The sequence below is a fragment of the Pseudomonadota bacterium genome, from assembly GCA_016195085.1.
Taxonomy (GTDB): domain Bacteria; phylum Pseudomonadota; class Alphaproteobacteria; order SHVZ01; family SHVZ01; genus JACQAG01.
In genome coordinates this window covers 1-57,671 of sequence record JACQAG010000005.1, presented here as the reverse complement: position 1 = coordinate 57,671, position 57,671 = coordinate 1, and the positions used below count along the sequence as shown (strand labels likewise).

The window sequence follows — 57,671 nt, the reverse complement described above, 5'->3', positions numbered from 1 at the left end:
GTTCCATTCCGGCCGGCGTTATCTCCGCGACCGCACGGTGGAATCGGTGGGGCAGCTCTATGCGATGGCTTGGCCCCACAAGCAGCTCACGACCGCCCGCGGCGTCCGCCGCTCGGCCCTCCACGACAAGCTCGCCGCCGCCGGCGCCTGCTTCGGCGTCAACGATGGCTGGGAGCGCGCCACCTGGTTCGCGCCCGCCGGCGTCGAGCCCCGCTACGAGTACTCCTGGGGCCGGCCGAACTGGTTCGCCCATACGGCCGCCGAGCACCGCGCCGTGCGCGAGGGTGTGGGTCTCTTCGATCAGACCTCTTTCGGCAAGCTCCTGCTGGAAGGAAAGGACGCGCTCGCGGTCCTGCAACGGATCTCGGCGGCGGAGATGGACGTCGCCATCGGCAAGGTCGTCTACACCCAATGGCTGAACGAAGACGGCGGCATCGAGGCGGATCTGACGGTGACGCGGCTGGCGTCCGACCGCTTCGCCGTCACCACATCGGCCGCCTCGACGCGCCGGGACTTCGCCTGGCTCAAGCGGCATATCGGCGATGCCAACGCGGTGGCGACCGACGTGACCTCGGGTTCCGTGGTTCTCGGGCTCATGGGCCCCAGCTCCCGGGCACTGCTCGCCCGCATCGCCAATGCCGATCTCGCCGATGCCGAATTTCCCTTCGCCACGGCGCGCGAGCTCGAAATCGGCTACGCGCCGGCGCTGGCGACGCGCATCACCTATGTGGGCGAGCTCGGCTGGGAGCTGTCGATCCCGAGCGAATTCGCTCAAAGCGCCTTCGAAACGATCACCGAAGCGGGTACCGCGTTCTCCCTCAAGCTCGCCGGCTACCATGCGATGGACAGCCTCAGGATCGAGAAGGCATACCGCCATTGGGGCCACGACATCGGCCCCGAAGACACGCCCATCGAGGCCGGAATGGGCTTTGCCGTCGGCTGGCGAAAGCGCTCGGACTTCATCGGCCGCAAGGCGCTGGAAGCGGCGCGCGGCAAGCCGATCGTAAAGCGCCTCGTCGGCTTCAAGCTCGCCGACCCCGATGCCTTCGCCTACCACGACGAGCCGATCTATCTGGACGGTGTCAGGATCGGCCGCGTCACATCCGCCGCCTTCGGCCACACGGTGGGCGCCTCGATCGCACTGGGCTATGTCCACCATCCCGGCGGCGTGGACGAGACCTTCCTTGCGTCCGGGCACTTCACCATCGACATCGCCGCGCGGCAGGTCGGGACGACACCGAGCCTCAAGCCCTTCTACGACCCGACATCGTCGCGGGTGCGCGGCTGAACGATGGATCGAACGAGGCATTGATGCGCATCACCGACGTGGAACCGATCCTGCTGCGCGGCACCGAAGCCTATCGGCATACGGCCGGCTGGGAGGAGGCGACCGACAATGGCGACTGGCAGCTCTTGGTGCGGGTAGCGACCGATGCCGGGCTGGAAGGCTGGGCCGATGTCGAGACCTTGGCGCCCGCGGCGGTGGCGATCATTGCCGGCCAGGGGATGAGCATCACCGGCTTTCGCACGCTTCGCGACATCCTCGTGGGCGAAGATCCGCTCGATGCCGAGCGCCTCTGGGACAAGGCCTATGTCGGCAGCGCCTATTACGGCCGGCGCGGCATCGCCATCCATTGCCTGTCGGCGATCGACAATTGCCTCTGGTCGATCCGCGCCCAGGCGGCGGGCCTGCCGCTCTATGCGCTCCTCGGCGGCAAGCGCCGCGATCGCATCACCGCCTATGCCTCGACCCTCTTCCGCGAGACGCCGGAAGCGATGGCGAAAGCCGCCCAGGGCTATGTCGACAAAGGCTTCCGCGCGGTCAAATTCGGCTGGGGGGTGTTCGGAGAAGACAAGGTGCGGGATCGGGAGCTCGTCGCCGCGGCACGCGAGACGCTGGGCCCGGACCGGCACCTGCTCGTCGATCCGGGCTGGTATCCCGTCGGCTGGAAACGGCCCGGGCCGATGCGCAGTCGCCGGGAGAATTTGCAGCTATGCGAGTGGCTCGGCGACTATGAGGTGGGCTGGGTCGAGGATTTCATCCATCCCGAGCGCTTCGAGGAATATGCCCATGTCAGGGCGTTGAGCCCGGTGCCGGTCGCCGCCGGCGAGCAGGTCTGCACGGTTTGGGATTTCGAGCGCTTCATCGGCGAGGGCTGCGTCGATGTGATCCAGCCGGACCTCTCGCGCTGCGGCGGGCTCACCACCGCGATCAAGGTGGCGCACATGGCCGAGCGGGCCAATATCGACCTGGTGCCGCACTCCTGGCTGACCGATCTCCTGACCGCCTACAGCCTGCACCTCATCGCCACGCTCTCCCGCGCCCGCTTCGTCGAGTTCAATGTGAGCCAGAGCGCGCTCACCAGCGGCGTCAGCCGCGGCTCGTTCACGCTCAACGAGGACGGCACGATCTCGATTCCCGACGGTCCCGGCTTGGGCGTCGAGGTCGACCGCGCCTTCATCCAGGCGCATCGCGTCAACGGATCAGGGCAGCTGTAGAGCCGCCTCAAGCTTGAATATTCACTCCCGCACCGCCGTCGACGGCTGCCGCAGGCTGGTCCGCGACGGCCCCCGGCACCGCGAAGGGCTGATGCGCATCCAGCAGCAGATGCGTATTGCCGGCATCGTCCCGGTGGTGATCGCGCAGCACGAGCAGCGTCGGCGCGGCGGGCCCATTCCGATTGAATGGTACCCCCGCCGCGCCGGTAGCGTCCGCTGCCACGGCACGCAAAAAGCTTTGGAGCTGGCGCAGCCCCGCGGTGATGCCGGAGAGATCGGGAATATAGATGGCGTCCGTCCGGGGCGTGCCGTCCGGCCCGAGACGACGCGGATCGCCCGGCGGCAGCGCATTCACCACCACGACGGATGCGGGATCGACGCCGTCGGCGGCACCACCGCCTTGAACAGCCTGGGCGGCATCGGCCGGACCGGAAGCGGCCCCCGTCGATGCGCCGGCAGCGCCGATATGCAGGCTTACGTGCAGGCTCGAAACTTCGGCGGCGAAGCCCGCATAGGCAGCGAAGGAACCATCCTTGGCGGCAGCGGCGACGTCCGCCTCGCCGTGGATCGAGACCTCGTCGAAGGACACGTCGATGCCGTTCTTCGATTGGCTGATGGTGAGGCTGATCCCCTCGACCGACAGGGTCGCGTGCCCGACGACCGCGCCGGTGCTGCCACGGCCGGCTTGCTCGGCCAACTGAGCGACGGCGTCATGGACGGGCTGCAGCAGGCTCTTTTGCAGGCTGTCGATGACGTCGCCGCCGCCGAATCCGAGACCTTTACCGAGGAAAGACAGCAGGCCGTCGCCGAGGCGTCCCAACGCGCCAACGCCGGCACCGAACCAGCCGCCGCCGGCATCGCCGCCAGCAAGCGCCTGTTGACCGGCCGCCGACAGGCTCACCCGGTCGCCGGAATTTGAAGGCGCGGCTGAAGAGGATTGGTCGTGGAACACTGTCGGCAGAAAAGACGACAAAAAGGGGCCAAGCCCAGGAGGGCTGCCCCAGCCGCCGACGCTTATGGTGCTCACAATCGACCCCCTTCTAGGATCCGATCAAAGCGATTTGATTAATATTATATCTATGTCGCGGGCGGCACAAGAGCGATCTACGGTATCGCCACGGCCGCTTACGGTCCCTCCGGCAAGCTTGGGCGCGGGCGATTGGGCCGGAACTCCTCTCGCCCCCGCGCTCCCTCTATCCGCGGTAGCTCCGCCTGCCCGCATTCCTGAGCCACAGCCTCACCAGGAGCCGCTTCTCGCCCGGCAGCTCACCATCGAGGAAGGCGGTGCGGCTATGCCCGGTCGAGCGGTTGTTCACGTATTGGATCTGTCCGGGCACGAAGCGGAGGGTCACCGGCAGATCGGGTTGGGCGAGCACGGATTCGACCGCGTCCAGGGCCGCCTTGGTCTCGCCGTCCATCGCCTCCCCGCGCAGCTGATAGCCGCCGCGGATCTCGAGCAAGGCGAGACGCGCCGTCAGGCGGGCGTCATGGGCGAAGATCGGAGCGGCGAAGGTATTCGCCTCGCCCTCGAAGAATTCCCGATGCCGGTCGTACCAGAACGGACGGTACAGCCGCGGCAGCAGCCCGGGCGCCGTCTCCAGCAGCCGGTTGTGGACCGAGTAGACGCTGACCACGCGGCTCTGTCCGCCTTCCTTGGCCTGGCTGTGGCAGAGCAAGGCGACGATCTCCGGCGGAGTTTCGTTGTAGGAATTGTCGTTGTGGAAGTTGAGCTCGACGTTGGTCACGGTCGGCCGGATGCCGGAGCCGGGCTTGAGTGTGGCGCCGGTGTCGCTGACGAGATAGGTCATGGTGCCGTCCAGCTTCTGCGCGACCGGGCGCGCCAGCAGGGATGAGAGAAGCCAGTAGAGCGAAGTCGACTCCTCGAGGCTCATCTCCTCTACCGGCAGCCGGTCGACGACGGCGAACATGGCGCCGTCATCGAGCAGCGCCCGCACGCGCCGCATGAGCAAGCGGCATGCGTCCAGCCGGAACTCATCGGGCGTCAGCAGCAGCATGGGTAGGGGATGCGCCCGGATCTCGGCCAAGGCACGCACCAGCTCCGCCTGGCAGTCATGGGGAATGGGAACGATCCAGTCCGCCGGCGCCAGCGTGGCGGCAATCCAGGCCTGCTTCCCGGAGATCGCGTGCGTCAGCATGGGCTCATTCCCTGGCATTGGCTCCGTCCCGGCGCCGGATGCGGCCGGCGACCCCGCGGATGTTGCGGGCGGGCGAGACGGCTCTCGAATTGCCCGATCATAGCCGCTTCCCGCGTCAAGCGAGAAGCAAGGCGCTGGAACGGCGTGACCGTTTCATTGCAACCGGGCCTGCGATACAGTCCGAGAGGCCGATTTGGACGAGAATCCGGAGTTCGACGTGATCGAGTGGGAGCGGTGATCCGCGCTATCGGCCTCGCCCAGCGCACGTCCAGGCGCACCCTCATCACTATCTGCGTGATGCTGGCCACCGTCATGCAGGCGCTGGACACCACCATCGCCAATGTGGCCCTGCCGCATATGCAAGGCAGCCTGTCGGCGACCCAGGACCAGATCTCCTGGGTCTTGACCTCCTATATCGTGGCCGCCGCCATCGCCACGCCCAGCACCGGGTTCGTCGCCGCGCGGCTCGGCCGCAAACGGCTGTTCGTGATCTCCGTCAGCGGCTTCGTCGTCGCCTCCATGCTGTGCGGCATCGCCACCTCGCTCACCGAGCTCGTGGTCTTTCGGCTGCTGCAAGGCGTGTTCGGCGCCGCCTTGGTGCCGCTGTCCCAGGCCCTCATGTTCGACACCTATCCCAAGGAGCGTCATGGCTGGGCGATGGCGGTCTGGGGCATGGGGACGATGGTGGCGCCGATACTGGGCCCCACGCTCGGCGGCTATCTGACCGAGTATTACGATTGGCGCTGGATCTTCTACATCAACCTGCCCTTCGGCCTGCTGGCGCTCATCGGCATCCTCGCCTTCGTGCCGGATACGCCGATCGACCGCGCCAGGTCCCTCGATGCGCTGGGCTTCGCCTTGCTCAGCCTCGCCATCGGCGCCTTTCAGATGCTGCTCGACCGCGGCGAACTCAAGGATTGGTTCGGCTCGACCGAAATCGTGATCGAGGCGGTGATCGCCGCCCTCTGCCTCTATCTCTTCATCGTGCACGCGCTCACCACCAATCGGCCGTTCTTCGACCCCAGGATCTTCGGCGACCGCACCTTCGTAACCGGCCTCGTCCTGGTGTTCATCGTCGCCTCGGTGATGATGTCGACGATGGCGCTCCTGCCGCCGTTCCTGCAGACCTTGATGGGCTACCCGGTGATGACCGCCGGCATCATCATGGCGCCGCGCGGGATCGGCACGTTGTGCGCCATGATCAGCGTCAGCCGCCTCATCGGGCGGTTCGATCCGCGGCTGATCATGTTGTTCGGATTCAGCATGGCGGCCTATGCGCTGTGGCGCTACACCGGCTTCACGCCGGAGGTCTCGGTCTCGACCATCTCATGGACCGGGTTTCTGCAGGGCTTCGGCATGGGGTTCCTGTTCGTGCCGCTCTCGACCATGACCTTCGCCACCTTGCCGCAGCAGCATCGCACCGAGGCCGCCGGCCTCTACGCCTTGGTGCGCAACACCGGGGGCAGCATCGGCATCTCGGTGGTGACCGCCTTCTTGGCGCACAACCAGCAAGTCAACCATGCAGCGCTGGCCGAGCGGGCGACACCCTACAGCCCCGCCTTTCGGGTCCCGTTGCTGCCCGACGCCTGGAGCCTGGAGACCGCCGAAGGTCTGGCCAGGCTCAACGAGGAAATCGATCGTCAGGCGCAGACGATCGCCTATCTCGAGGACTTCCGCATGATCATGACGGTGGCGATCTTCGCCATCCCCTGCCTGTTGCTGCTGCGTCGACCGCCGCGGCCGGGGCGGCCGGCGGAGACGCAACGCGCCGCGGCGGACGACTGACGAATCCTCGCCTTCGGCAGAACGCCCTCGCCGACCGCTAGCTCAGCGCCTCGACCAGCGCCTTCGCGGCCCGGAGATCCGCCGTTTGGAAGCCTTCCTTGAAGCGACCATAGACTCCCGCAAGAAGCGCCAGCGCCTCCTTGGGCTTGGCTTGCTTGCACCGCAATTTGGCGAGGCTCATGGCGGCGCGAAGCTCCCAGGAGAGCGCGCCTTGCCGGCTTGCCCAGTCGAGGGCTTGGAGGAAATGCTCCTCAGCCGCGGCACTGTGCTTCCCGTCGTCTTCAGCCAGCACCAGCTCGCCTTTGAGGCGTAGCAATTCGGCGACATACCAGAGCTCTTCATTGCGTTGGGAGCGTTCCAACGCCTCGTCGACGAGCGCTAGACCCTGCGCCGCTTTGCCGGTGTTCCCCAAACCTTCTGCCATCGCACCGAGAAACGCCGTGCATGAGAGCGCAAATCGCGTCTCGCGGAGCTGCGGGAGCGAGGCCTCGAGGGCGCGCAACCCGGAGGCCGTGTCGCCGCGTTGCATGAGCATGACCGCGTTCCAACAGCGGCCCCAGGTCGGCCAGACACCGAGCATGCGGTCGGCTGCGACATCGTGCAGCATCGCCACGGCACGTTCCGCCGACGCCAGATCGCCCACCAAGATCGCAAGCGGACACATCGCCGCCGCCAGCACGTAGCAGTGCGATATCGCATGATCGATCGATCCCGCGTCTTCTACGGCCGATCGAGCCGCGACCATGGATTGGTCCGCGAATCCCTGAAGCCAGAGAATCCGCGCCAGAATAGCCTTTGCCGTCGACCTCTGATCATAGTGAAAGCGGTTGATGTGAGAGGGGCCGGAGCGGGCTGGATATCCCGCCAGCATCCGCTCCATATGCCATTGGGCGGCAGCATGGTCCCCGAGGTAGTAGAGCGAGAAACCCATCATGCGATCGCCGATGGCCTGGTTGACGCCATCGGCGTTGCACATCGCAATCCGACCGAACCGCCGCGCCAGCCCGAGCGCGGCCCGGCATTCACCGACGCTGAGCCGATAAGCCCAGAGCCCCCAGAGCGCCCGCAATTGATACTCTGCGTCTCCGAGCCTTTCGGCAATTTCAAGCGCGGCGGTCCAGGCATCGCCGGCCCTGTGTACATGCCCCTTGGCAAAGGTCAGCGACAATCCCAAAGCCGAATTGAGCTTCATCGCCCTCAGGCTCGCGTCCGTCGATCCCGCTTCGAGGCTGCCCAGCGCCCGTTCGACGCAGCGGCGGCACTCGTCCATCGACTCCCGTTGCACCCAGAGCGGCACCGAGGCGACGGTGAGATCGACGCCTAGATTGGCGTCCCCGGCCGGGGAGAATGCCCAGTCCAGAGCCAGCCGGACGTCGTCGATGCTTCGGCCATAAGCATTCACCCAGTCGGCCGCGGAGCGGGTCTCCAATTCAATCTCGGCACGAAGCAAGAGATCGCGGAGGAACTCGGCGCGGCGGCGGGCGACCTTTGCGAATTCGCCGCTCTCGGAGAGTTTTTCCAAGGCATAGGCCCGCGTGGTCTCCAGTAGGCGGTAAGGGAGAGCCGAGCGATCGACCTCTGCGCCGACGAGCGATTTCGCAACCAAGTCTGCGAGCGTGTCCACGACATCGGACGCAGAGATAGGCCCTCCGACCGCCAGCGCAACCGCACCCTCCAGCGAAAATCCGCCGGCGAACGCCGCGAGGCGCCGCAAAACCGCGCGCTCCGGCTCGGAAAGCAACTCGTAGCTCCAGTCCAGCGTCGCCCTCAGCATCTGATGGCGCGGCAATGCCGTGCGACGGCCGCCGGTCAGGAGGCTGAACCGGTCGTCGAGCCTTGCCGCTAGACCTTCTATGCCGAGCGTCGATGCACGCGCCGCGGCCAGCTCGATCGCAAGCGGAATGCCGTCCAACCGCCGGCAAATCGTCGCCATGCCCCGGGTCAGACGCTCGTCTCGGACAAAGTACCGCTCCTGCGCCAGCATTCGCGCCAGAAACAGCCTGACCGCCCCGGTTCTGAGCACCTCTTCCGGATCTTCGGCTCCGACAGCCGGCACGCTGAGCGGTGGTAAATTATAGATGCGCTCGCCCTCGGCTCGCAGCGGCTCGCGGCTCGTGGCGACCACGCGGATGGCTGAATTTGCGCGCATGAGCGCCTCGGCCATCCTTGCCGCCGGCACGATGACGTGCTCGCAATTGTCGAGCACCAGCATGACGCGCTTCGAGCTCACTGCCTCAGCGATGTGCTCGGCGGTCGTCGCTTCGGCATCAAGCTTCAGATTGAGCGCGTTTGCCACGGTCGTCGCGACAAAATCCGGATCCGACAGCGGCCCGAGCTCCGCCACCCAAACTCCGTCGGGAAACGTCGGCAGCAAAACTCTGGCTGCGGCAAGTGCGATGCGCGTCTTGCCGATGCCGCCCGCCCCGGTCAGCGTAACCAGCCGGTTGTCCCCGAGCAGTGCGGCAACCTCCGCAAGCTCGCTTTCGCGTCCGATCAGTTCGGACAGGGGCTCGGAAAGATTGGTCGGCGGGCGTATCGGCGCGGTGGTGCCGGTTGCCGCTGCTGGAACCTTCGGCGCGTCCACAGCCGCTTCGCGCGCGCTCGGCTCGCCGATGAATTGGTAGCCGCGTCCCGCCACCGTGCGGATGAGGCCGCGCTCCGTGCCGAATGCCTTGCGCAGCATGGAGATCTGCGACTGAAGACTATTCTCTTCGACGATTCTGCCCGGCCAAACTCGATCCATCAACGCATCTTTGCTGACCACCGAGCCCCGAGCATCGATGAGCGCCATCAGCACATCGAACGCGCGGCTGCCGAGCTCGATCGGACAATCGTCGATGCGAAGCTCGCGTCGATGGGGCAGGACCGCCAAGCGTCCGAACGCGATCGTCGCGCGCGTCTCCGCTACCCGAACCATGGCCAACAATTGTAGGCGATTTTCAGAAAAACTCAGATTTAATCGTGTTCAAGGGTGAGAATCCTAGCCGCCGACTGCAGCGCCGCGTCCCGCTTCAGAACTATTCAGTCCGCGGCAAAGACTTGGTGCCGGCCGAAGCGTACGGTCGAGGCTCTCGAACCGATGCAGAGATCCGACAAGCCCCCGAGCTGAGCCCTGGCCGATACGTTGGAGAGGGTAACCAAATGGGAATTGCGATAGCCGACGTGGCGCTGCCGAGTGTCCGGTGGCCATTCGAGACGCAGGTCGTCAAAGAGGCGCATGACTATTGGCTAAGCAAGCACGTCGATAACCGCCTGCCGAGCCGCTCGGACATCGAGCCGCAAGAGATACCGCATCTTCTCTCATGCCTATTTCTGGTAGACGTCGCGAGGGAGCCGGTCAGCTTCCGATACCGGCTCGTCGGCACGGAGATTCGCCGATGGGCCAATAGGGAATTCACCGGCACCGCCGTCAATGAGAAGGAATACGGCCCGGGCTGGCAGAGCGTTTTCAACGCCTACCTGAGCGCCGTCCACACCCGCATGCCGCACTAGGTGCGCAATCTCCCCCCCTGGACCGCGCGCGAGTTCTATCGCTACGAGATCATCATCGCGCCGCTGTCGAGCACCAGCGCGACGGTCGACATGCTCTTTGGCGCGCTTTACCTCATCAACGAAGCAACGCCGGCTCCCCAACCGCTTCCGCGGCTCAGATCGCCGCGGATGACGGCCAGAGCGGCGAACGGCTAACCGAACTCCATACGCTCCCCGGCATCGGCCCTCCCCACCGATGACGGGGGAATGGCCGGGCAAGGGCGCACCACGCGGTCGCGCCTACTGCTTCTCGACGTTCCAGAGCACCGGGATCGCCGCCTCGATCATGCCCTTGATGTTCGAGCGGAAGGCGACGGGCTGGAAGAACTGGCCGAGCGGCACGAAATGCACCACTTGCAAGGCCCGGCGCTGCAGCTTCTCGCCGACCACCTTGCGGGCGGCCAGATCCGGCGCCCGCGCCCAATCGTCGCGCAGCTTCTCGGTCTCCTCATCGCAGACCCAACCCGGCCAGCCCTTGCGATCGCAGCTCGACGTGAGCGAGAAGTTGGTGACTGCATTGCCGAGCTCGAGGCCGAAGGACCAGGTGTGGGTGATGTTCCAGCCACCCTGCCCCGGCGGATCCTGTTTGGCGCGGATCGCCAGCATCGTACCCCAATCGACCGCCTTGACGTCGACGTTGAAGCCGATCTCCTTCAGCTTCTGGATGGTGACCTCGGTGAAGTCGCGGATGATCTGCTGATCGGTCGGCTGCACCACCACGACCGGCTCGCCCTTGTAGCCCGACTCCTGCACAAGGCGCTTCGCCAAGGCAATGTCCGGCTTGCGCAAGCTCTCCGCTCCGGCCTCGGTCGCGGTCGTGGTGCCGCAGACCAAGTAGGCCCAGCACACGCGCCAATTCGACGGATCGGAGCCGACGGCGGCGCGCATATAGTCTTCTTGGTCGACCATGTGCAGGAGGGCTTCGCGCGCCTTCACGTTGTTGAAGGGCGGGTGCAGATGGTTCGGCCGGACGATGCCCATGGCACCCGTCGGGTTGTTGACGCGCACCACGATGTCCTTGTTCTTGCGGAGCGTGGGCAGAAAATCCAAAGGCGGGGTCTCGTAGATATCGACCTCACCGGCGTTGAGCGCCGCGGTCGCGGTGTTGGTGTCGGTGATGATGCTCCATTCCACGCGGTCGACCTTGGCCACCCGGCCGCCGGCATACATGCTTACCGGCTCCGAGCGCGGCTTGTAGTCGGGATTGCGGTCATAGACGATCTTGCTGCCGGGAACGAACAGCTCCTTGTTGAAGCGGAACGGACCGGAGCCGATGGTCTCGGTGATCTGCGCGGTCGGATCCACGGAGGCTTCCTTCTCGCGCATGACATAGAGCGCGCTCGAGGACAGCTTGGAGAGCGAGTCCAGAACCTGGCCCCATTTCTCCTTCATGGTGAGCGTGAAGGTCTTGTCGTCGACGACTTTCAAATCCATGCCGAGCTCGACCATCCGGCGCCCGGCGACGTCGCGCGCCGACCAGCGCTTGATCGATTGCACCGCATCGGCCGCGCGCACCGGAGTGCCGTCGTGGAACTTGAGCGCGTCTCTGAGCTTGAAGGTGTAGGTGAGCCCGTCCTGGCTCAGCGTCCAGCTCTCCACCATCTGCGGCTGTGGCCGGAACTCCGAGTCGAAGGCAAAGAGGTTGTCATAGATCATGTAGGAGTGCTGATGGACGATGGACGAGGTGTTGATCACCGGATCCATGGTGCCGAGATTGGCCTGGGGAATGTAGCGCAGCACCTTCTGCTGCGCCGCCGCCGGTGCGCTCAGCATCGCCGCTGTCAAGATTGCGCTTACCGCGACGGCGCCGAACGAGCCAATACGCTTCGCCATGGTGCCCTCCGTATGGTGGTGCGTCGAGATCGGATTTTCTTCTCGGAAACGAGCCTAGCCGGAAGCTCACGCCGCTGTCCATGGCAGGCCGGCTGGTTTGCCCTGGTGTGATTCAGATTCCAAAGATTAGTGGCCCGCTTATCCCTGAAATTCGCAGAGGAATTTCAGGGGCGGGACACTGTGGGGCATGTTTCCGGGGCGCCGGCAAGGGCGTCCGCACACCGACACGTTGTAAAGCAGCGTCCCGGCCCGATGCGCCTCAGGCGGCGAGCAGGCGGGCGACGCGGTCGGTCAGATCCTTGGGCGTGAAGGGCTTGCGCATCATCGCGGCCACGCCCTTGGGAAGCTGCTCTTCGTCGATGAGCCGGGCGGAATAGCCCGTGCACAACAGGACCGGTAGGCCGGGCCGCAAGGCCACTGCCCTTTCGGCCAGCATGGCGCCGGTCAGGCCCGGCATGGTCTGGTCGGTCACGACGAGGTCCACGGTATCGGGATCCCGCTCCAACCGTGCCGCAGCGCCGGTAGCATCGGTAAACCGTTCGACCGCATAGCCGGCCCTTTCGAGCGACAGCTCCATCAGTTCCGCCAGGTGTTCCTCGTCGTCGACGACGAGCACGCGAAGCCCTCGAGGTGCGGAACCGGGCGCGGATTCCTTTTCGGGCTCGGAAATCGACGGTACGGCCTCGCGCGGCTCCGCTTCGATCGTCTGCATCGCCGGCAGGTATAACGAGAACACCGTTCCCTCGCCTGAACGCGAGCGCACATGGATGGCGCCACCATGGGCATCGACGATGCTCGCGACCGAGGCGAGACCGAGGCCGGTCCCAACGCCTTTCGGCTTGGTGGTGAAGAACGTTTCAAACATGCGCGACATCGTCGCCTCGCTCATGCCCGAGCCGCTGTCGGCGACATCGATCCGCACGTAGCGGTCCGCCGTCATCAATCCCCGCCAGTGGTGCACCCAGCCCTCGGAATCCCGTTTGATGACGTGGTGTCTGGCGGCTCCATCCATGCCGGCGGCGCGCAAGGCCTCGGTTCGGCCGCCATCGGTGCGCAGCGGCTCGAGCTTGATGCGAATGTGCCCGGGACGGCCCTCGAGCGCGTGAGCTGCGTTGAGGCAAAGGTTGAGCAGAACCTGCTCGATCTTGATCGGATCGTGTCGCGCCAGCACCGAACCGCTCTCGGCTTCGACCTCGAGCCGCGCCGATGCCGGCAGCGAGATCCGCATGAGGCGGCCCGCGACCCGAACGGTCTCCACGAGGTCGCTTGGCTTCTGCTCCGAGGGCTCGGCTCTGACGAACTCCGTCAGATTGCTGACGATCCTTCGCCCTCTTGTGGCGCTGGCCGCAATATTGGCGAGGCTCTTGCCGACCGAGCCAAGTGCATCCATCACATGACCGATCGCCCGGCGCGCGGCCGGGTCGTCGGTCGGCAGCTTGTCGGGCAGCACCCTCAGCACGTCGATCTGAGCTTGGCTCAAGGATGCGAAACCCAAAACGACGGTCAAGAGGTTGTTGAAGTCGTGCGCGACCGTGCTGACGATGGTGCCGACGGCATCATTCTTCTGGGCCAGCAGCAGCCGTTCGCTCAGCGCCAGCCGCTCCGCCTCCTGGCGAAGACGCCCGCTCATGTCGGAGACCCACAGGAGCTCGTTGCGGCCGCCGGCATCGAGGAGCTGAAAGCGCAGCGAACGACCGTCGGCGAGCATCCGCTCGGCCACGCTGTCCTCGCCGGTCGTCAGCTCTTGGACGACGTCCGGCGGCAGGCGGAAGGCGCCAAACAGCTGCTCGAGGCCGGCTTGCTTGAGGAAGGCAGCGTCGTTGCCGTCGACGGCATCGGCGAGACCGCAGAGCCGAAGGAATCCATGGTTCCAGAACACCGCGTGCCGGCTCTCATCCAGGATCACCAGCCCATCGGGCATGCCGTCCATGACCGCTTGCAGCATGAAGGTCCGCCGCGCCAGCGTCGCCTCGCTCAAGAGCTCATTTTGCACCAGCAGACGCCGCAGCTCCGCCTCCTTCTCGTCGAGATCCGTTACGTCAGCCGAGACCCGGACGACCTCGCCTTCGGCGGTGCGATATTCTGCGATCCGAAGCTTGCGCTCGTTGCGGCGTATCTCGAGCGGTCTTCCGTCGGCGGCATGGTGCAACGCCAGGCGGTGCTCCAGGTAGCTCTCTCTGGTCTCCTCCGGCCGGGTCTCGCCCACCAGGCCGGCATCCCAGGCAAGCGCGCAAACTTCCTGGAAAGTCATGCCAGGAACGATCTTGTCCGCGGCGTGCTCCACTTCTCGCCGGTAGCCGTCGTTGCACAGCACCAGCCGGTCTTCCGCATCGAACAAGGCAAAACCGTCATTGACGGCGGCGATCGCGGCGGCGAGCCGTCGCTCGGCTTGGCGCAGGTCGGTGATCTCCATGGTCACGCGCACGATTTCGCCTTCCGCCGAGCGGAACCGCGCCGAAGACCAGGAGCGGCCATCACGATGGAGCTCGGTGCGGACCCCATCGGCCAAGCGATGATGCCGGTACCGGCGTTCGATCCATTCCTCTCGAGTTTCTCCAAGCAGAGCGCTCGGCAACGCCAAGCCGGCGTCCCATCCCATCCCGTAGAGCTCGTGGAAGGTCAGCCCCGGCCTGATCCTATCGGCGATCGGCTGCAGCTCCTCCCGGTAGGCGTCGTTGCACAGGATCAATCGGTCTTCGTCATCGAACAGGGCGAAGCCACCATCCATCGCCCTGATCGCCGATTGCAGCCTGAGCTCCGCCCGCCGGAGGTCGGTCACGTCCGCGGTTACCCGGACAACCTCGTCGGCCGCTGTGCGGAACCAGGCCGCGCGCCGAATGCGCCCGCGATGGAGCTCGATCGGCGTACCGTCCGCGGCACGGTGCACGTTGAGCCAGCGTTCGACCCACGCCTCCTTCATCTCTCCAGGCAGTGCGGTCGACGCCATCCCGGCGTCCCAGCTCATTCGATAGATGTCGGCGATCGTCATGCCGGTCTCGATGCAGTCGGCAATCGGGCTCATCTCGGCCCGGAAGGCGTCGTTGCACAGGACCAGCCGATCCTCGGCATCGAACAAGGCGAAGCCGCCATCGATGGCGCGGATCGCCGCCTCCAGCCGGAGCTCGGCCTTTCGGAGAGCAGTAATGTCCGTGGTCGAGATCAAGAGGGCGCCATCGGCCATGACGGTGCGCCGGACAAAGAGCTGGCGGCCGTCCAATGTCCGATAGGGAAATTCGGCCGGCGACTGCGTATTGGCCACAAGAACGGGGTCGGAGGCGAGGTAGCCCAACTCGATCAGTGCCTGTCGAATCTGGGCGCGTTTCAGGCCGACGCGCAGCAACGGGGCGATCTTCGGATAGAACCTGATGAAACCCTCGTTCCAGAACTGGATCCGCCCCTCGGTATCGAAGAGCGCCAGCGGACCGTCGACGGCATCGACCACCTCGCGCAAGCGCCGCCGTTCAGCGACCAGCTCGGATTGATCGCGCCGCTTCCGCTCCAGCTCGCGGCCCAACCAGAGCAGCAGCGCCGCCAGTGCCAGGGAGACGATCAGCATCGCCGACGCCACCGTCACGTCGCTCGGCAAATCCGCCATGATGTCGTCCATGCCGAAGCCGACGACGACAATCAGCGGAAAGCCGCGCAAGCGACGATAGCTGTAGACTCGATCGGTCCCGTCGAACCGGCACTTCGCCGCGAAATTCCCGGCCGGCGCCGGCTGGGTGAACATCGGGGCATCGAGGACGGACTGGCCGGGACCGACGAGGGACGCCTCATTGCCGGGTCCGGCTCTCGCCCGCACGATCCCATCGGACCCTACGACCGTGACGGTACCCTGCTTGCCGAGATCCACGGTGCCATAGAACCGCGCCAAGTAGCTCGGATCGATGGTAACGGAGATGACACCGGCAAAGCTGCCGTCCGGATGGTTGAGCCGCCGTGTCATCTGCAAGCCCCATTTGCCGGTGGTCCGGCTCAGCACCGGCACGCTGATGAAGGGCTCACCGGTATCGCGTTCCACATGCACGAGGAAGTGCACGCGGTCGGCGACAGTCACGGGCGTTGGCGGCGCAGCGGCGCTCACCGCCGTGAGCCAACCGGCGGCGTCCGCGATCGCCACCTGCAGCACGACGTCTTCAAAGAGACTCTCCTCGGCCACCGCAGCCGTGAGATCGAAGCTCCGCGGATCGCGCTCGAGCTGCCGCTTGAGGCTGAGCATGCCTCGGTCGATGCCCTTGAGGGTGCGGACCAGCTGCTCGTCGAAGGCGAGGGCCAGGTTGGCCGTGTCGCGACGCGCTTGCGTCAGTTCGGCTTGGCGCAAGAGCTGCAGGAAATAGAATGCGCCGATCCAGAGCGCGACGATGACCGCAAGCCCGACCACGAAGACGCGATTGCGCAGCCGAGACGTCCACCCGCCAACCATGTTGCCTGGAGCGGCCGGACCGATCATTCGCACCCCGATCTCAGCGGCCGCCGATAGCTGGAGAGACGCGGACCGCGGAATCGGCCGTGCATTTTACGGAATGGGCGATCATGCTGTTCTGACATGATTTTTCCCTGTTCGTCGCCGTTTGGGGAACCGCGCCGGGGGCGAATCCTCGGCCTCCCACAGCTCGACGCTAGACGCTCTTCGTAAAATTTGTGTAAAGAGGCCTTAAATGCGCGAATCACCCCCCGGGTGGCAGCGATAGAGCCCTTCGAGCGAGGTCGAATGCCGTCGCTGTCGGTCTTAGAATAGGGAGAGCTTCCAGAGCCTTGGGGGTTGAGATGTCGCCTCTGCCGACGTGACGGCTTCCGGATCGATGGCCTCGAAATCGAGCCGATGGCGCCAAAGCGCCGCCTCTCCCGAGGTGCCGGTGCCGGCGCTGATGTGGCTTCTGGCCGCCCTCTTGTTGGCGCCCGCGCCGGTCGATGGCGCGGCGCTGCTCGTTTCCTTTTCGCCGGACGATCGACGGCTCGAAGAGCCAGCCAATGTGAGCGGCCTCGAGGCGAGCGCGCTGGAGGATGGCGAGGGTTGCCCAAGCTCCACCCCAGGGCGTGAGCTGAGCGACAGCGCCGAGGCGGTCGCGGCGGACTGCGAGGAGATGAACGAGCCACCCCGAAATGAAGGCGGCGAGCAAGACCGGCCGCGCTCCCGTCTTCCCGTGCGGAACTAGTCTGCCGCCCGTCCCGAGGGCCAGGCCTTCAGGCTCGGAAGCGCGCCTCGGGCGGGTTAACCGGTATTTCTCCCACGGATCGGGGCAGCGTCGCGTCGCGCGGGTCGCCCCGCAAGGAGCGGGCCGGCTCGGCCTGCCAGCCGGCATGAGCGCCCGTCTGGTGCACCATGCAACTGTGCTAGGCGGTGAGCCGTCTACAGTTTTTTGATCGCGATACAGCGGTAAATCAAAGTCGTGCTGGTCGGATTGCCAGCGAGCGCTTCATAGTCGTCATGGACAGTCGGCATGGCGAAGGTCTCCCTACCGTCCCCGCTATAGGTATTGCCGTACAGCGCCGCAAGTTCGGGGAGCAGCTTTACCGACCATCGCAACGCGTCACAGTGTTCGTCACGCATGCGGCGCCTGACGACAATGAGTGCCGAACCCGCCGATGAGGCGCCGCCCGCTACTCGTAGCCGTGGGAGTGGCCTGTCTGAGGCCGCTTCTGCTCGATCCCGTCCACCAGGATCCGGTCGACGAACTCGTTGGCGAAGCAGAGCCTTCCCGCGATAGGCCACACCTCGCGCTTGGGCTCGGCATAGTACCAGACCAGGTTTTCGTAGAGCTTGCCGCTGACCTCGACATGATAGTAGCCGGCCTGTCCCTTGTAGGGGCAGCCCGTCGCAAAGTTGCTCGGTCGCAGGATGTCACCCCGAATGTCGTCTCGCGGCATGTAGTAGCGCGTCGGCAATCCGGTCTCGAACAGGAAGACGCAACCGCGCGACTCGGCGACCAAGGCGCCGTTCACATACACCTGGACCAGCCGGCTGCTCGGCAGGCAATCGACCCGCCGAAACGGATCGCGGGCATGGACGAAGATCTCCTCGTCCTCCTCGTACCAATGATCGACCTTGTCCCAATAGAAGCCCGCGTAGTCGGCGATGGGCGGACATTGCGGCAATGGCTCGGCGTAGCGCCACATGATGTTTTCCACCACCTTGCCCCCGGCATTGACGGTGTAGTGGTGCGCTGTGCCCTTGAAGCGGCAGCTCGTCACGTGCTCGTTCTCCCGCATCAGATCCATGCGGATGTCCTTGATCGGGAAACAGTATCTTTGCTGATGCTCGGTCTCGAACAGCAGAATCATGTCGATGCTATCGGCGATGGTGATGTCGCCGACCTTGACCCGCACCCGCTTGGCGACGGGCTCGGTGAAGACCACGTAGCCGGGTTCGAAATCGAACTGCACGATCCGATCGAGCGGCGACATATGCGGCCCGCGACCGCGGAGGTGACGCTTACGCATGATCGGCTCCTTCGCTCGGATGCATCGGACCGGACCCGCTCTGCTCACGCAGCAGCTCCGATGGTGGCACATGGCAAGAAATCATATGACCCGACTCAACCGCGCGCAAAGCCGGCGCGTCCGTGTCGCAGATCGGCCCGACGCGGCGGGGGCATCGCGCCGCGAACGGGCAACCTTGACCATCGGCTTTGCCTTCTTCCCATGCCGGCGGCGGCGAGCGGCGGCGCGCGGGATCGTCGACGCTGAGCAGCATCTCGGTATAGGGGTGCCATGGCGGTCGGAAGACCTGGCTCGCCAGACCGGTCTCGACCACGCGCCCCTTGAACAAGACCGCGACGCGGTCGGCGACGTGGCGAACCAGGGCCAGATCGTGGCTGATGAACACGACCGTGGCGCCTTGGCCCTCCTGCACGTCGACGAGCAGATTGACGATGGCGGCTTGCACCGAGACATCGAGAGCCGATACCGGCTCATCGGCGATGACCAATTCGGGATCGGCGGCGAAGGCTCGGGCAATCGCCACCCGCTGGCGCTGACCTCCGGACAGCTCATGGGGAAACCTTCCGACGATTTCGTTCGGCAGACGAACGAGCTCGAGAAGCCGGTCGACCCGCGCCGCCATCGACCGTCGATCGGCGGCCCCGCCCAGCCGACGAATGGCGCGGCTGATGATCCAGCCGACGCGATGGGCCGGATTGAGCGTGCTGTCGGGATTCTGGAACACCATCTGTATGGCGCGAATGAGCTCCGCGGGCCGTCGCCGCACCATCAGCCGCGCGATATCGACCCCGTTCAGGTCGACCCTGCCCGCCGTCGCTTGCTCCAAGCCGATGACGATGCGGCCAAGCGTGGTCTTGCCCGAACCCGACTCGCCGACCAAGCCCAGGATCTCGCCCACCCGCACGGAGAGCGAGATCCCATCATTGGCGCGCAGTGACGGGCGAGCCCGGCCGAATCCGGCTAGGCCGCGGCCACCGCCATAATCCTTTGTGAGGCCGTCGATCGCCAGGCGAACGCCGCCTTCCACGCGCGCGGGCGCGGCCTCCGCTTCCGCCGGCGCCGCCAGGGAAGCGATCTCACTATGGCGAAGACAGGACACGCGTCGTCCTGGGCCGACGCTCTCCAGGCTCGGCCCCGGAACGGTATCGCAGCGCCGGGCGACGGCGAAGCGGCAACGCGGCGCGAAGGCGCAGCCCGGCGGCATCGCATGCGGGACCGGCGGCTGGCCCGGGATCGAGGGAAGCCGCTTCGATCCGATGGGCCCGAGCAGCGAGGGCAAGCACTGGACGAGCCCGGCGGTGTAGGGATGCTTCGGCTCGGCCAGGATCTGCCGCGCCGTGCCCTCCTCGACCAGCGCCCCCGCATACATGACGCCGACCCGGTCGCAGACCCGAGCGATCAAGCGGAGATTGTGGGAGATGTAGATCATCGACATGCCGAAGCCCTTGGCCAGCTCGGCGATCAAATCCGCGACTTCGGCTTCGATGGTCGCATCCAAGCCGGTGGTCGGCTCGTCCAGAATGAGCAGCCTCGGCCGCGCCAGCAGCGCCATGGCGATGACGACGCGTTGCAGCTGCCCGCCGGAGAGCTCGTGCTTGTTGCGCTGCAAGAGCGCCTGCGGACGCGGCAACCTGACCCGGCTCAGCATTGCCACCACCTCGGCTTCGGCGCTCGCTTTCGATAGGGAGCGGTGGGCGCGGACGGCCTCGACTAGTTGCCGGCCGATGGTCAAGACTGGGTTCAAGGCGCTCGCGGGATCCTGGTAGACCATGGCGACGCCGGCACCGCGCAGGCGCCTCAAGGCGTCTGCGTCCAATGCCAGCACGTCCTCTTCGCCGAGGAAGATGCGTCCCGCCGAGACACGGCCATTGTCGGCCAGATGCCGCACGATGGCATAGGCGACCGTGGTCTTGCCGCAGCCGGACTCGCCGACCAGTCCATAGCTCTCGCCCGAGGCCAAGCTCAGCGAGAGGTCGCGGACCGCCATCGCTTCGCCGTCGCTGTCGCCGTAGACGACGGTCAGGTTCTGGAGCCGCAAGACCGGCGTCGTCACCGCGCGATCCGCTCGTGCAATCCGTCGGCCAGCAGATTGCAGCCGACGACGAGGCTGGAGATGGCGATGCAGGGAATGACCGCCATATGCCAATGAACGGCCAACAGATGCGCGTTCTCCACCACCATGCCGCCCCAATCGGGCGTCGGCGGCGGCAGGCCCAGACCGAGAAATCCCAGAGTGCCGGTCAGCAGCACGGTGTAGCCGGCGCGAAGACAGAGGTCTACGAGCAGCGGCCCTTGCGCATTCGGCAGCAATTCGACGGCGATGATGTAGAAGGAGGTCTCGCCGCGCGTTTCCGCCGCCTTCACATAGTCCTGCTGGCGCAAGGCGAGCGCTAGGCTGCGCGCCAGCCGGCCGATCCCCGGAGCATAGGCGAGCGTGACGGCGGCGACGATGTTGAAGAGTGACGGCCCAACCGCGGTGATCAGAATGACGTAGAGGATGAGCGCCGGAAACGCCAGCATGACATCGGAGAGACGAACGACGAGCCGGTCGACCCAGCCGCCGTGGTATCCGGCGCACAGCCCCATGGCGATCCCCACGCTAAAGGCGATGAGAACCGCGATGGGCACCACCGTGTAGGTGGTCCTGGCGCCCCAGATCACGCGCGACATGAGATCGCGCCCGATGCTGTCAGTGCCAAGCCAATGCGCCGCCGAGGGCTGCGGGTCGAGGGCAGCGGCGAAATCGATGGCCAATGGATCGAAGGGAGCGATCCAGGGCGCCAATGCGGCGACCGCACCCCAAAACACGATCAGCGCCAGACCGCCGGCGGCGGCGCCGGATGACAGGATCGGGCGCAGCATCGCCCATAAGCGCCGCCAGCCCGGTCGGGCCGATCGATCCCGTATCGGCTCAATCGCGGTCGCCGGCAGGCTCACGTCAGCCTGATCTTCGGGTCGAGCGCCATGTAGCAAAGGTCGCCGACGACCTGCGTGACAACCGCGACCGTGAGCGCGATCAGAGTGAGCGCCTGCACCGTGTAGAGATCGCCGAAGAGGGCGGCCTGAAGCAGCAGCGAGCCGAGGCCCGGATAGGCGAAGATCGCTTCGACCACGACCACGCCGGTCAGCAGCCAATTGACCTGCAGCAAGATGACAGTCACGGGCGGAATCATGGCGTTGCGCAAGACATGTCCATAGATCACCTGCCGGCGGGTCAAGCCCTTGAGACGCGCCGTGCGCACGAAGGATTGCCGCATCGTGTCCACGACCGAGGCCCGTACGATGCGGGCGACATAGGTCGCCGAAGCGATGGCCAGGACGGCGACCGGCAGCACCAGCTGCGAGGCCTGGCTCCAGCGCTCGTTGGCGAGCATCGTGCTGGTGCCGGGTGCCACGCCGAGCCAAACCGCAAATCCCAGAAGCAATCCGACCGCGGTGACGAACTCCGGCATCGAGGTCAGCAGCGTCATCGCCGCAGAGAGCAGCCGGTCGATCCACCGCCCATGGTTGACGCCGGTGGCGATGCCGAGGAGCAACGACAGCGGAACGATGACGACGATCGCCCAGAAGGTCAGCAGCACGGTATAGCCGGCGCGCTTGGCCAGCACGTCGATGACCGGCTCCTTGGCCATAAGCGACATGCCGAAATTGCCAAAATATCGGCTGCCACGGGGATCGTGGAGGCCCAACCCGATGGATGGATCGGCGAGCGGGTTGTCGGCCACCCCAAGAAGCGAGCCGAGCCAGCCGAGATAGCGCAAGGGCAAGGGATCGCCGAGCCTCAGCTTTCCGTACAGCAGATCGACTTGGCTCTGGACCGCATACGGTCCAAGGATCTTGGCGGCGACATTCCCCGGCGAGAACTCGGTGACGACGAAGAGCAGCAGCGAGGCCGCCAGAAGCGTCAGCACCAGATGGCCAAGCCGCCGCGCCAGGAAGCTCAGCATTCCAGTGCCGGCCTCAAGGACCGGGCGATCATGGCCTTCCGGCTCGGGCCCTAAGCCAGCGCCAGCTCATTGCAGAACACCATATAGGTCGGATGCATCGCGAAGCCCTTGACGCGCTTATCGTAGAAGGTGAACAACTTGCGCCAATAGGTCTGCACGATCGGCCCCTCGTCCTGCAGCAAGCGCTGGATCTCCGCCATCTTCTTACGCCGCACCTCGATGTCCGCAACGGATTCCGCCTCATCGAGCATCCGATCGAAGGTGGGGTTGGCGAACGCGCTCTCGTTCCAGGCCGCACCGGTGCGATAGGCGAGCGCCAGGTTCATCACGCCCAAGGGACGATGCGCCCACACCGTGGTGCCAAGCGGCGCCGACAGCCAAACATCCCAATATTGCGGGTTCGGCACGACTTTGATGCCGACGCGGATGTTGGCCTCCTTCCACATCTCGACCATGGCCTGCGCGCTGCGCAGGTGGTGCGGCGGGTTTGCCTGGATGGTCAGCTCGACATCGACGCCGTTGGGGTATCCGGCCTCGGCCAGCAGCGACTTCGCCTTCGCGACATCCCGCTGCCAGGCCGGCAATGGCGCGTAGTCGGGGCTGATCGGCGCCACGTGATGGTGCTCGGCCGGAGTGCCGAAGGGTCCGAAGGTGACGCTGTTGGCCTTGACCGGGTCGATGGCCAGGCGGAAGGCCAAGCGCACGCGCTTGTCGTCGAACGGCTTGTGGCGCAGGTTCATGCGCGTGACCGCGGTATCCGCGGTTGTCACATCGTAGAATTGCAGATGCGCCTGATCTTTCAGCAACGGGAAGAAGTCCGGCAGCACTTGGAAGGCGCCATCGACCTGCTTGGCGATCAGCGCATTGACGATGGCCTGCTCGTTGCCGCCGACATCGATGAACTCCACTCGGTCCAAATAGGGCCCTTCGCCCCAATAGCCCGGGACCGCGGTCAGCAGCGCGCGCCGCGAGACCTCGATCTCCTCGAGCTTGAATGCGCCGGTGCCGGGCGAGCCTGGATTGAACACGCCGTTGTCTTCCGGGTACAGCATGACCGCGGGGTAATGGAACAGGTGCTCGGGAACCGCCAGCTGCGGCGATTTGAGATTGAGGCGAACGGTTCGATCGTCGACCTTCTCGATGGCGTTGGTGTCCCACAGCTCATGGCGCATGACCTTGCGGCCCTTGGCGTCGACTTGGCCGGTGTCGATGGCGTTCAGCATGTAGCCTTCCATCAGCCCCAGGACCGAGGATCCCGCCTCGTCGCTGAGCAGGCGCTTCAGATTCCAGATCACGTCGTCGGCGAGGAAGGTTCTGCCGGTGTGCCACTTGACGCCCGATCGGACCTTGAGAGTCCAGGTTCTGAGATCCTGCGAGGGTTGCCAGGATTCGAGTAGATGCGGCCGCGTGATGTTGTCGGCGCCGGTCTTGCTCAAATACTCGACGACCTGTGAATAGATCAGAGGATGCGCCGTCGTCGCCGCGGTCGCCGGTGACTTCACGTCGTAGACCGTCGTGCTGAGGCGGAGAGTCCCGCCCTTCGGCTTGGCCGCTTGAGCGAATGCCGAGGTCGAGGAGCCGAGCACGCGGTCGGCGAACCCATAGGCCATGCTCGCCGATAGGCCGAGCAACGTCGCCGTTCGAAGGAATTCGCGGCGGCCAATCTCACGATCGGCGAGCTGCCGCTTCAGCTCGGGCAGGTGGCCATGGATGAGTTTCTTCGGCATCGTGGCCTCCCTATGGCCGGTCCGCGCCGGTGCGGCGTTCGGTGATATTCCGCGCAGGGTTCGGCAATGTCTAGCGACTCCTGCGCCAAAGGCGAGGCTGGATCTGCGGCTCGAGCCCGCCCAAGACGACCCAGGGCAAGCCGGGCATTTGCTCCGAGCGCGAACGGAAGGCAGACTGGCGCCGTTCGCGCCCGGAGCCGGTTCATGCCGAGCGTCCGTGCGGTCATCGTCGAGAGCCTGGTCGCCACGGGTGACCTTCGCCGGTGCAGCTCATGTGCGGCAAATGGTTGCCCATGCTTCCATCAGCTTGCGGCGCTTATCCAGCAGATCGCCGCGCCTATGCGCCGCCTCGGCCTTATTCTCGACCACGTGCGCCAATGCGGCCTCCGCCACCTCGTTCGCAAAGTTCGCTGTTCGGACGCCCAATCTCTGAAAGTCGATCGGAATCCATGGACCGTTAAATCCAACCGTCCCATGCACTTCAAGAGTGACAGCATCGCGTGCTAGACAGTGGCTCCCCCTTCCGGCCACGCGGGAAGATCAAGTCATGCCGCTTCACGCCGCTCGCCGGGGGAGGATCAAGGAGGAAGTGATCCTCACCCCCTCCTAAATCCCACCCCCGATGCTGGGCATCGCTCTTCGCGGCTTTCCTTGCCTGTGATCGCGTGGGTCCGTCCCCCCCTTCCGAGTTGCTGGTGGAGGGTCGCGTTGCGCGGGTCGCCCGTCCACGAGGGTCCTACCCGCGTCGGACCGTCGCGGGCCTCCACCGTAGCGAGGCTACGCTTTTCGGCCCGCTCCGTGCGGGGCGCCCGGCGCGACGCGACGCTGCCCCGATCCGTGGGAGAAATCCGGGTTAAGCTGCCGGCATGAGCGCGGGCGGGCCGGGCTGGACTTTTCATTTCGTCGCAAACAACCCGGCGCTCGAGTTCGCCGACACGGTGAGCGGGCGCGGCAGCCCGGTGCCGATCGAGCGGTTTCCGGAATTCGCCGCGGTGGTGAGCTGGGCGTGCCAGAGCGGCCTCATCGACGAAGCGACGGCGCGGACGCTGTCGGCCTCGGCCGCCGCCGATCCGGCGATGGCGCGGCGGGCCTATCGACGCGCGATCCGCCTGCGCGATCTCCTCTACCGCGTCTTTGCGGCGATCGCGGACGCCGGCCCGCCGGCAGAGCGCGACGTCAAGGAGCTGAGCCGCTGCCTGCGCCGGAGCCTCGGCCATCTCGCCCTGATCGGCGGGCTTCCACCCTATCGGCTCGACTGGCGGCCCGATCCGGACATGTTGGAGCCGGTGCTGGGGCCGGTCGTGAAGGCGGCCGCCGAACTCCTGAGTTCGGCGGAGATCGACAAGGTCAGAAAATGCGGCTCGCCTACCTGCGGATGGCTCTTCCTCGATGTCAGCCGAAACAAGCGGAGGCGCTGGTGCGCCATGTGGGCCTGCGGCAACCGCGCCAAGGCGCGGCGGTTCTACCGCCGCCACGCCTCGTGAGCTGACGCGCAATTCGCGATCCCGCGGACATTAAATTGCATTTACAGCAAATTCCCGTCATATTCCGGTCCGGGGCCAAGGTAAGTCATTGATTTCATGCACGCCGCGTGGGCGAATATGGCCTTGCGGCTTGGAGTTCGCAGGAATGTGGCCCCATCGCTAGTGTCGTGAACCTGAAATTCGTGGCCACGAATTTCAGGTTCAGGTCGACACTAGCCTATTGTTTTGGCGCGTGCCGACCGTTCCGAAGTGCGCATGCGCACTTCGGAACCGGCACGCTAGGATTGCTCAGCAGGGCCGCCGGCCGGGCCCGCCTCTCGGGGGACGATGATGTCCGCAGACCAGAGCGATCAGATGGGTGTTCTGCTTCGCCAATCTCTGCATGACTTCAACAACGTGCTTGGGCTCATCCTAGGCTTCGCCGGGCTCCTGGTGCGCGATCTCGAGGCGGCGCGCGCCGCCAATCCGGCACTCGGAGGCTGTCTCGACAAGGCTCAGGAAATCCTCGCTGCCGCCGTCCAGGGCGAAGCCATCGTCAAGCAGATGACCGCCGTCATTCGCTCCGGGCCAACGACCGATGTTGCCCGCGCGGCAAAGTTGCCGGCAGCGCCCGGCAGACCGGCCGCGCCCGCCCATATCCTCCTCGTCAAGGAGGACCAGGAGGCAGCCGCCGAGCTGGCTCGAGCCCTGGCGGGCATCGGTTGGACGACCGAGGTGCAAGCAGGCGGCGGCGCGGCACTCCGCAGCTTCCGGGCCAAGCCGAACGCCATCGATGCGGTCATTACCGACCAAACCGTCGCGGAGATCGCCGGTCCCGAGCTGATCGACGCGCTGAAGGCCCTCAGCCCCTCGCTGCCCTGCGTTTTGCTGCTCGACCCCAGGCAACCGCTCGACCGCGAGTCCCAGCAATTGGTCGGCGCCGATGCCGTTCGCAACCAGCCGGTCGCTGCCCAGGACGTCGTCGGACTGATCCGCGAGCTCCTCGAAACCCGTGGGCGGCGTGGGGGCTGAGGCCAATGGCGACGCCAACAGGCCGGCCGAGACGAAGGGAACGGTTAGGAGAAGTGTCCGGGGGCGAAGAAAATCTCTCCTATTCGACTTGGCGCTTCCGCCGTTCCGCAATCAATCTTTGAGAAATGTGGTCTAAGTTAGTCTTTCGCATCGGAACGCTACCGTAGCGATGGTTGGTTAATTGGGTAAAGGGACTGAGATGCGACGCAGCCACAGAAAAGAATTTCGTATTTCGGCGCTACTTTCGTATATGCAATCTTCCCGCTTCTAGCCATAAGATATGCTAAATGCAGGCTATCGTCGGCCGGCCCCTCCGCTGGCGGGCCGGCGCCGGCGATGTGTCAGCGCGACAGCCGCATGAGGTTGCTTCTCCGTGGTCGATGGGCGTTTCAGCCAGGCGGATGCCAAGGACGCGGTTGTAACGATGGAACGTGACGATCTGCGCACGGACGTCCATCGAGCGCGCGCCCTGATGATGCTGAGCGTCATGATCGTATTGGCGATCCTCAGCCAATTCTACCGCTCGTCGAGCGGCGTCATCGCCCCTGAGATCATGCACGATCTCAGTATCAACGCCGAGGAGCTGGGCCTCACGTCCAGCACCTTCTTCATCATCTTTGCGCTGCTGCAGATCCCGATCGGGGTGTTTTTCGACCGCTACGGCGTGCGTCTGGTGCTCCCGGCCATGCTCCTGGTGGCGGTCCTGGGATCCTTGATATTCTCCCTAGCTCCGTCATTGATATTTCTCATCGTCGGCCGGTTTCTGATCGGCTTCGGCTTCGCCGGCCTCATGGTCGGTTCCCTGGTGGTGCTGGCCCGATGGCACAGCCCGGCGCGGTTCACCGGGGCGATGACGCTGCTGTTTGCCTCGGCGAATGCCGGAAGCCTGCTCGCCACCCTGCCCCTTGCGGCGGCCAACGAGTGGATCGGGTGGCGAGCGACCTTTTTTTGCCTGGGCATCCTGACGGCGCTGCTTACGCTCATCCTCTTTCTTGTCGTGCGTGACGAGCCGCCGGGGGATGTGCGTCCGCGGCAAGGTCCGGAGTCGCTCATGGAATCCATGCGCGGACTGCTCGAGGTGGTTCGTCTGCCCGGATTTGCCTATGTGCTGCCCTTGGTTGCAGTCGGGTACTCCTCCACCATCACCATTCTCGGCCTCTGGGGCGGACCTTACCTGCACGACATCTACGGGCTGGACGGCGTCGACCGCGGCAACGCCCTTTCCATCATGGCCATGGCGATGATTGGCGGCACGCTTGCCTATGGGCCGCTCTATCAGAAGTTCGGCACGTTCCGCAGCGTGGTCATCGGCGGCGGCGTGGCGACGGGCCTCATCTTCCTGGTGCTGGCCCCGCTCACCGGAGCCCCGCTCGGCACCTCGCTCGTGCTCCTCGTGCTGCTCTGCTTCGTCGGCGCCTACAGCCTGGTGGTGATGGCCCATGGGCTGGCTCTGGTGCCGCCGGCGCTTTCCGGGCGCGGGACGACGACGCTGAATGCCTCGCTGATGGGCGGTGCCGCCATCCTGCAGGCGGTGACCGGCGGCATCATCGCCCATGCGACCATCTGGCTCGGTGCGGAGAGCTCGGGGTATTCTGCGCTATTCGCCTTCCTGGGGCTGCTGACCCTGGCCGCGGTCGCGGTCTATCGTCATGCTCCGGAAGCCGCACCGCGGGCGTAGGACCGAAGAGAGGGGCGCATGACGCGCCCGAAACGTGGATGGAGCCTAGGCATGAGAACGTTCGGAGGCGCGGAACCGCGTCAAAGCACAATGGGGGTCGTCATGACATCACTTAGCTCGCATCTCGGCAGGACACTCCGCATAGCAGCGGGCCTTCTGGTGATGCTGGGGGCGGCGCTTGCGGCTTCGCTGCCGCAGCCGCAAGGCAAGGCCTTCCTCGAAATCTCCGGCATGATCGGGAACACCAACGCCGGCGACAAGGCGGTGTTCGACCTCGCTATGCTGGAGGGGTTTGGCGTCACCAAGGTGCAGACCTCCACGCCCTGGACCGACGGACGGCCGACCTTCGAAGGCGTGCTGATGCGCGTGCTCCTCGAGCAGGTCGGCGCCAAAGGCAGCACGCTGACGGCGGTCGCCCTCAACGACTACAAGGTCGACGTGCCCATCGCGGATTTCTCGCAGTATCCGGTCATCCTTGCCTACAAGATGGACGGACAGGAGCTGAAGGTGCGCGACAAGGGGCCGCTGTGGATCATCTATCCGCAGGACGACTTCCCCGACCTCAAGAATAAGCAGACCCAGGCGAAGTGGGTCTGGCAGATCAAGGAACTCCGGATCAAATAGCGGCCGCGATGGCGGCCGAAGGCCCGCTCATGGACGGAACCCTCATGCTCCCGCGGGCGCGCACCGGCGGCGGCGTCAGCATCCGACCGCGCCTCTTGCGCTATGCCGGCCTCGTGGTCGCGCTCTCGGCGTTCCTGATCGGGGTGTTCTTCAGCTTCCAAGGCCTCTTCGAGCAGCGCGAGCTCATCGAGAAAGAGAGCCGCATCAACATCTGGTTCCTCGCCCAGGTCGATATCGAGTACCTGCAGATGATGGAATCGTTGAAGGAATTCGCGCTGGCGCCGGTCAAGGACCCGCAAGCCACGGAGGAACGCTTCGAGATCTTCTGGAGCCGGTTGCCGGTCATGCTCAAAGGGCCGCAAACGGCCGGCTTGCGCGAGGTCGAGGGGTTCGTGGAGGCGGTCTCCGCCATGATTCGGACCCTGGAGGAAGTCGAGCCGGACATGGGCCAGCTGGCGAGCATAACGCCGGCTCGGCTCGCCGAGATCGACCGCAAGCTCGATATCTTGCGCAAACCGGTGCATGACATGGTGCGGCGGGCGCTGCTCTATGAGACCGACGAAGTGGGCCAAACACGCGCCCGGCACAACTCGCTCTACACGAAGCTGGTGGCGCTGTTCGCCGCGACCTTGGTCGGCGGCGTCACCATCTTCATGCTGCTGTTCAACCAGATCCTGAAGACGCATCGCGCCGTGGTCGCGGCCGATACCGCGGCGGAAGCGGCGCGGGCGGCGCGCACCGAGCTTGAGCTCGCCATCAACAGCATCTCGGAAGGCTTCATCATCTACGACCAGCGCGACAGGGTGGCGCTGTTCAATCAGAAATACGTCGAGCTGCATCCGGGTCAAGCCGACATCATCGCGGTCGGCGTTTCCTTCGAAGCACTCCTCAGGCATGCGATCGCCAGAGGCGGCATCGCCGTCGAGCCGGAGAATGTCGAGGACTGGGTCCGCTCCACCGTCGCCCAGCATCTCGCCCCCGGCGACACTTTCGAAAGCCGGCTCGACAGAGGCACCTGGCTGAAGATCAGCGAGCGGCGCACCAGCGACGGCCGCGTCGTCGGCGTGCACACCGACATCACCGAGCTGAAAGAACGCGAGACCCTGATCAATCAGAAGTCGACGCTGCTGCAGACGACGCTCGAAAACATGAAGCAGGGGATCGCGGTGTTCGACCGCGATCAGCGCTTGCTGATCTTCAACGACCGCTTCATCGAGATCAACAACTACCCCGAAGGCTTCGTCCATCCGGCCCGCTCCTATGCGGAGCTGGTGCGCTTCAACGTCGAGCGCGAAAATCCCGGCGCCGGCGACGTCGAGGCGCGGGTGTTCTCGCAGCTCGATACCGTCCGCCGGCTCCTGCAGGAAAAGTCCGGCAGCCTGCGCCAGGAGCGCCGTCTGCCCGATGGCAGGGTCGTGGAGACGATCCATGCCGCGCTGCCGACCGGCGGCTTCGTCAAGACCTATATGGACATTACCGAGCGGGTCCGTTCGGAGGCCGACCGCACGCGGCTCACCGAGCAGTTCCATGCGGCCCAGAAGATGCAGGCCTTGGGCACGCTCGCCGGCGGCATTGCGCACGACTTCAACAACATCATCGGCAGCGTGCTCGGCAACGTCTCGCTGATGATGATCGACACGCCGAAGGACGATCCGGCCTATCGGCGCCTGCAGCAGATCGTCGAGGCCGGGACCCGCGCGCGCGCGCTCGTGCGGCAGATCCTGACCTATAGCCGCTATGCCGAGCTCGACCGCAAGCCCGTCGACATCAGCCGCGCGATCAGCGCCAGCCTCGAGGTCATCCGACCGCTGCTGCCGCGCAACGTGTCCTTGCAAACCGGGCGCTGGGCGAGCTGCGCCGTTTCCGGCGACGCCACGCAGCTACACCAGATCGTGCTCAACCTCTGCCTCAACGCCGCCCAGGCGATCGGCGATGCGCGCGGCCGGATCACCGTCTCGGTCGAGCCGGTCGACATCAAGAACTCGGAGACCGACGTCGCGGCCCCGCTCGATCTGGCCCGGCCGCGCTCGATGCCGCCGGTGCAGGCCCGGGCGGGCACGATCGGACCCGGGCGCTATGTCCGCATTCTCGTCAGCGACACCGGCTCGGGCATCGACGCCGCGACCATGCCGCGCATCTTCGAGCCGTTCTTCACCACCAAGGAGGTCGGCAAGGGCACCGGGCTCGGCCTGGCGGCTGTGCACGGCATCGTGCGCAACCACGAAGGCGCCATCACCGTCGAGAGCGTGCCTGGAATCGGCACCTGCTTTGCGATCTTTCTGCCCTTGGTCGACGGTCCCCCGCCCGCGATCGAGCGCGAGCCGCTCGGGCAGGCTTCGGGCGGGCATGAACGCATCCTCTTGATCGATGACGACAGGAAGCTGCTCTCGGTGACCCAGGAGGTGCTGACGAGGCTCGGCTACACGGTCGAGTCATCGGCCGAGCCGGCGCGCGCGCTCGAGCTCTTCCGCGAGCGCCCCACGGCCTGGGACCTCGTCATCTCCGATCTGGCGATGCCGAGAATGCCGGGCGAGGTGCTTTCCGCCGAGATGCTCAAGGTTCGCCCGGACCTGCCGATCATCATGCTGTCCGGCTTCATCTCGGACAAGGACGACGCCTTCCTCAGGGCGCTCGGCGTGCGCGCCATCGTCACCAAGCCGGTGCTGCCGGACGAGATCGACATGGCCATCCGGTCGGTTCTGGCCGGAACCGTCTGATCGCTGCGCGCCGGCGTCACGCCCGCGTCCGGTCGTCAGTCCGTGGCCGCGACCTCGACAATGAGCTTCGCGCGCATGGCCCGGGCGAAGTCATCGAGCCCCTTCGCTTCGATTAGAAACGACCGCGGCCCGCCAATCACATTATTCGCATACCAGCCGGCGACCGCGGGCTCGAACGCCGTGGTGATCGGCAGGCCGTTGATGGTAATGCCGGCGGCGATCGCCCGATCGCGCGCCGTCTTCGTGTAGGAGTCGTTCTGCAGCGCTTCCGTCTGGCAGTTCTCCTGGCCGTCGCCGGAAACATCGATTACCCGACGCACCGCATTTCCGCTCCAGCTCGCCAGGAGCGAGCCCGCATGGTTGAGGACGTCGGCCAAGCAGGTAGCGCCGCTCGAGGCCCGTTGCATGCCTTGGATGCGAAGCGCGAGCGCGGCAAACTCCGCCTCGGTCGCCAGTACCGTCCAGCCGATCATGGTCTTGGGCCGGGTGCTCCATTGCACGACCGCCACGGCGATGCGTCCATGGACGCCGCGTCGGGCCGCATCGGCGAACTCCTTCGAGCTGATGATCTCGGCGGTCGCCCGGCGCTGCAGCTCCCACCGCTCCCGGTCGATGGACCCGGAGACGTCCATCGCCAGCACCACGGCGAGGTCGACCGGCCCCAACTGGGCGTGAGACGGGCCCGCGCCGAAGAGCGCTGCGATGAGCACGGCAACCGGCCAACGTCCGAGCATCGCGACCTCGTCCCGCCTCGACGGCCATCGATGCATAGCAGCGCGGATGCGTTCGCGGCAACCACGGCCCACGCGTGGCGAATGGCCGGCCCTGGATAATCGGCGCCGGCTTGGGAATAATCGCATGGGGCGGCGGGTTCATACCGATATGCGCGAATATGACTATGCCAAGCTCCAAGCCCTGGTCATCGACGATGACCCCTTCTTCCTGCGGCTCCTCACCCAGATGCTGGAGCAGATCGGCCTTGGCAGGGTGAACCAGGCAAGAGAAGGCTCCCAGGGCCTGGCCGAGTTCGACCTCATGCTGCCGGACGTGGTCTTTTGCGACATCCATATGCAGCCCATCGACGGAATGGCGTTTCTTGGGTCCGTACGGCAGATGTCGGACCCGATGCTGGCGGCCACGCCCATCGTGTTCGTCACCGCCGACGCCACGCTCGGCGCCGGCGGCGCGGCCCGCAAGTATTCGGCCAACGGCTATCTGGTGAAGCCGTTCTCTCAGGTGCAGCTCAAGAATCGGCTCGATGCGATCATCGCCCGGAGCCCAGAACTTTCCCGGCTGTTGTCGATTTCACCCGCGGGGGTGGGCTCCTGAAGCGAAACCCGGCGGCGTTGGGCGGGTGGCGGACCCGGCAGGAATCGAACCTGCAACCATCCGCTTAGAAGTCTTGTGTTTGGTCTTTCCTTAGCGTTCCGAGTAATTCCGGTCCTTTCCTATTTATCCGTCCGATCAGCGGCTTAGCGGCCGGACAGTTCCGTGGCTTTCCGCTAGTTTCCGTTGGGGTGATTGTATCGTGATTGTTTTCGGAGCCTCCGATGCCGATCGTCAAGCTCACCAAAAAGGTCGTCGACGCGGTCGTTGAGGAGCCTCGCCGCGGCAAGCAGCCGCTCCTCCTCTGGGACAAGGAGGTGAAGGGCTTCGGGCTGCTGGTGACGCCGGCGGGGACCAGGAGCTACATCCCGCAGTACCGCATCGGCGGGCGGGGCACGCCCACCAAGCGGGTCACCATCGGCCGCCACGGCTCGCCCTGGACGCCTGAGAACGCCTGGCGTCGGCTATGAGAACGCCTGGCGTCGGCTACCTGCCCGACGAGGGCCTTCGCCTCCTCCCGGGCGGTCTCAGGCGTCTATGCGCCGTCCATCATACCGGTGCGGGCCGAATTGGAACTGGCCTTTGCACAAGAAACATTCAGTCATCATGGGCGGCGGACGCCGTCATGTCCCGCTCGGGATCTAGCTTGAGGCCATCTCAAGTCGCGTTACTACTCCGGCGTTGTATCCCAGAACGGTGCCAAGCTGTCGCTCGTGGGAACCTATAGCTGCGGGCGCGCGGCATCGGGCATGTTTGGGAGCAATGCGATATACGTGACACCCCATTCGATGACATCTGCCGGAACGGTCAACCGCACTTCACCCACGGCGTGCTCAATGCATGCAGTCGCGGGTGGCCTTCGAAAGTCTACCCTTCCAGCATTCAAAGCTCGAGGCCACACCCCGATCAAGGGTGCGTTCCGTGGCGGCGTCCGATGCGGACAAAATGGGGCAGGTTTGCCTCAATTTCCAACATTTGAGGAACCGGAGCGCGCTTGGTAACGTGCCAGCGCTATGGACAGCGCCACGCGAAATCGGCCGGTCACGGAACTGGAAGCAGCGATCGAGCGCGCGATTGAATATCGCCGCCTCGCCAAATCTTCATCCGATCCCAAAACCCGCGACAAGTTCATGGAGCTCGCCAACCAGTGCGAGTACATCGCCGCTGACATGGAGCGCGAGCAAGCCATCAGGAACGGGATGATGCCTAGGCAAAGGAAGCAAGTCTAGCGAACCTCCCGCGGCGCCTGCGGCACCTCTATACCAACGTCTCCTGCTGTTCGATCTCCGACTGCGGGCCGCCCGACTGGCGCTGCAGCCGCCCCTAGGCCTATGCTGCCTACGGGGTTGCGGATCTCTCTGACGGAGGATCCGCCATGTACCGGAAGGGCGAGCGGACAACATGGCACCGTGCGCGCGAGTACCAGCACAAGGTGGACGTACCAATCCCCGGTGATGGGCTGCGCAGTCGCTTAAATGACATTGAGGCGCATCTCAAAAGCTGTCGCGGGCGTACCGAAACCGGCTCGGCCGATCGCGACACAATGCGGGTCTATTTCGAGCTCGAGGTCGAGGCGCTCGAATTTGCCGCGGCGTTCTCAGATCTGGCGCCGTGGATCGTGGCAACAGGCTAGTTGATTGAGCGGCGATACGGGCTGGTGACTTCGGTGGCAAGGGCGAGATAGAAGGCCAGCGTGGATGGGCCTTTCGTCCTCTATTCCAGACGTCTTGGTGTGCCGCAGCACCTCACCGCAGCGTATTCACGGCAGCCGAGCCACACGCCACCAAGCTTCTAACCGCCGACCCGTTCGGAGGCGATGTCGAAACCTCGGCGATCATGCCGTTTCGTCCGGTGGCCTGACCCGCTGCCGAGGTCGCCTCATGGCCGCGATAGAAGGCGCTGAGGCTCGTCTCGGCGTCGGCGGGAAGGCCGCCGCGGCCGGAGACAATGAGGCTCGAGCGCGGGCTACCGGACCGGCCGCTGCAGCCTTCGCTGATGAGTGACGCGGCATCGAAAAAATCCGGTGCCTTGATCGCGATCGCGCTCGTCACGTCCACATGCGGCGCCGAGACGACGATCGTGCCCGAGATGCCGAGCGTCGACGACGCCGAAAGCAGGCTTGACGGATCGGCCAGAAACACGTCCGAAGCAAGCCTGAGATTGCCGCCATTGCCGCCGACGGCGTTCGCCCGAATCGTGCTGGCGCGGAGCACGATCGCCTGCGGATCGATGGTAACGTTGCCGCCATTGCCGGAGATGCCGCTGACGCTCGTCGATATGGTTCCGTGGTCGATGAAAAGCAGATGACCGAGACGCAAATCGACGTTGCCGCCGCCGGCCTGGGCGGCGGTGGCGAAAATCCCGCCGCCATTCTGCAGCACCACCTTATCGGCCTGGACCGAGATGGTTCCGGCATCGCCTTGACCGGTCGAGCGAACGGAGACTCCCGAGCCGCGCCCGCCCGCATCGGAGCCGCTGGCATCCATCTCGCCCTGTACACGGATCACCACGTCGCCGCCTCGGCCGCGTCCGAGTGCGCTGCTGCTGATCCGGCCGCCGCCGATCAGCCGCACAGCGTTCGCCTCGACGGTGACTTGGCCGGCATTGCCACTCGAAGCGGGTTCCGTCTGCGAGGCTATTCCAGTCAAGAACCTCGGGTCTCCGTTGGTGCCATCAATCGTCAGCTGCCTTGCGCGGACCGTCACCGCGCCGCCGTTGCCCGAGCCGAACGTACCGCCGGAGATCGCACCGTTGCCGAGCAGATTCAACTCGCCGGCATCGATGGTGACCTGGCCGGCATTGCCGCTGGCCGAGGCGGCCGCCTCGGAGATGATGCCGGTCGTCAAATTCACAATCCCGTGCGCGCCATCGATCGTCAACCGGTCGGCTCGAACCGCCACGGAACCGGCATTGCCCGAGCTGAAGGTTCCGCTGGTGATGATGCCATTGTTCAGCAGCGTCAACTTACCGGCATCGACGGTAATTCGTCCGGCGTTGCCGCTGGACGAGCTGCGCGCATCGGTGGCTATCCCGGTGAAGAGATGCGGGGTTTGATTGGCGCCGTCGATCGTCAGTTGCCCCGCCCGGACCATCACCGAGCCGGAATTTCCAAATGTGAATGTCGAGCTGGTGATCTCTCCGCTTGCGCGAATGCTCACGGCATCGGCTTCGAGGGTGATTGCGCCGGCGTTGCCGCTTCCGCCGCCCGGCTGGGAATTGGAGCTGATCCCGGTGAATCCTCCGTTGGCGTTCGTGCCATCGATCGTCACTTGGCTTGCATGGACATTCACGGCGCCGGCATTGCCGCTGCCGCCCGTCGTATTGCTTACGATGCTTCCACCGTCCAGGATCGTCAGCTGATCGGCCTTGAGCGTGACATTCCCCGCATTTCCTTGGAAGTTGGCTCCAAGGTCGAGCGTCACGCTGCCGATGGCGCCTCCCCCGCGCACGGTCACAGTGCTGGCTTCGATCGTGACGTCGCCCGCGTTACCTTGGTCAAACGCATTGGTCAGGATGAGCGCGTCTTGACCATCGATGGTGAGCTGCTTTGCCCGGACGAGGACGGTCCCGCCATTTCCGGTCCCGCTGGTATTGGCGCGGATCTGGCCGCCGTCGCGCAGCATCACCGTGCCGGCATCCACTGAAATCGCCCCGCCGGTCCCATTCGCCTGGGTATCGGCGGTGATCACGGCGCTCTCGAGAATGAGGCTGCCGGCGCGGATGGTGATCGCCCCACCATTGCCGCCGGTGGAGCTCGAGAGGATCTGCGTTCCTCCGCTCAGCATGACCGACCCGTCGGACTCGATGACGATACCGCCCGCGGGGCTCGAGCCGGTGTTCTTTGCTTGCGCGGTGCTGGCATCCATCGTGATGGCGCCGCCGCGGATACGGATGGTGCCGGCAGGGAGTATGCCGGTCACATCCCCGACATCGATCGTGGAGCCGGTCGTGATCGAAACGACGCCATCGGGCAGGACCGGATTGACGACTTGGGCCTGATCGACGGCGCTCTCGCCTGGGTTGCGGGCGCTCGCAATGTTGACCGTGCCTCCCGGCGCCTGGATAAGGCCGTTGGCAATGGTGACGGGCCCGCCGACCAGGCTGAGACTCGCGCCCGACGGCACCGCGAGAAAACTGCCCTGGACGGTGAGCGCGGCCGGGTTGGGGCCGAGAAAGCCGAAGGCCACCGGCGGTGCCGCGGTGAAACTGCTGGCTGTGGGGTTGGTTGCCTGAAAGCGCGCGCCATCGGCCAAGCGGAGATAATCGGCGGTCGTTGCATGGAACGATCCCTGCACGTCCAGGCTCGCATTCGGCCCGAACATCATGCCGGCCGGGTTCACCAGAAACAGATTGGCGCCAGGGATCGTCGAGCGGATAGTGCCATCGATCGAGGACGCGCTGCCGCCGGTCACCCGTCCGATGATGTTGCTGACACTGCCCGGCCCGGAGAAGGTGGCGCTCTCGCCGGTCAGTAGATTGAACCGGCCGAAGCTGTGAAAGAGATTGCCGCCGACCTGGCGGCCGAGATCGGCGCCAATGAGATAATCGGGCCCGCTGAGCCCACCAGACCGGCCGAGCGAGCCGTCGAGCGTGATTTGCGCTTGGGCCGGAGCCACACATGCGAGCGCCATGGCGAGAAGGACCGCGCCCAAGCGCCGGCAGCCGCCCGTCATGGAGCGATCACGGCAGGACGTCCGCGTAGACGCCCAATCCCAAACGCCTGTCCATGGCGTCTCACCCCCTCCGTCTTGAAACCCCAGCCCCGAGGAATGCGGCCAGCAACATAAGTGCAATCACGGGCGGGCGCCACCGCCGCGGCGTTCATATCCTTGGACGATGGCGGGATCAGGGCCCATCGCAGCATCGCGATGTGGCGCTTGCCATCGGACCCGAGGCAGACGACTGGCGCTCGCTGTGTCCGCGCGATGTTGTAGCGGCCCTCGAGGTCTATAGCCGGCTGGCTGATCGGTCAGCCGGTACGGCTCGACCAACGCGCGCCACGCGAACTGCTGGGTGTCGTCCGCACATCGAGCCTATTCCGGGGCGGGCAATAGATAAGGTATCGGCTGAGGGGTCTTGGAAGTCGTTTCCATCCGCGTGATTGTTCGGTGATTGTTTTCGGGTTGGAAGGACTTCCGAAAAACCTGCTAAGTATTGGCGGCCCCGGCAGGAATCGAACCTGCAACCATCCGCTTAGAAGGCGGATGCTCTGTCCATTGAGCTACGGGGCCGAGCCGGAATCCCCTTGTTTGCTGGCAGGCCCAGTCTAGCACAGGGCCCTCGAGATCGACCCGTCCGGGCCGGAGGCTCAGTGCGTCCAAGCCTTGCTGCGGTCGAAGCGGAAATTGTCGGCATAGGCCTTGGGACGCAGGCGGCGATCATGGCCGGCGACCAAGGTATAGGGATAGCCGTGCTTCTCGGCGTAGGCGACCGCCTCCTCGCGCGTGTCGAATTCAAGGTGGACTTGCTGGCGCGTGTCGGCGCTCGCAGTCCAGCCCATCAGCGGCTCCGGGCCTCTACGGCTCTCCGGCTCGAATTCCATGACCCATTTGTGGGTCTTGGCCCGACCGGACTGCATCGCCGTCTTGCTCGGCTGGTAGATACGAACGCTCATCTCGGTCATCCCGCCCCATTGTCGTCCGCTGGTCGGGGCGAGAGGATTCGAACCTCCGGCATCCAGCTCCCAAAGCTGGCGCTCTACCAGGCTGAGCTACGCCCCGACCGTCCGCGGATCGCCCGCCAATGATACAACACGGGGCCTGGCAACGGAAACCCGGAGGGTTTGCGTGTCCCTCCGACTTCGCGATAGTAAGACGCCCCAAGGCGGAAGGAACTCCCATGTCGAGCCGCACCATCGAGCTGACCCAAAGGCTTTACGACTACCTGCTCGGAGCCTCGCTCAGAGAACCCGAGGTCCTGCAGCAGCTCCGCGAGGAGACCGCCTCGATGACGGGGGCAGGCATGCAGATCTCGCCGGAGCAGGGTCAGTTCATGGCGCTCCTGGTCGAGCTGACCGGCGCTAGGAAGACGCTCGAGATCGGCACCTTCACCGGCTATTCCTCCCTCGCCGTTGCCCGGGCGCTGCCGCCGGGCGGCAAGGTCTATGCCTGCGACGTCAGCAAGGAGTACACCAAGGTTGCGCGCAAATACTGGGCCAAGGCCGGCGTCGCCGACAAGGTGGAGCTGCGGCTGGGGCCGGCCGTCGGCACCGTGAAGGCGCTCATCGCCGAGGGCCATGCCGGCAGCTTCGACTTTGCCTTCATCGACGCCGACAAGGAAAACTACGACGCCTACTACGAAGCAGCGCTGACCTTGCTGAAGCCCGGCGGGCTCATCACCATCGACAATGTGCTGTGGAACGGCCGTGTCGCCGACCCCGCCAAGAACGACCCCGACACCGCGGCGATCCGGGCCCTCAACGCCAAGCTCCGCGACGATCCCAGGGTCACCATCAGCATGGTGCCGATCGGCGACGGGCTCATGCTGGCCAGAAAGCGGAACTAGCGAACCCGGCGGCGCGCCGAGATCGACCGCCTGAATACCCCGGTAGTGGTGCTGCGCCGCCAGCGCGGCAAGACGCGGCGTGGCCCGTTCGTGGTCTCGCCGCAGCCGTCAGATTCCCGTTGCTATTGCCCTCAAAGATTGCGTCAATGTCGGTAATACAGCCTAGGGGGGTGGGGCATGGCCGGGGGCGAACCTTATGCGTTGTCCGATGTGCTGCGGGCGGAATTCGGCGCAATCTGGCCTAACAGCGCTCCGGTCCGGCAACTCGACCAAACGTTTAGGGAGCTACCAGCCCAACCCGATCCGGACGAGCTGGAACGCGCCCGCCGACGAGCGGCCTATACGGCGGCGCATGCGCTGGAGCCGGTGGGTCTGGCGCTGTCCGGTGGCGGGATCCGCAGCGCTTCCTTCGCGCTTGGCGTCATCCAGGCGCTCGCCGAGGGCGATCTGCTCCGTCGCTTCCACTATCTCTCGACGGTCTCCGGCGGTGGCTATATCGGCGCCTGGCTGTCGGCTTGGCTGAACTGGGCCAGGGATTCCGGCGAGGTGCTACGAGGGCTCAATCCGAAACGTGGCCAGCCGGACAAGGAGCCGCTCCCGATCCGTCATCTGCGTGCCTACAGCTCCTATCTCACACCCAAGATGGGGATCCTCTCGACCGACCTTTGGACGGCGGTCACCATCGTCACCCGCAATCTGCTGCTCAATTGGCTCATCCTCATCCCCGCCCTGCTCCTCCCCATCATCGCGGTCAAGATCGTCGCCGCCATCGCGCACACGGCGGAATTCAAATTTTGGTGGCCCTGGTACGGCGCAGCCATTGCCATGCTTGGTCTCGTCCTGACCGGGATGAGCTTCCGCTACAAGCTGGTGAAGCTTTACGCCGGCGAACACCCGAAGGTGTCTTCTTCGGCCGAGCAGATGCAATTCCTAAAGTGGAGCGTCGTTCCAGCGATCGGAGCGGGGGCAATTTTCGCATGGCTGGCCAACAACAGAATGACGCCTGCAGACGCTCTGGTCTCCCCTGCTGCAGGGCTGGGAATGGTCACAGATCCCCGCTATGTCAGCTACTGGCAGCTGCCGCTCATGATCGCCGTCGCATTGGCCGTCTACGCCGCAACGATTGCCAGCGCGAAGCGAGAAAAGGACCGGGAACGGACGAAGGACTACGTCGCCTGGGGCGCCAGCGCGATCGTGTCGGGCACATTGATTTGGCTGGGCGTGCATCTTTGCGCGGGGCTCGCGCCCACCGCTGCCGACAAGCCGGTGGCACAAATCATACTCGTGATCCTCGGCATGCCCTGGTTCTTCGTGTCCCTCCTCATGGGCCACATGGCCTATGTCATGTTGCGGAGCTACAGCCACGATGGCGATTTCGAGCGCGAATGGCTAGGCCGTGCCGGCGCCTGGTACATCATCGCCGCTCTCGTCTGGCTCGTGGTCTCGAGTCTCGTTCTATGCGCCTCTTGGCTCTACGACGCCGTCGAGTACCTCGGCGGTCAGGTGCCGGGATTGCTTCCGAGCCTCGGTGCCGCCTCCGGGTTCGTAACAGCGCTGCTGGGAAAGAGCAGCCTGACGTCCGGCCGAGGCCAGACCTCGAGCTGGACAGGCACTGCCATGAACGTCGGCTTGGCGGTGGCCGGGCCGCTCTTTGCGGCGATCGTGTTGATTCTGCTTTCGATGGGATTCGACCTCATCGCCTTGGACACGCGCTTTCAGGACAGTGCCTTCTTCAACGACGATGGCAGCAACGTCCTCTATCAATCGAATTGGCGCTGGACACTAGGTACTTTTGTGTCGGCAATCGCAGTAATGATCGGCGCGTCCATGTTCGTGAACGTCAACCGCTTCTCCCTACACGCCCTCTACCGCAACCGGCTCATCCGCGCCTTTCTCGGTGGGCCGCATGGCATTGCGCGCCAAGCGGACCGCTTCACTGGATTCGACAACAAGGACAACCTGCAGGTCAAAGATCTTTGGCCGAACGCAGACTCCCCAGACAAGCGCGTTGGTACGGATTGGCGGCCCTTCCACATCGTGAACATCGCCCTCAATCTCGCCGCCAGTCCTAAGCTCGCTTGGCAGCATCGCAAGGCAGAATCCTTCACCGTGACGCCTCTCCATTGCGGCACGGCCAATCTCGGCTACCGCCCGACCGAGACCTACGGCCACCCGAAGGCCGGAATATCGCTCGGCACGGCGATGGCGATCTCGGGAGCCGCGGTCAGCCCGAACATGGGGTATCACTCCTCGCCCTCCATTGCATTTCTGTTGACCATGTTGAACGTGCGCCTGGGCTGGTGGCTCGGCAATCCGGGTAAAGCAGGCGGAGCGCCATTCTCTGAGCAAGGCGAGGAGAAGCCAGCGACTGCACGGGAGACGATGGCGAGGGAGAAGAGAAGAGAGAAAGAGCCATATCGACAAGAAGCGCCCCGGATGACGCTATATCCGCTCCTTGCCGAGCTCTTCGGCATGACCAACGAAGACAGCTCTTACGTCTACCTCTCCGACGGCGGGCATTTCGAGAATCTCGGGCTCTACGAGCTGGTCCGCCGCCGCTGCCGGTGGATCGTCGTCTGCGACGCGGGCCAGGATGGCGCGCGGCATTTCGAAGACCTCGGCAATGCCGTGCGCAAGATCTGGATCGATCTCGGGGTGCGCATCACCTTCGAAGGGTCCGATTTGCTCGCAGCAACCGATAAGACCCCGCCGGCGCAAGTACCATATTGCATTCGGGGCAACATCAAGTACCTCAGCGACCCCGACACCCCGCTCGGCCACATTCTCTACATCAAGCCGACCGTGCAGGGCACCGAAGGTGCGGCCGACGTCATTGCGTACGAGCGCGCGCATGTGGACTTCCCGAACCAATCCACGGCCGATCAATGGTTCGACGAGCCGCAGCTCGAATCCTATCGCTCGCTGGGATATTTCATCGCCAGCACGATCATCGAGGATACGGCGACCCGGAAGGCAAAGACGCGTGGCACGCTTTTACCCTCCGACTTGTGCACCTAGAGGTTCGACCGGGTGCCCGAGCTGGCGACGCATGTAACTAGGGCAAGCTCTTATGGCGGACCCGGTCGCCTGACTTGATTCCGAGCCGGGCGGTGGTGCCGCCGTTGAGCTCGAGCACCGCCTTGACCGGGCCGGCGGCGGGAACCGGGGTCTCCGATAGGGGGATCGTGCGCTCGGCGATGTTGAGGATGCGCCCGTCGGCGGCGATGAACAGCATGTCGAGGGGGATCAGCGTGTTCTTCATCCAAAAGGCCGCCGGCTCGGGCGCAGGGTAGATGAAGAGCATGCCGGCATCGGGCGCCAGCTGCCGGCGGTACATCAGCCCTTGAGCCATCTGGTCCGGCGTGACCGCAAGCTCGACGTTGACGGTGTGGCGCTGCCCCGTGGCGGTTTCGATCACCGCCGTGTCCTTCTCATAGTTGAGAGGACGCTGCGCCGCCGTTGGCAGCGCCACGAACATCACGATTAGCGCCACCCACCGCATCATGTCCGCATGACCTCCTCGACGATGCCGACGATCTCCAGGCGGACGGGACCGGGTCTGGGCGCGTCGGCAAGCGTCGTCAACCAATGGCTGGGCGGTGAGCGCCCGAGGCTATGGTTCCACCTGAGCGAGCCCAGCACCGCTTCGGCCTCGGGCGTCAACGCGCTTTCCGTCGCATGGCCGTTGAGCGTCGCCCAGATCCCGGTCCAGCATCGCGCCACCGACCACGGATTGTAGCCGCCGCCGCCCAGAACCAACAGCCGCGGGGCCAGACCGGCGAGATCGCCGACCGCCGCCCAGAGGGCGCGGTTGGAGAGCATGAGGCGGCTTTGCGGATCGTCGGCAAGCGCGTCGGCGCCGGCCTGGATCAGCAGGGCATCGGGGCGAAAGCTTCGGCCGAGCGGCAACAGCGCCCGCTCGACGATGTAAGCGAGCTCGCTGTCGTTGAAGCCGGGCGGCACCGGCAGATTGCGGGCCATGCCGCCCCGGCGCTCCTCCGCCCTCCCGGTATTCGGCCAGCGGCCGGCCTCGTGCACGGATATGGTCAGCACGCGGTCGTCTTCGGCGAAGGCATCTTCCACGCCGTCGCCATGGTGCGCATCGAGATCCACATACAGGATCCGGGCAATGCCGCGGTCGAGCATTTTGAGGATGCCCAAAACCGGATCATTGAAATAGCAGAACCCGCTCGCCCGATCGGCGCGGCCATGGTGCGTGCCGCCGGCCGGGCTATAGACGATGCCGCCCTCGGCCAGGAGCTCGACCGCCTTGAGCGTCGCCCCGCAGGCGGTGGCGGGGCGACGGAAGATCTCCGGGAAGACCGGATTGCCGTTCCGCCCGATGTTGTAGCGCTCTCGCGTCTCGGCATCGACCTCGCCCTCGATCTCGGCCCGCACGAGGGCGGCGATGTAGTCGGGCGCGTGGAAGCGGCCGAGCTCCGCCGGGGTGGCGGGCCGGCTCTCGACATAGCGCTCCGAATCGAACCAGCCCATGGCCCGGATGAGGTCGAGGGTGGTGGAGACCCGGGGAATCGCCAGGGGATGCTTCGGCCCATAGACGGAATGCCGGTACATCTCGTTGCCGATGAGAAGCGGGCGCCGCATGCATCAGAGGTAGATCCAGCGATGCGTCAGCGTCAACCGAAGCCCGCCGGCAATGATGCCCCAGCCGATGCTTCCCGGCTCTTGGCCGGGGCTGCAACCTGCCTTCGGGCGCGGCACGCTTGCCTTCAGCCGGCGTTCCGGTTCATCATTCCCTCACACCTCGAGGGGAGCCGCATTGGGCGGCTGAGAGGTCTCGATCGCGAGACGACCCTTGGAACCTGATCCGGTTCGGACCGGCGTAGGGATGAGCGTGGTCTATGATCGTCCACACCAGCAGGCTCGCACTGCCGCCGGTCCCTGACCGAACGAGGCGGAGCGGCACGGCGTTGTTGCCGGCGCTTGCCCGTCTGGCCACGGTCGCGGCCGGCCTGGTTCTCATGTGGCAGGCGATCGTGCTCGCCACCGGCGCCCCGCACTACATCCTGCCCGGTCCCCTCGGCGTCGGCCGCGCCTTGGTCGAAAGCCGGGAGCTCATCCTCTTTCATGCCGCATTGACGCTGAGCGAGGTCATGCTCGGGCTTGCCCTCGGCGCCGCTTGCGGGGCGGCGGCCGCCATCGCGCTTGCCTATTTTCGGCCGGCGCGCCGCTGGTTGCTGCCGGTCCTGGTGGCGAGCCAGGCAATCCCGGTTTTCGCGGTAGCCCCCCTCCTCGTGCTCTGGCTCGGCTACGGCATGGCCTCCAAGGTGGCGATGGCGGCCCTCATCATCTTCTTTCCGGTGACCACTGCGTTCTTCGACGGACTGCGCCGGACCGATCCTGCTTGGCTCGACACCGCGCTGACGCTGGGCGCCGGGCGCGCCACACTCCTTTGGCGCGTACGCGTGCCGGCGGCCCTGCCCGGCTTCGCCTCGGGCCTCCGGATCGCCGTCGCCGTGGCGCCGATCGGCGCGGTCGTCGGCGAGTGGGTCGGCTCCAGCGCCGGCCTGGGATTTCTCATGCTGCATGCCAATGCGCGCGTGCAGATCGAGCTCATGTTCGCCGCCCTCCTGGTCCTGATGGCGATCGGAGTGGCGCTCTATCTCGCAGCCGATGCGCTGCTTCGTCGCTTGGTGTTTTGGCAGGCGGATGCGCCGCCGGCCGAGGATTAGCGACAAACGGGAGGGTCCAGATCGTGCTTCATCGCGTCCTGCTGGTACTGGCAATCCTGCTGGCTGCAATCCGTCCGGCTTCGGCGGAGAAGCTGACCGTGCTTCTGGATTGGTTCATCAATCCCGATCATGCGCCGCTGTTCGTCGCCTTGGAGAAGGGCTACTTCCGGGACGCCGGGCTCGAGGTCGAGCTCATAGCACCTGCCGATCCGAACGATCCGCCGAAGCTGGTCGCCGCGCGCCAGGCTGACATCGCCGTCTCCTACCAGCCGCAGCTGCACCTGCAGGTCGCTGCGGGTCTGCCGCTCGCCCGCATCGGGACCATGGTGGCGACACCCTTGGTCACCGTGGTGGCGCTGGCCGATGGGCCGGTGAAGACCATGGCCGACCTGAAAGGCCGCAAAATCGGCTATTCGGTCGCCGGATCGGAGGAGGCCTTGCTCAAGGCCATGCTGGCGAAGAACGGCCTCAAGCTCACCGACGTGACCCTGGTCAACGTCAACTTCGCGCTCGTACAAGCGCTCCTCTCCGAGCAGGTCGCCGCCGTCATCGGCGCCTACCGCAATTTCGAGCTGAACCAGCTGGAAATCGAGAAGCGCCCCGGCCGCGCGTTCTATCCCGAGGAGGAAGGGGTTCCGGCATTCGACGAGCTCATCTTCGTCGCGCGCAACGACCGCCTGTCGGACCCGAACTTTCGCAAGTTTCTCGATGCGGTCGAGCGCGGCACGCTGTTCCTCATCAACCACCCAGAGGAGAGCTGGGGCTTGTTCATCAAGAACCACAAGGAGCTCGACGATGAGCTGAATCGCCGAGCTTGGCGCGACACGCTGCCCCGCTTCGCCCACAGCCCGGCTGCCCTCGACGCGCAACGCTATGAGCGCTTCGCCCGGTTCCTCAACGCAGCCGGCCTCATCCCCTCTGTGCCGGCGCTGTCCAGTTATGCCGTGGAGCTCAAATAGGCCCGGCGCGCGGCGGGGCGGTCTGGCGCAGCGAACGCTCCCACGCTAGGGTCCTTTTCGGGGAAACTCGCGGAGGGGATACGCCATGGGATGGCATGCGTGGCGAGCGGGCGCGCTGGCGGTCGCGATTCTGCTGACGTTGACCGGCTCGGCTTCGGCCGATGACAGGCAGGCCGGCTATTACTATCCGAAACCGAAGTCGAGCGAGTTGTACGTGGCCCTCGCCCGCACCCTCATTGATTCCGATCGTTCGAGGCGCATCAGCTTCGTCAACGACTTCACGGCCGCGCAATATGCACGCCCGCAAGAGCCGCCGGTGGCCCTCTTCGCCAAGGGCGATCAGGCCGAGAAGCTGATCATCGTCAGCCTGAACGACGGCTATGCCAACACCCTCTATCGCATGCGTGGGCTGCTCGCCATGATGACCTCGGTCGTCAGGCAAACCGATCTCTTTCGCTCTCTCGAAGTGGATGAGCTCTTCACCTTCATCGATCTCCTGAAGATGCTCGGCTTCAAGCAATTGACCCTGACCAACGGCCGCGACTTCGCCCATCAGGTCTTCATTCGCTAGGAAGGGTTCGCAGAGGCGCATTGACGGGCGCGCTCCGGCTTCCTAATCTTCACGACATGTGCCTGGTTCACGATCACGGTTCGCGCTCGGTGAATTCGACCCACGCCAAGTCGGGGCCGAAGGAAGTCCGTTTGCGCTGATCCAAAGCAGCACACCAGGAACGCCAAAGGCCCCGCCGGAACCGGACGGGGCCTTTGGCGCTTTAAGCGCCACTCGACCCTCTCACGGTGAGGGCGATCAGGAGGGGTGATGTCGATCGAGGAAGCAGAAGAGCACCGGCGCGGCAGTGGGCAGGCCCAGGAGCGCCGGGCGAGCTCTGTGGGCCGCGTGACCCTGGTGCCGCCCAGCATGGAACGGCTCGCTCGCTATGCGGCCGCGCTCGAGACCGGCTGGTCGCCAAGCACCACGGAGAATGTCAGCGCCCGGCAGTTCGCTGCGCTCAAGCGGGACGCAGCCGGGTTCTTGACCGAGCTCACCAGGCGGGACGGCACGGTCACGCTGGCGGACGGCCGCGTCGTGCCGCGCCTGCCCGGTCCGGTATTCTGGCTCTGGGACGGCGATTTCTGCGGCTCAATCAACCTGCGCTACATGCCCGGGACCGACACGCTGCCGGAGCACATCTCAGGGCATATCGGCTATTCGGTCGTCCCCTGGCGGTGGCGCCAGGGCTATGCCACGCGCGCCTTGCGGCTATTGCTGCCGGTTGCCCGCGAAGCCGGCCTCGGGCGGGTCGCGGTCACCTGCGACTTCGACAATGTCGGCTCGCAGAAGGTCATCCTTGCCAATGGCGGCCTGTTCGCGGGAACGCGCCAGCCCGATCCGCCCGCAGCCAAGGTCAAGTTGCATTTTTGGGTTCCGACCGAGCCGGCGCAGGAGCCGGCAGCCGGCAGGATTCCCGCGGCCGAGCTGTCGCTGCGCGGCGCCACGCCGGCGGATTTCGACTTCGCGCGCACGGTCTACTTCGAGACCATGGGTGCGGTCATCGAGCACCTCTTCGGCTGGGATGAGGCGCGTAAGACCACGCACTTTGCCGCCCGCTTCAAGACCGACGAAGCCAGCATCGTCATGCTGGGCGGCCGCGACATCGGCTGGCTGCAGCGCCAAGACTTGCCGCAGGCGGTCAATTTGGGCCAGCTCTATGTCCGCGCTCCCTGGCAACGCCGCGGCGTCGGCGCCTGGGCATTGCGATGCGTGCTCGCGGAGGCGGATCAGCGCGGCAAACCCGTCACGCTGAGCGTCGTTCGGCACAATCCGGCACAGCGCCTCTACGAGCGCCATGGCTTCCGCACGACCCATGAGGACGAGCGCAAGACCTACATGCAGCGACGTCCGCAGGACCGCCCATAAGGTCCTGCCGCGGCCCTTCGCGCCGGTTATACGAAGAAGACGAGGGTCCGCTCGGGTCCGTGCTTTCTAGGTCCAGGCCCTTGCCGTTTGGAAATGACCGTCGATCTGCGCCTGGTTCAGCGCCGCCGCCGGCTTTTGCGTGAGCGCGCGCATGCCGGCGGGCGGCTCGGCGACCGACCGAGGCATCTGCGGCTTCGCGGGTCGCACTCCCACAGCGTTGCGGTCGAGGAACTTCAAGAGCTCGCAGACTTTGCGCATGCGCTGGCCGCTCACGTCCTGGAACCAGCAGGACTGGATGATGTCGAAGAGCCGCGCCTTGGTCTCTTCATCCTCGAGGCCGGCGATCAGCGACTCCGACAGCTCCATGATTTGCAGCGCGGCCTGCTCCATCTCGCTGACCGCGCATTCCAGCTGCTGCACGCCGCAGTGTATGGCGGAGCGGATCATCTCGTCGTTCATCGCGGCTGCTCGTTGCTAGAGGCTCGTCCATACCGTCTTGGCGGGAGGGGAGCAATCGTCCGCCTGGCGATGGCCGGCATACGATACGCGGGCGAGGATTAACGCTTTCTCACCGGCGGGGCCGTCGGCACCTCCATCGTTCGCATAGCCCGCCCCGCGCGCTCTTCAGCGCAAGCGGTGCGGCCGGAGACCGGTAATCGCCGACGGCAATCAAGCAATGCATCGCGGTTGCGCCCGCGCTTGTCGGCGCCACGGCCTCGCCTGTAGGGTGCTGCCGGCTTGCAGCCAGTTGCGTGGAGGACGAATCCCATGGAGATGACCGGCCAATACCGTATTCCTGCACCGCGCCAGCGCGTGTGGGCCGCCCTCAACGATCCGGAGATCCTCCGCCAGGCGATCCCCGGCTGCGAGGAGATCGAGAAGACCTCCGACACCAGCTTCACCGCCAAGGTACGCGCGAAGGTGGGACCGGTCTCCGCCACCTTCACCGGCGCGGTGACGTTGAGCGACCTCGATCCGCCCAACGCCTACACCATTTCCGGCGAGGGCAAGGGCGGCGTCGCCGGCTTTGCCAAGGGCGGCGCCAAAGTGCGTCTCCTCGAAGACGGCGACGGCACGATCCTGCAATACACCGTCACCGCCAATGTCGGCGGCAAGCTTGCCCAGATCGGCTCGCGCCTCATCGACGCGACGGCGAACAAATTGTCGGCGGAGTTCTTCGCGCATTTGGGGACGCTGATCACCGCCGGCGCCCCCGCGGGCGAGACCTCGAGCGCGGCCGCGAGCGCCATGGCCGCGCCGAGCGAGCCGCCGGCCGACGCACCGCCTTCGCAAGGTCAGGCGACCAAGGGTCTTCCGCCCTGGGTCTGGGTGGGCGGTGTCGTGCTGTTCGTGGTGCTCATCGTGCTTTTCTTCGGCCGCGGCGGCTAGGAGCCTGTCTGAGTAATGGACGTGGTCGCGACGCTGCCGATTTGGCAAAATCGGCGCGTCCCGAAGGGTTGCGGCCAATTTGCCCGCCCGCGTCGTCAGGTCGGCTCGCCGATGCTTTAGCATCGCCTTCGCCGCCCTTCCTAGCGGATCGGCCAAATTCGCTCGCAACGCGACCGCGTCCATTACTCAGACAGGCTCCTAGATCCCTCGATCCCGAAGGGCTCGAAGCGGGGGTTCTTGCGAGCGGCCGATCGGCAGGCCGGTCGCTCCCATGCCCGGCTTGACCTGGGACGGCCGGCTGGTCAGACTTAAGCCATTAAGCGCCCTTGCCGATGGCCATAAAGCCTAGGACATAATCGTCATCGAGCCGGGTTAGATTCCAGAGCCAGAACTCAAGGGAGGTAACGATGGCCTCGATCAATGTCGCCATGACCGTCAACGGAAAAGCCGCCTCCGGGACGGTCGAAGCGCGCACGCTGCTGGTGCAGTTCCTGCGCGAGAAGCTCGGCCTCACCGGCACACATGTCGGCTGCGACACCAGCCAATGCGGGGCCTGCGTCGTCCACGTCAACGGCAAGTCGGTCAAGAGCTGCACCATTCTCGCCGCGCAGGCCGATGGCGCCAAGATCATCACCATCGAGGGTCTGGCCAAGAACGGCGAGCTGCATCCGATGCAGGCCGCCTTCAAGGAGCATCATGGCCTCCAGTGCGGCTTCTGCACGCCCGGCATGGTCATGAGCGCGGTCGATCTCGTGCAGAACAACAAGAATCCCTCCGAGCAGGAAGTTCGCGAATGGCTTGAGGGCAACATCTGCCGGTGCACTGGCTATCACAACATCGTCAAAGCCATTCAAGCCGGCGCCAAGGCGATGGGGAGGTAACGATCATGGCCGATACAGGCATCGGCGCTTCCGTAAGGAGGCGCGAGGACGCGCGGTTCCTAACCGGCCGCGGCAACTACACCGACGACATAAACCGGCCGGGGCAGGTCTACGCCTATATGCTGCGCTCGCCGCATGCGCATGCGCGCATCAAGAAGCTCGACACCAAGAAGGCATCGAAGGCGCCGGGCGTGGTGGCGATCTTCACCGGCGCCGACATGAAGACCGGCGGCTTGCCCTGCGGCTGGCTGGTGAAGAACCAGGACGGCTCCAACATGGCGGAGCCGCCGCATCCGCCCTTGGCGCAGGATTTCGTTCGCCATGTGGGCGACCAGGTGGCCGTCGTCATCGCCGAGACGCGCGACCAGGCGAAGGACGCGGCCGAGCTCATCGACGTCGACTATCAGCCGCTGCCGGCGGTGGTCAGCCTGGCCGACGCGGTCAAGCCGAAAGCGCCCCAGGTCTGGGAGCAGGCCAAGGGCAATCTCTGCTATGACTGGGCCATCGGCGACAAGGCCGCGGTCGACGCCGCCTTCGCCAAGGCGCACCACGTCTCCAAGCTCGACCTGGTCAACAACCGCCTGGTCGCCAACGCCATGGAGCCCAGGGCGGCGATCGGCGAGTACGACAATCTGAGCGGCGACTACACGCTCTACACCACCAGCCAGAACCCGCATGTGATCCGCTTGCTGATGGGCGCCTTCGTGCTGCAGCTACCTGAGCACAGGCTTCGGGTGGTGGCGCCGGATGTCGGCGGCGGCTTCGGCTCGAAGATCTATCACTACGCCGAGGAGGCGATCGTCACCTGGGCAGCACCCAAGGTCGGGCGACCGATCAAATGGACGGCGGAGCGGAGCGAGAGCTTCATCTCCGATGCCCAGGGCCGCGACCATGTGACCCATGTCGAGCTCGCCCTCGACAAGAACGGCAAGTTCCTTGCGCTCAAGGTGCAGACGCTCGCCAATATGGGCGCCTATCTCTCGACCTTCGCCACCTGCGTGCCGACATACCTCTACGCCACCTTGCTCGCCGGCGTGTACACAACGCCGGTGATCTGGGCGAATGTGAAGGCGGTGTTCACCAACACCGTGCCGGTCGACGCCTATCGCGGCGCCGGGCGGCCCGAGGCAACCTATCTCTTGGAGCGCATCGTCGACGTAGCGGCGCGGGATCTGAAGCAGGATCCGGCGGACATCCGCAGGCGCAACTTCATCCAGCCGAGCCAGTTCCCCTATCAGACGCCGGTGGCCCTCCAATACGACACCGGCAACTACGAAGCCACCCTCGACGTCGCCATGAAGATGATCGACTACAAGGGCTTCGCCAAACGCAAGGAGGAAGCCGCCAAGCGCGGCAAGATCCGGGGCATCGGCTTGGCCTGCTACATCGAAGCCTGCGGCATCGCGCCGTCGGCGGTGGTGGGCTCGCTCGGCGCGCGTGCCGGCTTGTTCGAGTCGGCGAATATCCGGGTGCATCCGACCGGCTCGGTCAGCGTATTCACCGGTTCCCACAGCCACGGCCAAGGCCACGAGACCACCTTCGCCCAGGTGGTCTCCGACATGCTCGGCATTCCGATCGAGCAGGTCGACATCGTTCACGGCGACACCGGCAAGATCGCATTCGGCATGGGCACCTACGGCTCGCGCTCGATCGCGGTCGGCGGCACGGCGATCGTCAAGGCCCTCGACAAGGTGATCGCCAAGGGCAAGAAGATCGCCGCGCATCTGATGGAGGCCGCCGAGGCCGACATCGTCTTCAAGGACGGCAAGTTCTCGGTCGCCGGGACCGACAAGTCGAAGACCTTGACCGACATCTCGCTCACCGCCTATGTGCCGCACAACTATCCGAAGGATCTGGAGCCGGGACTGGAGGAGCAGGCCTTCTACGACCCGCTCAACTTCACCTTCCCGTCGGGCTGCTACATCGCCGAGGTGGAGATCGATCCCGACACCGGCGTGACCAAGATCATGCGCTTCGTCGCCTCGGACGATTTCGGCAAGATCATCAATCCGATGATCGTCGAGGGCCAGGTGCATGGCGGTCTCGCCCAAGGCATCGGCCAGGCGATGCTGGAGGACTGCCTCTACGACAAGGAGTCGGGCCAGCTCCTGACCGGCTCCTACATGGACTACTGCATGCCGCGGGCGGACGATCTGCCGTCATTCGAGGTCAAGCACTCCGACAAGCCGACACCCTGCACGCACAATCCCTTGGGCGTGAAGGGATGCGGCGAGGCCGGCGCCATCGGCGCGCCGGCGGCCTTGATGAACGCCATCAGCAATGCCCTTGGCATCGCCCATCTCGACATGCCGGCCACGCCCGAGCGGGTATGGCGGACCATCCAGAAGCAGAAGATGCCGCAGGCGGCAGAGTAAAGGGGAGAGACCATGTACGAGTTCAACTATCAGAAGGCCGGCTCGGTCGCCGAAGCCGCCAAGCTCGCGACCGGCGAAGCCAAGATCCTGGCCGGCGGGATGACCCTCATCCCCACCTTGAAGATGCGCCTGGCCAAGCCCAGCGCCCTCATCGACATTTCCGGCCTGGGCGAGCTCAAATCGATCAAGGTCGACGGCGGCACCGTCACCATCGGCGCCATGACCACCCATGCCGAGGTGGCGCATTCGGCGGCGGTCAAGAAGGCGATCCCGGCCCTGGCCCAGCTCGCCGAAGGCATCGGCGATCCGCAAGTGCGCAATCGCGGTACCATCGGCGGCTCGATCGCCAACAACGATCCCGCCGCGGACTATCCCGCGGGCTGCATCGCCTTGGGTGCGACCATCCACACCAACACCCGCAAGATCGCCGCCGACGCGTTCTTCACCGGACTGTTCGAGACCGCCCTCAAGCCTGGAGAGATCGTGACCGCCGTCAGCTTCCCGGTTCCGGAGAAGGCCGCCTATTCGAAGTTTCCGAACCCGGCCTCGCGCTACGCCATCGTCGGCGTGTTCGTGGCCAAGGCCAAGGACGGCGTGCGTGTCGGCGTGACCGGAGCCGGGCCCGGCGTGTTCCGCCAAAAGGCCATGGAGAAGGCGCTCTCGGCCAAGTTCGCCCCATCGGCATTGGAGGGGATCAAGGTCGAGGCGAGCGGGCTCAACAGCGATATCCACGCCTCGGCGGCCTACCGGGCGCATCTTGTCGGCGTGATGGCCAAGCGCGCGGTGGCGGCGGCCGGCGGCTGAGCCCTTCGCAGTCAGCGCATCCAGGAGCGGACGGCGCCGGGGTCTCTCGGCGCCGTTTGCCTTTCAAGCGCCAACAGCTTGACATGACCATGGTCATGACCATAGTCTTTTAGCATGAACAAGACGCTAAAAGCCTCCGAATTCAAGGCCAAGTGCCTGAAAGTGATGGACGAGGTGGCAGCCAGCGGCGAGCCGGTGACGATCACCAAGAAGGGCAAGCCGGTCGCCCGCCTCGTGCCATTTCAGGAGCGGCCCAAAACGGCGTTTGGGGCCCTCAAGGGAATGGTCACGATTAAGGGCGACATCATCTCGCCTTTGGACGCTGGGTGGGAAGCGCTTGAGGAATGAGATGGTTCTCCTCGACACTCATGCGCTTTTTTGGCTGGTAGAAGGTGTCGACCGACTTGGAGCTCGTGCCCGACGGATGTGCGATCAAACGCTGCGGACGGGTACGCTTTGCATTTCGGCCATCAGCTTCTGGGAAGCGGCTCTCTTGCAGGCTCGCGCTCGCATCAATCTCCCGGTCGGAACGCTCAAATGGCGCCAAGAGATCCTCCGCGTCGGGCTGAAGGAGATTTCGATCGACGGAGAGATCGGAATCGCCGCGACCACGCTTGAAAAGCTGCACGCCGATCCGGCAGACCGCATTATCGTTGCAAGTGCGGTCCAGCTCGGCGCGACCCTGGTGACGGCCGATCGCCGCATCCTGGAATGGTCTGGACTGCTCACGCGCCACGACGCCAGGACCTAAGGTCGCCTTCCCCAATGTCGATCGATGAACCGCCCGCACGGGCGTCAGACCGCGCCGGCCTCAGAGCCATCGTCTACGTACTGGTGACGGTGACGCTGTTCGCGTTCATGAACGGCACCGCCAAGTACCTGACCCAGAGCTATCCGGTCATTCAGGTGCTGTGGGGACGCTTCTTCTTCGCCATGCTGGTGACCCTCATCTACATGTACGGACCGAATTTCATCGGGCGCTTGCGCACGCGGCGGCCGGCCCTCCAGTTCGTCCGCTCGTGCCTGATGCTGGGCTGCACCCTCATGTTCATCACCGCCTTGAGCCTGATGCCGCTGGCCGAGGTCGAGGCCCTCAACTTCACCGCTCCCTTGTTCGTGACGGCGCTGTCGCTACCGCTTCTGGGCGAAACCGTGGACGCCAGGCGCTGGATCGCCGTGCTGGCGGGCTTTGTCGGCGTGCTCGTGATCATCCGCCCGGGCGCCGGCGTCATGAGCTGGGCAGCCTTGCTGCCGGTATGCGTGGCCCTCGGCTATGCCCTCTATCAGATCACCACCCGGTACGTCGGCAACAGCGACCCGGCTCTGACCTCGCTCTTCTATGCGGGCCTGCTCGGCACGGTTGGTTTCTCGGCCATCGTACCGTTCTATTGGCAGACGCCATCCCCGGTCGATTGGCTGCTGTTCGGCGCCGTCGGCACGGTGGGTGCCAGCTCCCATCTGCTCATGATCAAAGCTCTGGCGCTGGCGCCGGCTTCGGTCCTGCAGCCTTTCGGTTACATCGAGCTGGTCTGGGCGGTTGCCATCGGCTGGGCGGTCTTCGGCGCCATCCCCGATGCCTACACCGTTCTGGGCGCGATCATCATCGTGGCGAGCGGCTTCTATGTGCTCAGCCGGCAAAGAGAGCGCGGCGCTGGCGATACTCCCCCTCGAGCATCGCCATGAGCACGAGCGAGTAGTAGAACCCGTCCTGGTAAAGCTTCGCCTCGCGGAACACGCCCTCTTCGACGAAGCCCAAGGAGCGGTAGACATGGCGAGCCCTTGCATTGGTCTCGATGACGTCGAACCACACCCGGTGCGCGCTGTATTCCTCGAAAGCGAGCCATGTGACCCGCTTCATCAGCGCCCTGCCATAGCCTGCATCCGACCGGTTGACGGCGATCCGCTGCATCTCGATGCAGCGATTGGCGGAGCGAATGTCCCTGAGGAAGGCAAAGCCGACCCAGTCGCCGGCATCGCTCTCGGCCACCACATAGCGGTGGTGGCCGTCCACCAGCGCCGCCAAATGCCGCTCGGCCGTCCATTGGCTGACCCAGAGATTGCAGGTGGGGTCGTTTTCCAGCCGGACGATCGCCTCGATGTCGGCCGGGGTGCCGTCGCGCAGACGCATGGCGGTTAGCCCGTATTTCTCGTACGGATCGGGAGCAGCGTCGCGCCGCGCGGGTCGCCCCGCAAGGAGCGGGCCGAAGAGCGTAGCCCAGCTACGGTCGAGGCCCGCGACGACGTCGGGCGACCCGCGCGGCGCGACCCGGAGGGATGGGCTCCTGCGGTCACATGCCGCGTCAAGCTGCTCGACCGATGCTGGGCATCGCTCTTCGCAGCTTTCCTCGCCTGTGACCGCATGAGCTCCATCGCTGCCCCGATCCGTACGAGAAATACGGGCTAAGCCGCGACGGGAGCGCCTATGCGCTCGGCCACCACGGCGAGGATCACCCGCGCCGCCTCCAGCAGGCGCTCGATCGCCAGCCCCTTGCGTTCCGGCGCGTCGCCCAACTGTTCGGGAAGCGGCGGCACGTGCACGAAGCCCATGGGCAGCCCAAGCTGCTCCCGTTCGATCCGATGGCGCGCATAGTAAAAGATGTGATTGCAGATAAAGCCACCGGCATGGTTGGAGGCCTTGACCGGCAAGCCGGCGCCGGCGAGCGCGGCCAGCATGGCGTCGACCGGCAGGGTCGACCAATAGCCGACCGGCCCGTCCGCGGCGATGCGCCTTGCGACCGGCAACCCCGCCTCCTCGCCGTCGTCGAAATTGACCGCGATGCGCTCCGGCCGGACCTCGTCGGCGGAAAAGGCGAGGCCGAAGGCGACGATCGCATCCGGACGCACGTCGGCGAGGGCGGCATCGAAATCCACCTCCGACAACCGGTAATCCGTGCGCAAGAGCCTCGCTGCAACGGCGGCCCCGGTGAGCCGAATGGCGCCGCCGGCGACCGCCTCCACCAGGCGCTGGGTCGGATTGACGTCGTAACCGAGGAAAGGGGTGAAGCCCGTCAGCAGAATTCGCGGCATCGAGGGGAGCCTTTCGCCCGTGTATTGTCGATGGGTCGGAGGAGACTAGATATCTGGTGTCTCCGGGTCCAGACCCGGGAGCGGGTGGGGGGAGGCTTGACGTCCCGGCCTGGCTCAGCAGGATGGCGTTGCCTTATCCAAGCGAAAGTTCTCCATGCCCTCTTCCTTGCCCGCCGCACCGTTCCGAGCCGCCTCGCCCCTGCCGAAGTCGGTCGACGATACCGTTCGCCTCTTGGATCGCGGCGACTACATCGCCGACCGATCGCTCGCAACCGCCGTCCATCTCGCCCTCGGCCTTCGTCGGCCCCTCTTCCTTGAAGGCGAGGCGGGTGTGGGCAAGACCGAGATCGCCAAGGTGCTCGCCCTCTGCCTCGGGCGCGATCTCATCCGGCTCCAATGCTATGAGGGCCTGGACGTCGCCTCGGCGGTCTACGAGTGGAACTACGCCAGGCAGATGATCGAGATCCGGCTCGCGGAAGCCGCCGGCCAGCACGACCGGGCCGAGATCGGTGCCGAGATCTTCACCCGCCAGTTCCTGGTGGAGCGGCCGCTCTTGCACGCGATCGCGCATCCGGGTCCGGCACCGGTCCTGCTCATCGACGAGCTCGATCGCACCGACGAGCCGTTCGAGGCCTATCTCCTCGAGGTGCTCTCCGATTGGCAGATCAGCATTCCCGAGCTCGGCACCATCAAGGCCGCCGAGGCGCCGATCGTCATCATCACGTCCAACCGCACGCGTGAGATCCACGACGCGATCAAGCGGCGCTGCTTCTACTATTGGGTCGACTATCCCAATGCCGAGCGCGAGCTGGCGATCCTCAAGGTCAAGGCGCCGCAGGCACCGGCCGAATTGAGCCGCCAGATCGTCGGCTTCGTGCAGAAGCTGAGAGAGATGGATCTCTTCAAGCTGCCGGGCGTGGCCGAGACCATCGACTGGGCGCAGGCGCTGGTGCAGCTGGATCAGCTCGTGCTCGAGCCGGACGCGATCAACAACACCCTTGGCGTCCTCCTCAAATATCAGGACGACATCGCCAAGATCACCGGCAGCGAGGCAAGCCGCATCCTGGGCGAGGTCAAGGCCGAGCTCAGCCGGCGCGACGCGCCCTGATCGAGACTCTCCATGCCACCGCTTCCCCTCACCCGCTCGCATACGCTCGCGACCTCTCCCTGGGGTGGACTTTGGGAGGGGGTGAGGATCACCCCCTCCCCAACCCTCCCCTGGGGGCTATGGCGTTCACGGAAATGATTCCGTGGTGAATGCGAATCTGATTCAAAGGAGTAGGGCTGGTTTTGCCGGAGGCTTTGCCATGGCCTTTGGGGACGTTCGGGTTGCGGCACGGGCGGATTGGCTGATCGAGCGGG

The 57,671-nt window shown here is 65.3% G+C and carries 48 protein-coding genes, 2 tRNA genes and 1 riboswitch (1 of these 51 running past the window's edge); of the genes, 29 read left to right on the top strand and 21 right to left on the bottom strand.

What is annotated here, in order from left to right; translation table 11 throughout:
- Both HY058_01470 and HY058_01465 read left to right on the top strand, forming a co-directional pair.
- Positions 1–1,288, top strand: partial view of an FAD-dependent oxidoreductase gene (locus tag HY058_01470; GenBank protein ID MBI3495955.1) — the 3' portion only. It extends 1,157 nt beyond the left edge of the window; 1,288 of the gene's 2,445 nt are visible here — the last part of the coding sequence; the start codon falls outside the window, past its left edge; its stop codon occupies positions 1,286–1,288.
- A 23-nt stretch (positions 1,289–1,311) separates the two neighbouring features.
- The gene (locus HY058_01465) at positions 1,312–2,499 is read left to right on the top strand and encodes a mandelate racemase/muconate lactonizing enzyme family protein (GenBank protein MBI3495954.1); all 1,188 of its coding nucleotides are present in this window, start codon (positions 1,312–1,314) and stop codon (positions 2,497–2,499) included.
- A 7-nt stretch (positions 2,500–2,506) separates the two neighbouring features.
- Here HY058_01465 and HY058_01460 read toward each other — a convergent pair whose 3' ends face one another.
- Together HY058_01460 and HY058_01455 are read right to left on the bottom strand one after the other, a co-directional pair.
- Complete coding sequence (locus HY058_01460) at positions 2,507–3,400, bottom strand: hypothetical protein (protein MBI3495953.1); 894 nt, start codon at positions 3,398–3,400, stop codon at positions 2,507–2,509.
- A 292-nt stretch (positions 3,401–3,692) separates the two neighbouring features.
- Positions 3,693–4,655 carry a TauD/TfdA family dioxygenase gene (locus tag HY058_01455; GenBank protein MBI3495952.1) on the bottom strand — a complete coding sequence of 321 codons (963 nt, stop codon included), beginning with the start codon at positions 4,653–4,655 and terminating at the stop codon, positions 3,693–3,695.
- On the opposite strand from HY058_01455, the gene HY058_01450 reads away from it, so the two are divergent.
- Positions 4,572–6,440, top strand: coding sequence for a DHA2 family efflux MFS transporter permease subunit (locus HY058_01450; protein MBI3495951.1), 1,869 nt, complete (start codon positions 4,572–4,574; stop codon positions 6,438–6,440). The genes HY058_01455 and HY058_01450 overlap by 84 nt on opposite strands.
- A 37-nt stretch (positions 6,441–6,477) precedes the next feature.
- On the opposite strand, the gene HY058_01445 is transcribed toward HY058_01450, so the two are convergent.
- A complete protein-coding gene (locus tag HY058_01445) occupies positions 6,478–9,357 on the bottom strand; it encodes a winged helix-turn-helix domain-containing protein (GenBank protein MBI3495950.1) in 2,880 nt (959 codons plus the stop codon).
- Positions 9,358–9,602: 245 nt separating this feature from the next.
- Here HY058_01445 and HY058_01440 point away from each other — a divergent pair, with 245 nt between their 5' ends.
- A complete protein-coding gene (locus HY058_01440; GenBank protein MBI3495949.1) occupies positions 9,603–9,932 on the top strand; it encodes a PAS domain-containing protein in 330 nt (109 codons plus the stop codon).
- Positions 9,933–10,127: a hypothetical protein gene (locus HY058_01435; GenBank protein MBI3495948.1), complete on the top strand. Its 195-nt coding sequence runs from the start codon at positions 9,933–9,935 to the stop codon at positions 10,125–10,127.
- Positions 10,128–10,211: 84 nt separating this feature from the next.
- On the opposite strand, the gene HY058_01430 is transcribed toward HY058_01435, so the two are convergent.
- Both HY058_01430 and HY058_01425 read right to left on the bottom strand, forming a co-directional pair.
- On the bottom strand, positions 10,212–11,804 hold the full coding sequence (locus tag HY058_01430) for an ABC transporter substrate-binding protein (protein ID MBI3495947.1): 1,593 nt from the start codon (positions 11,802–11,804) through the stop codon (positions 10,212–10,214).
- A gap of 259 nt (positions 11,805–12,063) precedes the next feature.
- Positions 12,064–16,254 (bottom strand): PAS-domain containing protein, encoded by a 4,191-nt coding sequence (locus HY058_01425; GenBank protein MBI3495946.1) that lies wholly within the window; start codon positions 16,252–16,254, stop codon positions 12,064–12,066.
- Positions 16,255–16,606: 352 nt separating this feature from the next.
- On the opposite strand from HY058_01425, the gene HY058_01420 reads away from it, so the two are divergent.
- Complete coding sequence (locus HY058_01420) at positions 16,607–16,960, top strand: hypothetical protein (GenBank protein MBI3495945.1); 354 nt, start codon at positions 16,607–16,609, stop codon at positions 16,958–16,960.
- Between the two features lie 194 nt (positions 16,961–17,154).
- Here HY058_01420 and HY058_01415 read toward each other — a convergent pair whose 3' ends face one another.
- The 6 genes from HY058_01415 to HY058_01390 form a co-directional block, all read right to left on the bottom strand.
- Positions 17,155–17,355: a tail fiber protein gene (locus HY058_01415; GenBank protein ID MBI3495944.1), complete on the bottom strand. Its 201-nt coding sequence runs from the start codon at positions 17,353–17,355 to the stop codon at positions 17,155–17,157.
- A gap of 50 nt (positions 17,356–17,405) precedes the next feature.
- A complete protein-coding gene (locus HY058_01410; GenBank protein MBI3495943.1) occupies positions 17,406–18,317 on the bottom strand; it encodes a DUF427 domain-containing protein in 912 nt (303 codons plus the stop codon).
- Positions 18,238–20,298, bottom strand: coding sequence for an ABC transporter ATP-binding protein (locus HY058_01405; GenBank protein MBI3495942.1), 2,061 nt, complete (start codon positions 20,296–20,298; stop codon positions 18,238–18,240). Before HY058_01405 ends, HY058_01410 begins: the two co-directional genes overlap by 80 nt.
- The gene (locus HY058_01400) at positions 20,295–21,107 is read right to left on the bottom strand and encodes an ABC transporter permease (GenBank protein ID MBI3495941.1); all 813 of its coding nucleotides are present in this window, start codon (positions 21,105–21,107) and stop codon (positions 20,295–20,297) included. Before HY058_01400 ends, HY058_01405 begins: the two co-directional genes overlap by 4 nt.
- 71 nt (positions 21,108–21,178) lie before the next feature.
- A complete protein-coding gene (locus HY058_01395) occupies positions 21,179–22,192 on the bottom strand; it encodes an ABC transporter permease (protein ID MBI3495940.1) in 1,014 nt (337 codons plus the stop codon).
- A gap of 50 nt (positions 22,193–22,242) precedes the next feature.
- A complete protein-coding gene (locus HY058_01390; protein MBI3495939.1) occupies positions 22,243–23,919 on the bottom strand; it encodes an ABC transporter substrate-binding protein in 1,677 nt (558 codons plus the stop codon).
- A gap of 866 nt (positions 23,920–24,785) precedes the next feature.
- Here HY058_01390 and HY058_01385 point away from each other — a divergent pair.
- The 5 genes from HY058_01385 (at position 24,786) to HY058_01365 (ending at position 31,433) form a co-directional block, all read left to right on the top strand.
- Positions 24,786–25,403, top strand: a complete 618-nt coding sequence (locus HY058_01385) for a CGNR zinc finger domain-containing protein (protein ID MBI3495938.1) — start codon at positions 24,786–24,788, stop codon at positions 25,401–25,403.
- A gap of 354 nt (positions 25,404–25,757) precedes the next feature.
- Entirely contained in the window at positions 25,758–26,414 is a 657-nt protein-coding gene (locus HY058_01380) for a hypothetical protein (protein MBI3495937.1), read from the top strand.
- A gap of 373 nt (positions 26,415–26,787) precedes the next feature.
- Positions 26,788–28,092, top strand: coding sequence for an MFS transporter (locus HY058_01375; protein MBI3495936.1), 1,305 nt, complete (start codon positions 26,788–26,790; stop codon positions 28,090–28,092).
- 102 nt (positions 28,093–28,194) lie between these two features.
- Positions 28,195–28,716 (top strand): molybdopterin-dependent oxidoreductase, encoded by a 522-nt coding sequence (locus HY058_01370; GenBank protein ID MBI3495935.1) that lies wholly within the window; start codon positions 28,195–28,197, stop codon positions 28,714–28,716.
- Between the two features lie 8 nt (positions 28,717–28,724).
- Complete coding sequence (locus HY058_01365; GenBank protein ID MBI3495934.1) at positions 28,725–31,433, top strand: PAS-domain containing protein; 2,709 nt, start codon at positions 28,725–28,727, stop codon at positions 31,431–31,433.
- 35 nt (positions 31,434–31,468) lie between these two features.
- Here HY058_01365 and HY058_01360 read toward each other — a convergent pair whose 3' ends face one another.
- Positions 31,469–32,167: a DUF1194 domain-containing protein gene (locus HY058_01360; protein MBI3495933.1), complete on the bottom strand. Its 699-nt coding sequence runs from the start codon at positions 32,165–32,167 to the stop codon at positions 31,469–31,471.
- Positions 32,168–32,291: 124 nt separating this feature from the next.
- On the opposite strand from HY058_01360, the gene HY058_01355 reads away from it, so the two are divergent.
- From HY058_01355 to HY058_01340, 4 genes are all read left to right on the top strand, one after another.
- Positions 32,292–32,762, top strand: coding sequence for a response regulator (locus HY058_01355; GenBank protein MBI3495932.1), 471 nt, complete (start codon positions 32,292–32,294; stop codon positions 32,760–32,762).
- 221 nt (positions 32,763–32,983) lie between these two features.
- Positions 32,984–33,229, top strand: a complete 246-nt coding sequence (locus HY058_01350; protein MBI3495931.1) for a DUF4102 domain-containing protein — start codon at positions 32,984–32,986, stop codon at positions 33,227–33,229.
- A 543-nt stretch (positions 33,230–33,772) separates the two neighbouring features.
- Complete coding sequence (locus HY058_01345) at positions 33,773–33,988, top strand: hypothetical protein (protein MBI3495930.1); 216 nt, start codon at positions 33,773–33,775, stop codon at positions 33,986–33,988.
- A gap of 146 nt (positions 33,989–34,134) precedes the next feature.
- Positions 34,135–34,392 (top strand): hypothetical protein, encoded by a 258-nt coding sequence (locus tag HY058_01340; GenBank protein ID MBI3495929.1) that lies wholly within the window; start codon positions 34,135–34,137, stop codon positions 34,390–34,392.
- Between the two features lie 112 nt (positions 34,393–34,504).
- On the opposite strand, the gene HY058_01335 is transcribed toward HY058_01340, so the two are convergent.
- From HY058_01335 to HY058_01320, 4 genes are all read right to left on the bottom strand, one after another.
- Positions 34,505–37,432 carry a filamentous hemagglutinin N-terminal domain-containing protein gene (locus tag HY058_01335; protein MBI3495928.1) on the bottom strand — a complete coding sequence of 976 codons (2,928 nt, stop codon included), beginning with the start codon at positions 37,430–37,432 and terminating at the stop codon, positions 34,505–34,507.
- A 482-nt stretch (positions 37,433–37,914) separates the two neighbouring features.
- A tRNA-Arg gene (locus HY058_01330) sits at positions 37,915–37,990 on the bottom strand.
- A 77-nt stretch (positions 37,991–38,067) separates the two neighbouring features.
- A complete protein-coding gene (locus tag HY058_01325; GenBank protein ID MBI3495927.1) occupies positions 38,068–38,373 on the bottom strand; it encodes an ETC complex I subunit in 306 nt (101 codons plus the stop codon).
- A gap of 29 nt (positions 38,374–38,402) precedes the next feature.
- Positions 38,403–38,479, bottom strand: a tRNA-Pro gene (locus tag HY058_01320).
- Between the two features lie 118 nt (positions 38,480–38,597).
- Between HY058_01320 and HY058_01315 the strand changes: the two genes are divergently transcribed.
- Together HY058_01315 and HY058_01310 are read left to right on the top strand one after the other, a co-directional pair.
- Entirely contained in the window at positions 38,598–39,263 is a 666-nt protein-coding gene (locus tag HY058_01315; GenBank protein MBI3495926.1) for a class I SAM-dependent methyltransferase, read from the top strand.
- Between the two features lie 177 nt (positions 39,264–39,440).
- Positions 39,441–42,281 carry a patatin-like phospholipase family protein gene (locus tag HY058_01310; GenBank protein ID MBI3495925.1) on the top strand — a complete coding sequence of 947 codons (2,841 nt, stop codon included), beginning with the start codon at positions 39,441–39,443 and terminating at the stop codon, positions 42,279–42,281.
- A 37-nt stretch (positions 42,282–42,318) separates the two neighbouring features.
- Here HY058_01310 and HY058_01305 read toward each other — a convergent pair whose 3' ends face one another.
- Positions 42,319–42,768 (bottom strand): DUF192 domain-containing protein, encoded by a 450-nt coding sequence (locus tag HY058_01305; protein MBI3495924.1) that lies wholly within the window; start codon positions 42,766–42,768, stop codon positions 42,319–42,321.
- Positions 42,765–43,868, bottom strand: a complete 1,104-nt coding sequence (locus HY058_01300) for an acetoin utilization protein AcuC (protein ID MBI3495923.1) — start codon at positions 43,866–43,868, stop codon at positions 42,765–42,767. Before HY058_01300 ends, HY058_01305 begins: the two co-directional genes overlap by 4 nt.
- 153 nt (positions 43,869–44,021) lie before the next feature.
- Positions 44,022–44,130: riboswitch (TPP riboswitch) on the top strand.
- Between HY058_01300 and HY058_01295 the strand changes: the two genes are divergently transcribed.
- From HY058_01295 to HY058_01280, 4 genes are all read left to right on the top strand, one after another.
- Positions 44,126–44,956: an ABC transporter permease gene (locus HY058_01295; protein MBI3495922.1), complete on the top strand. Its 831-nt coding sequence runs from the start codon at positions 44,126–44,128 to the stop codon at positions 44,954–44,956. It overlaps the preceding riboswitch by 5 nt.
- A 20-nt stretch (positions 44,957–44,976) precedes the next feature.
- Positions 44,977–45,915, top strand: a complete 939-nt coding sequence (locus HY058_01290) for an ABC transporter substrate-binding protein (GenBank protein MBI3495921.1) — start codon at positions 44,977–44,979, stop codon at positions 45,913–45,915.
- Positions 45,916–46,000: 85 nt separating this feature from the next.
- On the top strand, positions 46,001–46,486 hold the full coding sequence (locus HY058_01285; protein ID MBI3495920.1) for a molybdopterin-guanine dinucleotide biosynthesis protein A: 486 nt from the start codon (positions 46,001–46,003) through the stop codon (positions 46,484–46,486).
- 249 nt (positions 46,487–46,735) lie between these two features.
- On the top strand, positions 46,736–47,833 hold the full coding sequence (locus HY058_01280; GenBank protein ID MBI3495919.1) for a GNAT family N-acetyltransferase: 1,098 nt from the start codon (positions 46,736–46,738) through the stop codon (positions 47,831–47,833).
- A 66-nt stretch (positions 47,834–47,899) separates the two neighbouring features.
- Here the strand turns inward: HY058_01280 and HY058_01275 are convergent, their stop codons facing one another.
- Positions 47,900–48,292 (bottom strand): hypothetical protein, encoded by a 393-nt coding sequence (locus HY058_01275; GenBank protein MBI3495918.1) that lies wholly within the window; start codon positions 48,290–48,292, stop codon positions 47,900–47,902.
- Between the two features lie 309 nt (positions 48,293–48,601).
- On the opposite strand from HY058_01275, the gene HY058_01270 reads away from it, so the two are divergent.
- From HY058_01270 to HY058_01240, 7 genes are all read left to right on the top strand, one after another.
- Positions 48,602–49,222, top strand: coding sequence for a carbon monoxide dehydrogenase subunit G (locus HY058_01270; GenBank protein ID MBI3495917.1), 621 nt, complete (start codon positions 48,602–48,604; stop codon positions 49,220–49,222).
- Positions 49,223–49,629: 407 nt separating this feature from the next.
- Positions 49,630–50,103: a (2Fe-2S)-binding protein gene (locus HY058_01265; GenBank protein ID MBI3495916.1), complete on the top strand. Its 474-nt coding sequence runs from the start codon at positions 49,630–49,632 to the stop codon at positions 50,101–50,103.
- A gap of 5 nt (positions 50,104–50,108) precedes the next feature.
- Positions 50,109–52,478 carry a xanthine dehydrogenase family protein molybdopterin-binding subunit gene (locus HY058_01260; GenBank protein ID MBI3495915.1) on the top strand — a complete coding sequence of 790 codons (2,370 nt, stop codon included), beginning with the start codon at positions 50,109–50,111 and terminating at the stop codon, positions 52,476–52,478.
- A 12-nt stretch (positions 52,479–52,490) separates the two neighbouring features.
- Positions 52,491–53,282, top strand: coding sequence for a xanthine dehydrogenase family protein subunit M (locus tag HY058_01255; protein MBI3495914.1), 792 nt, complete (start codon positions 52,491–52,493; stop codon positions 53,280–53,282).
- Positions 53,283–53,396: 114 nt separating this feature from the next.
- A complete protein-coding gene (locus HY058_01250; GenBank protein ID MBI3495913.1) occupies positions 53,397–53,630 on the top strand; it encodes a type II toxin-antitoxin system Phd/YefM family antitoxin in 234 nt (77 codons plus the stop codon).
- 1 nt (position 53,631) lies between these two features.
- Complete coding sequence (locus tag HY058_01245; protein MBI3495912.1) at positions 53,632–54,033, top strand: type II toxin-antitoxin system VapC family toxin; 402 nt, start codon at positions 53,632–53,634, stop codon at positions 54,031–54,033.
- 14 nt (positions 54,034–54,047) lie between these two features.
- Entirely contained in the window at positions 54,048–54,965 is a 918-nt protein-coding gene (locus tag HY058_01240; GenBank protein ID MBI3495911.1) for a DMT family transporter, read from the top strand.
- Here the strand turns inward: HY058_01240 and HY058_01235 are convergent.
- The gene (locus HY058_01235; GenBank protein ID MBI3495910.1) at positions 54,910–55,410 is read right to left on the bottom strand and encodes a GNAT family N-acetyltransferase; all 501 of its coding nucleotides are present in this window, start codon (positions 55,408–55,410) and stop codon (positions 54,910–54,912) included. The genes HY058_01240 and HY058_01235 overlap by 56 nt on opposite strands.
- A gap of 272 nt (positions 55,411–55,682) precedes the next feature.
- On the bottom strand, positions 55,683–56,309 hold the full coding sequence (locus HY058_01230; protein ID MBI3495909.1) for a pyrrolidone-carboxylate peptidase: 627 nt from the start codon (positions 56,307–56,309) through the stop codon (positions 55,683–55,685).
- Between the two features lie 154 nt (positions 56,310–56,463).
- Between HY058_01230 and HY058_01225 the strand changes: the two genes are divergently transcribed.
- Positions 56,464–57,417, top strand: coding sequence for a MoxR family ATPase (locus HY058_01225; protein MBI3495908.1), 954 nt, complete (start codon positions 56,464–56,466; stop codon positions 57,415–57,417).
- The last annotated feature ends 254 nt before the right edge of the window (positions 57,418–57,671 follow it).

Coding starts and splice junctions, on each gene's coding strand:
- HY058_01465 (MBI3495954.1), top strand. CDS start 1,312: ATGCGCATCACCGACGTGGAACCGATCCTGCTGCGCGGCACCGAAGCC.
- HY058_01450 (MBI3495951.1), top strand. CDS start 4,572: ATGGGGAATGGGAACGATCCAGTCCGCCGGCGCCAGCGTGGCGGCAAT.
- HY058_01455 (MBI3495952.1), bottom strand. CDS start 4,655: ATGCTGACGCACGCGATCTCCGGGAAGCAGGCCTGGATTGCCGCCACG.
- HY058_01445 (MBI3495950.1), bottom strand. CDS start 9,357: ATGGTTCGGGTAGCGGAGACGCGCGCGACGATCGCGTTCGGACGCTTG.
- HY058_01430 (MBI3495947.1), bottom strand. CDS start 11,804: ATGGCGAAGCGTATTGGCTCGTTCGGCGCCGTCGCGGTAAGCGCAATC.
- HY058_01425 (MBI3495946.1), bottom strand. CDS start 16,254: ATGATCGGTCCGGCCGCTCCAGGCAACATGGTTGGCGGGTGGACGTCT.
- HY058_01420 (MBI3495945.1), top strand. CDS start 16,607: ATGGCCTCGAAATCGAGCCGATGGCGCCAAAGCGCCGCCTCTCCCGAG.
- HY058_01415 (MBI3495944.1), bottom strand. CDS start 17,355: ATGCGTGACGAACACTGTGACGCGTTGCGATGGTCGGTAAAGCTGCTC.
- HY058_01410 (MBI3495943.1), bottom strand. CDS start 18,317: ATGTGCCACCATCGGAGCTGCTGCGTGAGCAGAGCGGGTCCGGTCCGA.
- HY058_01400 (MBI3495941.1), bottom strand. CDS start 21,107: ATGCTGCGCCCGATCCTGTCATCCGGCGCCGCCGCCGGCGGTCTGGCG.
- HY058_01395 (MBI3495940.1), bottom strand. CDS start 22,192: ATGCTGAGCTTCCTGGCGCGGCGGCTTGGCCATCTGGTGCTGACGCTT.
- HY058_01390 (MBI3495939.1), bottom strand. CDS start 23,919: ATGCCGAAGAAACTCATCCATGGCCACCTGCCCGAGCTGAAGCGGCAG.
- HY058_01385 (MBI3495938.1), top strand. CDS start 24,786: ATGAGCGCGGGCGGGCCGGGCTGGACTTTTCATTTCGTCGCAAACAAC.
- HY058_01380 (MBI3495937.1), top strand. CDS start 25,758: ATGGGTGTTCTGCTTCGCCAATCTCTGCATGACTTCAACAACGTGCTT.
- HY058_01370 (MBI3495935.1), top strand. CDS start 28,195: ATGACATCACTTAGCTCGCATCTCGGCAGGACACTCCGCATAGCAGCG.
- HY058_01365 (MBI3495934.1), top strand. CDS start 28,725: ATGGCGGCCGAAGGCCCGCTCATGGACGGAACCCTCATGCTCCCGCGG.
- HY058_01360 (MBI3495933.1), bottom strand. CDS start 32,167: ATGCTCGGACGTTGGCCGGTTGCCGTGCTCATCGCAGCGCTCTTCGGC.
- HY058_01355 (MBI3495932.1), top strand. CDS start 32,292: ATGGGGCGGCGGGTTCATACCGATATGCGCGAATATGACTATGCCAAG.
- HY058_01350 (MBI3495931.1), top strand. CDS start 32,984: ATGCCGATCGTCAAGCTCACCAAAAAGGTCGTCGACGCGGTCGTTGAG.
- HY058_01345 (MBI3495930.1), top strand. CDS start 33,773: ATGGACAGCGCCACGCGAAATCGGCCGGTCACGGAACTGGAAGCAGCG.
- HY058_01340 (MBI3495929.1), top strand. CDS start 34,135: ATGTACCGGAAGGGCGAGCGGACAACATGGCACCGTGCGCGCGAGTAC.
- HY058_01335 (MBI3495928.1), bottom strand. CDS start 37,432: ATGACGGGCGGCTGCCGGCGCTTGGGCGCGGTCCTTCTCGCCATGGCG.
- HY058_01325 (MBI3495927.1), bottom strand. CDS start 38,373: ATGAGCGTTCGTATCTACCAGCCGAGCAAGACGGCGATGCAGTCCGGT.
- HY058_01315 (MBI3495926.1), top strand. CDS start 38,598: ATGTCGAGCCGCACCATCGAGCTGACCCAAAGGCTTTACGACTACCTG.
- HY058_01310 (MBI3495925.1), top strand. CDS start 39,441: ATGGCCGGGGGCGAACCTTATGCGTTGTCCGATGTGCTGCGGGCGGAA.
- HY058_01305 (MBI3495924.1), bottom strand. CDS start 42,768: ATGATGCGGTGGGTGGCGCTAATCGTGATGTTCGTGGCGCTGCCAACG.
- HY058_01300 (MBI3495923.1), bottom strand. CDS start 43,868: ATGCGGCGCCCGCTTCTCATCGGCAACGAGATGTACCGGCATTCCGTC.
- HY058_01295 (MBI3495922.1), top strand. CDS start 44,126: ATGATCGTCCACACCAGCAGGCTCGCACTGCCGCCGGTCCCTGACCGA.
- HY058_01285 (MBI3495920.1), top strand. CDS start 46,001: ATGGGATGGCATGCGTGGCGAGCGGGCGCGCTGGCGGTCGCGATTCTG.
- HY058_01280 (MBI3495919.1), top strand. CDS start 46,736: ATGTCGATCGAGGAAGCAGAAGAGCACCGGCGCGGCAGTGGGCAGGCC.
- HY058_01275 (MBI3495918.1), bottom strand. CDS start 48,292: ATGAACGACGAGATGATCCGCTCCGCCATACACTGCGGCGTGCAGCAG.
- HY058_01270 (MBI3495917.1), top strand. CDS start 48,602: ATGGAGATGACCGGCCAATACCGTATTCCTGCACCGCGCCAGCGCGTG.
- HY058_01265 (MBI3495916.1), top strand. CDS start 49,630: ATGGCCTCGATCAATGTCGCCATGACCGTCAACGGAAAAGCCGCCTCC.
- HY058_01260 (MBI3495915.1), top strand. CDS start 50,109: ATGGCCGATACAGGCATCGGCGCTTCCGTAAGGAGGCGCGAGGACGCG.
- HY058_01255 (MBI3495914.1), top strand. CDS start 52,491: ATGTACGAGTTCAACTATCAGAAGGCCGGCTCGGTCGCCGAAGCCGCC.
- HY058_01250 (MBI3495913.1), top strand. CDS start 53,397: ATGAACAAGACGCTAAAAGCCTCCGAATTCAAGGCCAAGTGCCTGAAA.
- HY058_01245 (MBI3495912.1), top strand. CDS start 53,632: ATGGTTCTCCTCGACACTCATGCGCTTTTTTGGCTGGTAGAAGGTGTC.
- HY058_01240 (MBI3495911.1), top strand. CDS start 54,048: ATGTCGATCGATGAACCGCCCGCACGGGCGTCAGACCGCGCCGGCCTC.
- HY058_01235 (MBI3495910.1), bottom strand. CDS start 55,410: ATGCGTCTGCGCGACGGCACCCCGGCCGACATCGAGGCGATCGTCCGG.
- HY058_01230 (MBI3495909.1), bottom strand. CDS start 56,309: ATGCCGCGAATTCTGCTGACGGGCTTCACCCCTTTCCTCGGTTACGAC.
- HY058_01225 (MBI3495908.1), top strand. CDS start 56,464: ATGCCCTCTTCCTTGCCCGCCGCACCGTTCCGAGCCGCCTCGCCCCTG.